This is a genomic window from Enterococcus aquimarinus (assembly GCF_001885765.1).
GTDB classification, from domain to species: domain Bacteria; phylum Bacillota; class Bacilli; order Lactobacillales; family Enterococcaceae; genus Enterococcus_I; species Enterococcus_I aquimarinus.
Map to the genome: position 1 here is coordinate 1 of NZ_JXKD01000013.1, position 57,671 is coordinate 57,671.

The window sequence follows — 57,671 nt, forward strand, 5'->3', positions numbered from 1 at the left end:
GTAAGCGGAAACATATTTTGCGAGAAAGGGGTTTATTAGATGGATAGTACAATAAGGATAGCGAATCAAGAGAAAAGTAAAATGAAATCGAAGAAAAAAAGTATATTCCAAAAAATTAAAGAAAATCGAGCCCTCCTGTTCATGTTACTTCCAGGAGCGTTATGGCTGTTAATTTTCTGCTATCTACCGATGTTCGGTGTAATAATTGCTTTTAAAGATTATCGTATTTCACCAGATGGTTTTTTTAGTAGTTTATTCAACAGTGAATGGGTAGGTTTTGATAATTTCAAATTTTTATTTGCTTCACAAGATGCTTGGATTATTACGCGCAATACGGTTTTATATAATGTAGTTGGGATTATTTTAAGTACGTTACTGACGGTCACTTTTGCTATTATCTTAAGTCAAATATCTAGCAAGAAATTTATTAAGCGATTACAAACGGTTGTTATTTTCCCGAATTTCTTATCTTGGGTTGTAATTAGTTATTTTGCTTACGCGTTTTTAAGTACCGATAAAGGTGTCTTTAATAATATTCTACAATTCTTCAATATGGACGTCATCAACTGGTACAGTGAGCCAAAGTATTGGCCGTTTATTATCGTTATTACCAGTCTATGGAAGGGCGTCGGTTATGGATCGATTATCTACTACGCGTCTATTATGGGAATCGACTCAACGTACTATGAAGCCGCCTTAGTCGATGGCGCGACAAAATGGCAACAAATTCGACACGTAACGATTCCACACTTACGTTCCATTATTGTAATTATGTTAATACTTGCAGTTGGTAACATCTTCCGAGCAGACTTCGGACTATTTTATCAACTTCCAAGGAACTCAGGTGCTCTGACGAATGTAACAAATGTTTTAGACACATATGTTTATCGTAGTATGATGAATAACGGTGATATCGGAATGTCGACAGCTGCTGGTTTATATCAGTCATTTGTGGGATTCATTTTGATTATTGTCACGAATAAAGTTGTTGATAAAATTGATCCTAGTTCGGCACTGTTTTAGAGAGGAGAGTAGGAATGATTTCAAATTTGAAACAACAAATGTATTTTTCTAAAAAACTTGAATTGATTTTTAAAATTTTATTAGTTTTATTTGCGATTAGTTGTATTTTTCCATTTTTATTTGTTGTCATCATCTCGTTAACAGATGAGAAATCATTAGCATTGAACGGCTATCAATTATGGCCAAAAGAATGGAGTATGGAAGCCTATCGCTTTATCTTTGGAGAAGGCAGTCAATTGATTACCTCTCTAGGCGTTACATTAATGATTACGGTTATTGGAACCATTATTGCTGTCTTTATGACTGGAACGTATGCGTATGTTTTATCAAGAAATAGTTTTCCTTTCAGAAAGTTTTTTACATTTTATTTATTTTTCACGATGCTTTTTGCAGGCGGATTAGTGCCTTCATACTTAGTGATGACGAAGTTTTTAGGATTGAAAAATACGATATGGGCACTTATTTTACCATTAGCATTTAGCCCATACAACGTCATTGTTTTAAGAACGTTCTTTAAAAAATCCATTCCTGAATCAATTATTGAATCTGCAAAAATGGATGGAGCAAGCGAGATGCGTGTATTTTTTCAAATTGTGCTACCGCTAGCATTACCAGGAGTTGCAACGATCGGCTTATTTGCTTCCTTAGGATATTGGAATGATTGGTTTAATGCATTGCTTTACATTGATAATAACCAATTACTACCACTCCAATATTTATTAATGAAGATACAAAATACAATTGACTATATGGCACGAAATACGGATATGACACTAGCTCAACAACAATCAATCCAAAATTCGCTACCACAAGAGTCTATTCGTATGGCTATGGTAGTGGTAGCAACAGTTCCAATAGCAATTGTTTATCCATTTTTCCAGAAATATTTTGTACAAGGGTTAACCATTGGCGGCGTAAAAGAATAGGAGGAATTATTTATGAAATTATTGAAGAAATCAATTTTAACAGGAGCATTAGTATTGACATCAGCAGCGATCTTAACAGCATGTGGTACGCAAGAAAAGCAAAGTAGTGCTGAAGGGTCAGAAAAAACAGAAAAAGTTATTTGGTATCAAGTGGGTGAAGAACCGAAAGACTTTGATCAAGTCATGGAAAAAGTGAATGAAAAAATGAAAGAAGATATTGGCTTAGAACTGGATATGCGATTGATTCCAGATGGTGATTATCAGCAAAAAATCGGTGTGATGATTAATTCAGGTGAAGAATATGATATCGCATTTATTAATGGTAGTGACTACGTCAATTACGGGAATAAAGATGCCTTTTTAGACTTAATGCCTTATCTTGACAAAGAGCTAAAAGAAGCAACTGATCGTTTGAATGATGGATTTATCAAAGGAGCAGCAATGGGAGATAAACTAAATGCATTTCCTGTTAATAATGCCCTAGCTACGACTGAATACTGGGTTTTCAATAAAGAACTCGTTGATAAATATGATTTAAACGTTGATAATGTTCAAACATTGCAAGATTTAGGTCCGATTTTAGCAGAGTTTTCTGAGAAAAATGATGATCCATCTATTACTCCTATTGGAATGACATCGACAAGTGTTTATGCTCCTTATGATTTTATTAATGGTCAAACATTAGGTGTTCCTTTTGAAGGAGAAACGGATACGATTGTGAATGTTTACGAAACGGAAGAAATGCAAAATAACATCAAAACAATGCATGAGTACTATGAAAAAGGTTATATCTTAAAAGATGCTGCAACGATTACTTCTAATCCATTCCCATTAGACGGGGGAAATTGGTTAGTAAAACGTGAGTCCGGCGGCGATGAAACATCAATCAAAAATGCATTAGTGAACTTAGCGAAAAAAGATTTAATCTTAAAACCATTAAACAGTGCTTATAAAACAACAGGGTTTGCGCGTGTCGGCATGCATGCGGTATCTGCTTCAAGTAAGAAACAAACGGAAGCTTTAGAACTCTTGAATTATGTTAATACAAATAAAGAAGTAGCTGATTTATTAGTTTATGGTATTGAGGGACAACATTATGATCGGAATGAAGATGGTTCGATTACAATGACGAACACGAAAGATTACTATCAAGGTGCTTGGGCTTTATTAGACTGTTACTTAATTTCTAGTACGACACCAGTAACAGAAGAAACTGAGAAGAACGCAGAAATTGCCAAAGAATTTCAAGAGAATGCTCCAGAATCACCAATTTTAGGTTTTTCTTTTGATTCATCAAAATTTAGAACAGAAATGGCAAGCATTAGTAGTATTATGGATCAATATTTACCATCGCTAAAAACAGGAACAATGGATCCAGAAAAAGTGTTACCTGAAATGTTAGAAAAAATTGAAAAAGCAGGTAACGATCGCATTCAAGAAGAAGCACAACGTCAATATGCAGAGTGGTTAGCAAATAAATAGTCAATCATAATTAAATGGAAGACAAAATCGTATGGAATAGAGCAGTCTAGCAGAGGATATCAGTAGAAACGCTTTTTCTACTTTCTGATAGCATAAATCCTATGCGCTTTTGTCTTTTTTATTCGATTTAGGAGGTGTTATCCTAGTGAAAGATAATAAGTGGACACGATTTTTTGATAGTTTATTTAAAATAGTCGTGCTTAATTTTTTAGTATTTTTAACGAGTGTATTAGGGCTCTTTATTTTAGGGTTATTTCCAGCATTAGCTGCAATGTTTGCAACGATAAGGATGAGTCGTGAATTAAATTGGAAAGAAATGATTTTACTCTACTGGCTGAAATATAAAAAGTTATTTGTAAAGGCAAATATTTTTGGATTTACAATTAGTTTATTGAGTTTTTACTTATTTTTAAATACAAAAGTTTGTTTTCAATTAACACCCATTATTTTTACGTTTTTTGGAACGTTATCTTTAATTACTTTAATTGTATGTGTAGCAATTGGAATGAATAGTTTTGTTTTTATGGAAGAAATACAAAGTAAGATCGATTTTAAACAAATATGTCAGTATACAATTTATTCATTACCTTATAACATTGTACAGATGGTCGTCATTTTACTGTTTTTATTAATCGTACCGTATTTCCCAGCCATTCTCTTATTTGGTGGCCTGGTAATGATGGGGAAATGTTGTCTTTATTTAATGAACAAAAGTTTAAATAATCTACAATCAAAGGGGACACTTCGATGAGATTTCAGATTAGTCAGCAACAAAAAGAAGTTATCGATTTATTTAAAAAATATAAGTTAGCCACAAATTTGTTTGAACAAGATGTTTTAGTAGTAGCAAATAAAATAGAGTCGACTGATAATTTATTAGAGGTACAACTAGATAAGCATCGATTGACAATTACCTATTCAAAAGAAGTCCTATTTTATAGAGGATTATTAACGCTGTTTCCTCGAATTTTACAAAAAGATACGGCTACTATCACCGAAAAGACAAGTATCGATGAAGTTTCGATTTCATTAGATTTTTCGCGTAACGCAGTCATGACAACAGAGGGGATAGAAGAGTATTTATTGTACTTAGCAGCAACCGGGATTAATACACTATATCTATATACCGAAGATACGTACGAGGTTAAAGGAGAACCATATTTTGGTTATTTAAGAGGAAGATATTCTGTCGAAGAAATTCAAAAGATTGTTTTTCTTGCCAATCGATTGGGTATCGAAGTCGTTCCAGCAATTCAAACATTAGCTCATCTAACACAATTTTTAAGATGGCCGGATTCCGATAAAATGAGGGAAGATCATCATACATTACTCATTGATGAAGAGCGAAGTTACGAAGCAATTGAACGTATGATTAATGCTTGTAGTAAGATGTATCAGTCCAAGCGTATTCATCTAGGAATGGATGAAGCGTATCAAGCCGGTTTGGGGCGTTATTTTGATTTACATGGTTATACTCCTAGAATTGAACTGATTTTGCGACACTTAGAAAAAGTGATAACACTAGCAGAAAATGCAGGACTGGAACCGATGATTTGGAGTGATTTTGTCTATAAAGTATTAGATAAAACGAATACGAGTCGACTGTATTATCCTGAAGCTGAGATCGACTTAAAGTATGCCGAAAAATATCCGAAGAATTTAGTGTATGTTCACTGGGATTACGGGTGTGAAGAAGTCGAGCAATACCAAAAAGTAATCAAGAATCACTTGAAATTTTGCGATAAGGATAAGTATATGTTTGCTACAGGGGCACATATTTTTGGAAAAATAGCGCCTAATCATGGAAAATCGATTAATACGATACAGGCAGGACTAACTGCTTGTAAGAATCTAGGAGTCAAGCGATCAATGCTGACAACGTGGGGGGATGACGGACAAGAAATTGAACATCTCCACGCGTTAATTAGTTTGTATCATTACTGTGAAGCGATATATAGTGAGGTTATCGCACCGGAAGAAATCATCGTTTCAATGGATCAACTCATGGGAGAAAATACCTACGCTTTCTTATATCAACTCACTTATTTTGATGAAGTTTATGGCATGTTAAAAGATAATCCTATGATGGGTAATATCAGTAAATCAATTTTATGGCAAGATCCGCTTTTAGGAATATATGATGCACATATTACGTTGTATCAAGAAACCTTTCAACATTCATTAGGTAGTTATTACGAACGCTTTGCGCAAAAAATCACGACAATTAAGATTGAAAATAAAGGGATTTTACAGATCATTAAAGAACGTTATGTCTGTTTAGCACAAATTCTCGCTTTAAAAGCAGAGCTAGGTATTGAATTACAAAATGCACGGAAATCAGAAAATAAAGAACTGTTAGTACTTGCTCAAAAAAATAAAATTAACCCATTAATCGATTGGTACACTAAAATGCAAGCGTTACATGAATCGATTTGGCATTACTATTATAAGGCGAATGGTTGGGAAGTCTTGGAGCGCAGATATGCGACAAGTATTTCACGTTTAAAGACAACAAACAAAAAAATTAATTATTATTTGAAAGAAGACAAGGGATTAGAGGAGTTGCTAGAAGAGAAGTTGTTATTTTGTCAGGTAGAACATCCTGTTGACTTTTCAGGATTCAACTATCGAGATACTGCAAGTAGTGGCTACAATTAAATAATAGGATCATACATCTCGCTTTCTTACGTATAAAAAAATACATAAGAAAGCGAGATTAAACCATTGGAAGCGTGTTCGGATTTTGAGATAATGACTAGTGAAGATAAGAAATGTGAGGTGCATCAATGTTCGAAAATAAATTTTATCAAGATTTAGCTGTTTTATCCGTAAATACTGCGAAATTACGCAATTATTATATCCCTTTTCCAACAATGGAGGCAGCTTTTTTAGCAAAAGATCGTCAAGAATCAGAAAATTTTTTATTATTAGATGGACAATGGGCGTTTGAGTTCTATGCGTCTATTCATGAAATCCCAGTAGCGTTTAGTGAAATTCCGAATACAAGTCTCTCAAAAACAATTCCTGTACCAAGTTGCATTCAAAATTACGGCTATGATGCGCATCAATATGTCAACGTTAGCTTTCCAATTCCCTATGATCCGCCCTACACACCGTATGATAATCCATGTGGCATTTATCGCCGTCATTTTGAACTCGGAGAAATAAGTGAACGAGATTATTACTTGAATTTTGAAGGGGTAGACTCTAATCTTTATCTATGGGTTAATAATCAGTTTGTAGGATATGATCAAGTAACACATAGTAATTCAGAATTTGATGTGACACCATATTTGCACGAAGGAACAAATGAAATAACGGTTTTAGTAATGAAGTGGTGTGCGGGAACGTATTTTGAAGATCAAGATAAGTTTCGAACGACAGGTATTACAAGATCGGTGTATTTAGTTCAAAGAGTAAAAGACTGTCTTTGGGAGTATAAAATAGAAACACCAATTAATCCGACTTCACAAACGGGAGTATTACATTTTCGTACACCCTACCAAGGAGAGATTCACTATTTATTATTTGATTTAAACGGTGTGAAAATTGACGAGGGAGCCGCCTCAAGAGAATTTATCATTAAGGTTTCTAACTGTGCATACTGGTCGGCTGAGATTCCTAATTTGTACACATTTGTCATGGAAGTAAATGGTGAATATATTTCTGAGAAAATTGGATTTCGCGAGTTTACGATCAAAGATAGGATTTTATATTTAAATGGTCAGCCCATTAAATTGTATGGAGTCAATCATCATGATTCACATCCAGAGCTAGGACCGTCGATGTTGAAAGAGGATTATCGTATTGATATGTTGAAAATGAAACAATTAAACATGAATGGTATTCGAACGGCTCATTATCCAAAGTCACCAGAATTTTATGAACTCGCAGATGAAATAGGATTTTATGTGATTAGCGAAGCAGATATTGAATCACATGGCGTAGTGAATTTATTTGGAGAGAGTGCCGATTACAATTTGATGGCTCGGGATGAAATGTTCGGAGAAATCATCGAAAACCGAATCATTCGATCTATTATTCCTTTTCAAAATCGAGCGTCTGTTTTTATGTGGTCAATGCAAAATGAGTCTGGCTACGGTGTGAATTATGAAAAAGCACAAAAAATGGTTCGTAAACTGGATACAACTCGCTTAATACATAATGAACGAGCAGCAGAACCTGACTTGTCTCGTATGAATGATTTTTCCAATTTAGATGTCATTAGCCGAATGTATGCTTCATTTTCTGATGTTGCTCGCTATTGTGAAGGGAATTTTGATAAACCTTTTATCCAATGTGAGTATTCGCATGCTATGGGGAATGGGCCAGGTGATTTAGCTGATTACTTTGAGTTAATGGAAAAGTATCCAAGTTATATTGGTGGTTTTGTCTGGGAATGGGCGGATCATGCAATGTATTTAACAGATGAATTTGGAAGGCGTGTTCTAGGATATGGTGGTGACTTTGGTGAGACGCTACATGATGGTAATTTTTGTGTTGATGGGTTGCTGTTCCCTGACCGAAGTATCACAAGTAACGCTTTAGAATATCGAAATATTCATTCACCGATTCAATTGAAAAAAGTTGAGGGGGAACGTGTGACATTACGTAATATTCAATCCTTTTTAACGGGAGCTGCATTTTTAGGAGAGTTAAGTATTCATATAAATGGTGAAAAAACGGGAGTAATTCCGATTGATTTGAGCCGAATTTCCCCTTTATCAGAGCAAGAAATTATTTTTGAACGTCCAGTAGTATCGGTATATGATGATGTAACGATTAATTTCGTCTTGAAAAATCAAGAAGGGGAAGTCATCGGCCATCAGCAAAAAATACTTCAGGAAAGTCAAATAAGAGTTCCTGATATCCTTATAAATGAAATTGAAGAGAGGAATCTCATTCAAGTCAAGCAAAAACAATCCTGTTATATCTTAGCTGGAGAAAGCTTCAGCTATACGTTTGATGCACGAACAGGATGTTTTACACAACTAAAGGTAGCGGGTGAAGAATTACTCGTAGCACCGAGTTATATTCATCTATGGCGAGCTCCGATTGACAATGATCGCTATAATATGAATAATTGGCGGCAAGCTGGGTATGAGACGAATCAGTGGAATCTTATTTCTTTTGCGATTACTGAAAAATCAGCGAAAGTGCAAATTAAAGGTCACTATCGTTTAGGAAAACCGGGAATCCAAAATATCCTAGATATGCACATCGTTATTACGATTAGTCTATCCGGTACTATTCAATATCATTTTGATGTTGAAAAAGGGATTAATCTACCTGATTTACCGAGATTTGGCATTGTTTTTCCGCTAAAAAAATTATTTGATAAGGTAAACTACCTAGGATATGGGCCATATGATAGTTATGTTGATAAGCACCATGCTAGTCATTTTGGTAAATATCAACAAGAGATTTCGGAAATGTTTGAAAATTATTTAAAACCTCAAGAAAATGGAAATCATTGGAAAACAATTGAAGCGTCTGTTTTAGGGCCAGTTGCTTGTCAAATACGTAGTTCGAAATCATTTAATTTTTCTTTTCTTCCTTATTCTGCAACAGAATTGACGCAGGCGCCTCATTCGTATGATTTGCCGATAAGTAGCGCACATCATTTATCAATTGATTATAAACAAAACGGTATAGGATCTGCTAGTTGTGGTCACTATCTCAAAGAAAAGTATCGTTTTTCCGAACAGAAATTCCAGTGGGATTTTAGTTTATCATTTTTAGAAAATCAAGTCATGATATAATAGCGGATTTTCCTTATGTAAGGAGAATTTAAGTCATAATATCAAGTGAAATATATGTTAGAAAGGAATGAAACCAAGTGGAACGCAAACAGCGCATCAACGATCAGTGGTTTTTTAGTGATACATACGAAAAGGGGCGAGAGCAAGAAACAGAGCTCTCGCGATTTGAAGCGGTTCAACTTCCGCATAATACTGTCCGTTTACCGTATCAGTATTTTGATGAAAAAAGGTATCAAAAAGAAACGTGCTATTTTAGAAAGCTACAATTGAATCCATCCGTTCGAAATGTGATTCGTTTTGAAGGTGTGATGGCAGTGGCGCATGTTTATTTAAATGGGGAATATCTGATGACTCATAAAGGAGGGTATACGCCCTTTGAAGTTGAATTAAGCACTCTTCAAGAAGAAAATATGGTCGCAGTCGTTGTGGATAGTTCAGAAAGAGCGGATGTACCACCATTTGGAGCTGCAATTGATTATTTGACTTATGGTGGGATTTATCGCGATGTCTTTTTAATTGAACGGCAAGGGATGTTTATTGAAGACCCCTTTTTTATAACGAGAAATCTTCACGCGAATACGTATCAACCGCAGCTTCAATTTCAGTTAGAAACGGCAGGAGATTTGCGTGTACGATTAACGGGAGAAGATGTCCAAATTGACGTTGATCACGTCGGTGTAATCGGAAGTAATACGGTAGCATTTCCTGAAATGACCGTTGCGGAGTGGTCGCCAGAATGCCCCCATTTATATGAGTTAACGATTTTTGAAGGAACAGAAGTCATTTTATATCAAACAAAAGTCGGATTTCGCCGCGCTGAGTTCACAAAAGATGGATTTTATTTAAATGGGGAGCCGTATCCAATTATTGGGTTGAATCGCCACCAAGACTATCCTTATGTGGGTTATGCGATGCCAGAAGAATGGCAAGTGGAAGATGTTCGTGTCTTAAAAGAAGAATTAGGCTTAAATATGGTTCGAACGTCACACTATCCGCAAAGTCCCGCTTTTATGGCGGCTTGTGACGAACAGGGTTTGCTTGTTTTTGAAGAAATTCCTGGATGGCAACATATCGGTGACGAGGAATGGCAAGCAGTGTTATTACAAAACATTGAGGAAATGGTGCTACGTGATCGAAATCACCCGAGTATTGTCTTATGGGGTGTTCGCGTGAATGAATCGGATGATCATCATGATTTGTATACGAAGACCAATGCCTTGTGTCGGAGACTCGATCCAACGCGTCAAACAGGTGGTGTTCGTTATTTAGAAAAAAGTGAATTTTTAGAAGACGTCTATACCATGAATGATTTTTCTTATGATGGTGGCGATACCGCGCGCTTGAAACAAGAAATTGAGGTGGCAACGTATGATAATGTCCAAGTCGAACGTCGTGGATTAAGAACAGTCGAACAAGTGGCAGGTGAAAATGTTCCGTATTTAGTAACGGAATATGCAGGCCATATGTATCCAACAAAACGTTTTGATCAAGAAGAGCGTTTAATTGAACATGCGATGCGTCATGCGGTTGTGCTCAATGCAGCATATGAAAATCCTCATATTAGTGGCGCTGTGGGTTGGTGTGCGTTTGATTACCATACGCATGAAAATTTCGGTAGTGGCGATCGCATTTGTTACCACGGTGTAATGGATAATTTTCGGGTGAGTAAGTTTGCAGCAAGTGTTTATGCGAGTCAACAAGATCCGAAACAGCGACCGGTGATGGTTCCGTTGACAAATTGGACACGTGGAGACCGAAATATGGCACAAAGCGTTCCAATCTATGTTTTCACCAACTGTGATAAAATCGAAGTGTGTTATAACGGTCAATCACGCGGCTTTTATACGCGAGAAGAGGGCGGGAAATTTGCGCATTTACCCTACCCACCGATTGTGTTAAAAGAATTCAACTTTTTATGGGGAGAACCTTTTGGCCCCTTAGAGATTATTGGGTATTTAGAAGAAGAAGTAGTCGCAACCAAATCGTATACGAATGAACCGGTGATTCACGATCTTGAAATGACATTGAGCCATCACACGTTGATTCAATCAGATCGCTGGGCTGCGGCGAAGCTAACCATGAAAGTTGTCGATCAAAAAGGCAATTTGTTGCCTTTCTTGATGGGCAGTGTTCGAATTGAAAATCATGGTGGTGAAGTATTAGGTGGCAACGAGGTACCGTTAATTGGTGGCTCAGCCGTTTGTTGGATCCGGACTTTGCCAGAGGAAATGGATGAGATTAACATTACGGCGCGCTACGGATCATTTGAAAAACATGGGATTATTCATGTGATTGAGCAAGCATCAAATATGACCGAGAAGTAACCTTAAAAAGTGCACGTGATTTAGAAATTCCCCTTAATGAAAATAATCAAGTTCTCCATTCGCTCGTTTGAGTTCGATCAATTATCGATCTTAAACGGGTGCTTTTTTTGTGTCGTTAATCCGCTAGAAATTCAAGAAAAGCGATACGATAATCATAAAATTCTTTTTTTGGCTTGCTTAAGCAAACTTTAAGTTAGCAAATTTATAGTAAGAGTCGAAAGGATGAGTGAGATGAAAAACAATGTATTTGAACGCAAAGAAACAAAATACATCTTATCAAAGGAACAACTACCGGAATTTTTAGCCGATCTAAGTTGCTATATGGAACAAGATGAACATGGATTGCATTTGATTCAATCGTTATATTATGACACCTCTTGTTATCAAATGATTCGCCATTCAATGGAAAAACCGAATTATAAAGAAAAATTTCGGGTCCGCTGTTATGGCGTCGCCAATCAAGATGCCATCGTCTTTTTAGAATTAAAAAAGAAAATTCAGCGAGTAGTCTATAAACGACGGATGGCGATTCCATATTCCGTATATCAAGAATGGATTCGTGGTGGCAAACTACCTGAAGATCCCAAAAATCCCCAAATTCAACGGGAAATCGCGTGGCTCTTTCGGCAATACCCTGATTTAGCGCCGAAAGTGTTAATTAGTTATGAACGATTGTCTTACTTCGGGAAAGAAGACTCCGCCTTTCGGATTACATTCGATCAACGGATTTCCTATGAAGACACGACTCTCAATCTAGCGGACACGTCTAGTCGTCAGTTGGTAGCACCAGAGTTAGGTGTTTTGATGGAGGTCAAAGCACTCGGAGCCTATCCGTTGTGGTTTGTGGCTTTACTGAATCAATATCAATTAAAAAAATCAAGTTTTTCAAAATATGCGCAAACCTATCAGCGCCATTTATGGAATAAAGGAGAGAAAGAAAATGTTTCAAAGTGTGTATCCTAGTGATTTAACGGCGTTTACCGTACAACAATTAATGTTATGTATCATGACGTCTATTATTTTAGGGGTGGTGGTCGCGTATGTTCATACGATTCGTAATACGTATACGAGAAGTTTCATCGTAACGGTGGCGATCTTACCGCTACTTGTGCAAGCAGTGATTATGTTAGTGAATGGAAACTTAGGAACAGGGATGGCGGTCTTAGGAGCCTTTAGTCTAGTACGCTTTCGTTCAGTTGCAGGAGGGTCAAGAGAAATTACAAGTATTTTTTGGTCAATGGCAATCGGGCTCGCAACCGGGATGGGCTATGTCGCCTATATTTTCTTTATCTCAGCCGTTGTAGGAATATGTTCCTTGTTATTTTATCGTTCGAATATACTCTTTCGACCAGCACCAGAAGAACGGGTACTCAAAATTTCCATTCCCGAAGATTTGGATTACCCAGGATTATTTGATGATTTGTTCCATTTATATACAAAAGAAACGACACTGACAACCGTTAAGACAACCACGATGGGGAGTATTTATGAATTGCGTTATCAACTGATTTTAAAAGAAAATCAAAATGAAAAACAGTTTATCGATGAGATTCGGGTGCGTAATGGCAATTTACCAGTGATGTTAGGCAATGTTGCGATGAATCGCGAAACGTTATAAAAGAAAGAAGAGGTGGATATCAATGAAGAAACCAACATTGGGTTTACTTTTGTTGGCAAGTTTATTAGCAGCTTGTCAAAACCAAACGACACCAACGACTACGAGTGAAGGCTTAGAAGAAAGTCTTGTAGAAAACGTCTCAAGTGATGCACAAGATGATACGACAGCGGTGGTCTCCGAATATTACGGCACGTATAAAGAAGAAGATTTTGAGACTGACTATGATGAAGCGTCGGCTACAACCATTACATTTGGCACGACTACAGAAATATCAGGAGAAGGTGCGACCATTGACGGCAATCTTGTGACAATTACACAAGCAGGGACGTACATGGTGACAGGAACTGCTACGAATAGTCAATTAAAAATCAAGGTTGCGGATAATGAGAAGGTTCATTTAATCCTAGCAGGCGTTACGATTGAAAATGATTTTGGTCCAGCTATCTTGATCGAAGAAGCAGACAAAGTCATCACGACATTGGTCGATGGTACCGTCAATCAATTGACCGACGGCGAAACGTATACCAATGTGTCGGAAGAAATGAAAGAAGATGCTGTTTTTTATAGCAAAGCTGATTTGACAATCAATGGGACCGGAACCCTACAAGTAACAGGACGTTATCAAAATGGGTTAGTCAGCAAGGACGATCTTATCCTCATTTCCGGAACCTATCATATTGATGCACCTGGTGATGGGATTAAAGGCAAAGATTCGGTTGCGATTCGTGATGGGAATTATACGATCGCAACAGTAGCTGGCGACGCCATTCAATCGAACAATGATACTGATAGTGAGAAAGGAACAATTGCGCTGGATGGCGGTACGTACAGTATTGAGGCAGGACGTGATGGGATTCAAGCCGAAACGACTTTGTGGATTCAAAATGCGACATTTGATATCACAACCGCACAAGGAATAGATAGTACGGATTTAATGGAAGAAGAAAGTTATAAAGGACTGAAAGCGGGTCAAGCAATTGTCGTAACTAGTGGGACATTTCATCTGAATACAGCAGATGATAGTCTGCATGCGAATGGTGATTTGACAGTTGAAGATGGAGCGTTTACGATTGCTAGTCTAGAAGATGGGCTACATGCCGATCAAACGCTGACGTTCTCAGGTGGAACAATTGACATTACTCAATCATATGAAGGTGTTGAAGCGACGAGTATTCAATTCTTAGGCAGTGACGTCGCGATTGTTGCGTCCGATGATGGGATAAATGCGACAAGTAGTGAAACGACAACCAGAACAGGTGGCTCTGGGGCAGTTGATGAAAAGCTCGTCATTAATGTTGAAGCAGGTTGGATTGCCATCGATGCACAAGGTGATGGCTTAGACAGTAACGGCAATATCACGATGAGTGGTGGAACGCTTCTTGTGAACGGTACGAATCAAGGTGGGAATGGTGCCTTGGATTACGACGGTACATTTGCTTTGATAGGTGGGACAATGGTTGCGGTAGGAAGTGCGGATATGGCGCAAAATGTTAGTGAAAGTTCGACACAAGGAACAGTCGCGTTAACCTTTGATCAAACTCAAAGTGCGAGTCAAACCATCAGTTTATGGAATGAGGAAACCCAAGAAATGCTCTTAGCGTTCACACCGATTCGTGACTATCAATCTGTCATCATGAGTAGTCCGGATTTAATCATTGAACAAAGCTACCAAGTCCATCTAGGTGGAACAGTCACAGAGGATGTTCGAAATGGTTTTGTCTCAGAAGGTTCAATTCGTGACAGCCAAGTGACGACGAGCTTTACCTTAAGTGAAACCGTCAGTCAATTGAATCAATCAGGTGAAACGATCTCCGGTCAAATGATGGGTGGTAACGGACCACGAGGCAATGCAGGCGAAGGTATGATGACACCGCCTGTGACTGCAACACCGTAAATAATGGAAAAAACCTTTCAAAAAAGTGGCGACATGGTAAACTGAAGGCGAGGTGAGAACATGATTAAAATTTTGGTTGTGGAAGATGAAAAAGTATTATCCGAAAATATCCGAGAAATTTTGAAAGATATCGGTGAGGTTACACAAGTATATGATGGCGAAGAGGCATTGTATGAAGCCAGCAGTGGGGTCTATGATTTATTATTATTAGATTTAATGTTACCTGGTAAGCATGGCTATCAAGTGTTAGCCGAACTACGTAGTCAAAACGTTCAGACCCCTGTTTTAATCTTAACCGCCAAAGATGGATTAGATGATAAAGTTACTGGATTTCAAAAAGGTGCAGATGATTATTTGACGAAGCCCTTTTACCGGGAAGAATTATTACTCCGGGCGAAAGCCTTGTTGCGACGGTCATTGGGATTATTTGATGAACAACAAGTCAGTACAGGCGATTTGGTCTGTCAATTGGCATCCAGACAAGTGTTTTATCAAGATCAACTATTGCCGATTCAAGGGAAAGAATTTGATTTATTGGTTTACTTCATGCAAAACAAAGGGATAATCTTGACGAAAGAACAAATCTTCGATCGAATTTGGGGATTTGATTCCGAAACGACCCTTCAAGTGGTGGAAGTTTATATGAGTCACCTTCGAAAGCATTTGAAAATGGTTCAAAAGGAATCGCTCATTCACACCTTGCGTAATGTTGGCTACTTGTTCCAGGAGGACGATGCCCTTGAATCATGAACTGTCTAATAAGCAAAGAATCCGTTTTTTCTTAACGAGCGCCAGTGCCTTTGCCGCGCTTTTTGTGTTATTGGGCATTATCGTTTTCCAACTCTTACAAGTGTCAGCCTATAATCAAACAGACATGTCGTTGAGTGAGATGTCCACGAATCGACCACTAATCGAAAGAGAAATCAGTCGTTTAAACCAATCAGATCCGTTTATCGATTTTCCTTTAGACAAGCCTTTACCAGAAGGAATTACGCCACAAGAAGAGTTATTTAATACGCAAATTATTTTGTGGACGGAGAATGGGGAAATTCTAAATAAAGAAGTCTTAGGTGGGCGCTACACCCAATTAAACGCGTTAACACTCGATACAACGAAATTGAATGAAATTATTCCGGTCGCATTAGCGGAGAGTAATTTATCGTTTCGCTCGATTACGATTGAAAATAGCCAAAGTCTCTCGTCAGAAGTCGCTTATATCCAATTTTTAACAAATACCAATCAGATCGATGATTCATTGACGACATTTCAGTGGATATTGTTTGTCTGCATGTTTATTTTTTGGTTGATATCGTTAGGCGTCAGTGTCTTTAGCTCTAAAATGAATATGAAGCCTCTTTTGATTGCGTGGCAAAAGCAGCAAGAGTTTGTTGAAAATGCTTCTCATGAATTACGTACGCCATTAACGATTATCCAAAATAATTTACAACACTTATTTACCAGACCGAATCAGACTATTCTCGAACAGTCACCGCGCATCGCCCAAGCATTAAGTGAGACCCGGCGTTTGACGAATTTAACGAATGACTTATTGTTAATCGCGCGTAGTGACGGGAATCAAGCAACGATTCAACCGGAAGAAACGGATGTCGATCGCTTTTTAGAACAACTGATTCAACCATTTGCTGAAATTGCTGAAATGCAAGACAAAGCGTTTCACTTCACCAATGAGATCAGCGAACCACTAAGTTTTGACGCTAGCAAAATCCATCAAGTATTGGTAATTTTATTAGATAATGCACTGAAGTATACGCAAGCCAAGGATGAGATTCAACTCGTAGCTAAACAAATCAATCCGAAATGGTGGCAAGTCGTCGTCCGAAATACAGGAAGTACGATTCCAGATACGCAAAAAAAATTAATTTTTGAACGCTTTTATCGAGAAGAACAATCCCGTAACCAAGAAACAGGCGGTTATGGCTTAGGTCTAGCAATTGCGAAACAAATTGTCAAAAATCATCACGGGAAATTGTTTGTCAGTGATTGGACAAATCAAGGCGTTCAGTTCACGCTCCAACTACCGATTATCCAAAAAAATCTCCACACCGAAAAAAACTAAAGACGTCCATCCAATCTTGGCTTAACACGCGAAGATTGGATGGACGCTTTCGTTTCTCCATGATGAGTTTGTTTATTCCACCGTCACCGATTTAGCTAAATTCCGTGGTTTATCCACGTCATAGCCACGCTCAAGTGTCGCATAATAAGCGAGTAATTGCGTCGGTACAACGGAGACGAGACTCATTAATAAAGGATGGGCTTTCGGTAAAATAATTTGATCTGATGCTTGAGCAAAAGTAGTTTCGGAAATCACGAGCGTTTTCGCACCGCGACTTTTCACTTCTTCTAAGTTTCCGCGCGTGTGCAGATGCGTCACTTCACTCGTAATCAGCCCGATAACAGGTGTACCATCTTCAATTAAGGCAATGGTTCCATGCTTTAATTCGCCGGCTGCAAATCCTTCTGCTTGAATATAAGAAATTTCTTTTAGCTTCAAGGCAGCTTCGAGTGATACGGCATAATCATTTCCGCGCCCGATGAAAAAGGCACTGTTTGTGTCACGAAAGAAGTCTTTGGCTAACTGATGAATGTGCTCTTTTTGCGTCAATACTTGTGTCATTGCTTCTTCCACCAAAGTTAGCTCCTGTAAAAGATTCAGTTGACTGTCCTCTTTTTCTAACTGGATGGCGTAAGCTAAAATGCTTAACAACGCAATTTGTGCGGTATAAGCTTTCGTTGAGGCTACTGCAATTTCTGGACCTGCTTCTAAAGAGAGTGCGTACTTCGCTTCGCGAGCGAGCGTGGATCCTGGAACATTCGTAATCGCTAAAGAAGAGGCGCCCAGTTGATTTGTTTTGACTAATACTTGACGACTATCCGCGGTCTCGCCACTTTGACTTAAATAAATGAAAAACGGTTTTTTCGCCAAGATTGGCGTATAATAACCAAATTCACTCGCCAGATGCACTTCTACCGGCACTTTTGTCAGTGTTTCGAAAAAGGCTTTAGAGGCTAACCCTGCATGATAACTCGTTCCGCATGCAACGATATAGATGCGTTCACTCGCACTGATTTCTTGTAAGAGTGTATCGTCTAGTAAAACATTCCCGTGAAAGTCAAAGTATTTTTGTTGTAAACGACGTAATACCAGGGGTTGTTCTTCAATTTCTTTTAGCATATAAAATGGATAGGTACCTTTATCAATCGCTGTGTTATCAATTTCAGCGGTATAAGGTGCACGGTCAATGACATTTCCTGCGGCATCTTCTAAGACCATGCTGTTAGTTGTCAGCGTCACAAAGTCGCCATCAAACAATTCAATAAATTGATTCGTTTGATGGATCATCGCTAAGGCATCGCTCCCGACAAGATGAAAGTCACTCCCGCAACCAATCAATAGCGGACTTTTATTCTTTGCAACGTATAATGTATCGACATCATTCGTATCGATTAACGCGAAAGCATACGACCCTTGGAGTAAGCGTAGCGTTTGCTTGAAGGCCTCTTTCACGCTCAGATTTTCAGCTTCCATGCGTTGTTCAATCACATTCGCAACCACTTCGGTATCCGTCTCGCCAACGAGCTGATAACCTGCTAAGTAGTCTTCTTTCAACGAACGGTAATTTTCAATCACACCATTATGAACAAGCACGACCTTACCGTGCTGTGATACGTGGGGATGCGCATTCTCCTCGCTTGGAATTCCGTGAGTGGCCCAACGTGTATGTCCAATCCCAAGGGTCCCCGTTGTTTCTGACGTCATTTTTTCAGCCAATTGTTTAATCGGACCTTGTGCTTTCACTAAATGCCTTTCGTTTTGATTAGCGACATAGACTCCTGCTGAATCATAGCCTCGGTATTCCAACCGTTCTAAGCCTTTCAAAAGTACTTCTGAGACATTTTCGTTCCCAATCATTCCGACAATTCCACACATAATTTGCCTTCCTACTTTCCTATTCAATTTTTGGAAGGTTTCTATCTGCTGGTAAATCTTTTGTAGCACTTTCGCAAGTGGATTTGTAATTTACCTATAGGGTGCAGTCCCTGAAGCCATCCGCCGAATATTTCGATAAGCTTCATCCTCGTCATCTGTTAAGACAGATCTGGCGCTATTCCGTTTTGATTATTCTCCTTCTTATTTTCGTAGAAACCTAGAAAAAGCATAACTTTTGTCATCGCATCTGTCAATTTATTTTTTTGAATCACGGATAAAAAAGCGTTTTTGCAGTTGATATTCTCAACTTATGACGTAAAAGAGCAAAGGTTTGTTGACAATTTTGGCCTTTTTAGCCATATTGAAAGGAGTCTAAGAGGGGTCCGTAAAGACGTTGTTATAAATATATTCAGGAAATTAGAAAGGAAGAACGCAATGCAAAAACGATTAATAAAACCAACCTTGGAGTGGGAAAAACCGATTCAAGTGTTTCGAGAAGAAATGGTGGATACACAAAGTATCTTAGCTGGAGTGGGCTCTTTGCGTGAAAATGCAGATGTAGAAGCGTGGCTTCAAAGAATTTCTCAGTTCGAAAATCCTGCCACCGTACCAGAAGGCTTAGTACGAAGTCTTCAATATATTTATGTCGATATTTCGCAACAAAAAGTCATCGGAATGATCCAATTACGTTGTGAATTAAATGACTATCTAAAACATTTTGGCGGACATATCGGTTACTCAATTGCACCAAGTGAGCGACGCAAGGGTAACGGAAAAGCGATGTTACAAGCGTGCTTAACAAAAGCCAAAGAAGAAGGATTATCAGAAGTATTGATTACTTGTGATCCTTCAAATGAAGGCAGCCGTGGGGTCATAATGGGTTGTGGTGGACGCTATCAAGAAACAGTCTATCATCCAGAGGAAGCGCGGTATTATGAGCAGTATTGGCTTGAATGATAAGCTTGAATCATCATCATAACGTCAAAAAATATTTCACCATGATAAAACCGACCACTAAAAGTTCGCGCTTAATCGAACTTTTGGAGGTCGGTTTACAATTGAGGTTGTATAAAATTTAGTGAGGATGGACTATTCATTTATCTCTACCGCATGAATAAATAGACGGCCGTTTTCGATCGTATAGTTACAGGTAATAAGGGTTAAAATTTGATCTTCGGCTGAAACGTTTGTCTCGGTTGAAAAAAGTGATTTTTCTTCTCGAGGGAGTGTATTTTTAATTTTCACTAGCGCATACTTTCCTATCATAATGTCTCTTTTCAAAGAACGGCTTAACGAAATTGATATAAAAAAATCTTTCCTCAGTCGAAGGTTCAATTGAGGAAAGATTTTTTATGTCGAAACAATAAATTCTTGTTTCCATTAATAGCTGCTATCAGTCCATCATGCGATGATGCTGACGACCCATGCCCCACATTTCTCGCTTACCAAAAGAATCACGACCATGGCAATCACGATTAGTATCGTCCATCCACTCATTCATTTCTTCTGCTTCATCAGGTGAAAGATTGCCACGTTCGACTTGTTCTTTTAAATGTTCACGACGCTCTTGTTCAGTTGTGCGAGTATTGTCATCAAGGGGCTCAAACCTTTCAGAAGCATTTGTTCCATTATCTGAGTTAGCAAAGACTGACATAGAAGTCATACCTGCAGCAAAAAGGATCGCTACCGCAATAATGATTTTTGTTAATTTTTTCATAAAAAATCTCTCCCATCTATTTTTGAAACGAATACTCGCTTCTTTGATAGAATGATCATAACAAAAAATGATGGCAAAAGTGTGTCACATCTGTTCCAAATGAGTGGCAGTTAGTTTGTTTACTTTTGAAAAATCAAACGTAAAGCGCGCACCGCCAGTTTCTGCGTTTGTTGCTTGTAAAGTCATTTGATGGCGCTGTGCAATTTGTTTGGCAATTGATAAGCCAAGTCCTGTCCCAATTTTATTTTTTTCGCCATAAGTTTTATGGAAGCGATCGAAAATGTAAGGAAGTTCTGAGGCTTCAATTCCTGGACCTTGATCGGAAATGATGAGACGATCGTCGGTTAATTGAATCCTAATTCGGCTATGCTTCGGCGAAAATTTAATCGCATTATCTAAAATGACTAAAAACATCTGACGTAAGCGCCCGTAATCACCGCAAATAACGAGAGGAACAGCTGTCATCGAATAATCCAAGGTTATTTCTTTTAGGCGAGATAAGTGTTCAGCACTTCGTAAAGCATCTTTTAGGACGTCTTGGAGACTGAGAGGGGTCTTTTCGATTGTAAAGTCTAAGTTTTGTAATCGGGCTAAATCAAGTAAATCACCGACTAAGCGTTCCAGAAATTTTGCTTCTGTTAGCATCTGTTGGTGATAAGCTTCGACTTTTTCAGGTTCAGTAATGACTTTGTCCGTTAGTGCTTCGAGAGAACCACGCATGACGGTAATCGGAGTCCGTAATTCATGAGAGATATTGGCGACGAATTCTTGGCGCATTTGTTCTAACTTCTCACTTGCTTGACTGGCTTCAGCTAATTGCAGTGCCAAAGTATCAATGGCTTGGGATAGTTCGCCAATCTCATCTTTTTGTGAAACGTTCGTTTTTGCCTGATAATCACCTTGTGCTAAGCGTAAAGCGGCAACTTTCATTTTTGATAACGGTTTTGTAAACGAATAGGCTAAGAAAGAAACGAGTACTAACGCTAACAGTAACGCAATTAGTAAGCTAATTCCTAACAATTTAAGCCCTTGATTAATAGCTGCTTTCGTACTGTCGATCGCCGAATGAATTAAAATAGCCCCCCAAATGTTGCCATCAGCATCACGAATCGGTGCTCCCACGGTTAATGTTTGCTGATTGAGCGACTCGCTAAATCCTTCGCTCACCATTGTTTCTCCTTGGAAAATAAGGGGAATCATCGCCTCAGCATTACTGGGTAAGTCACGAAGATTGTCTTTTTGAGTCGCCGCATGACGCGCTCCCATATGAGTGTTTTCACCAGTCGCTAAGAGATTGAACGCTTCGTCGACTAACCAAACGTGATCACCTGCTACTTCTTGAATAAAGCGCAGATAGGCACTTGTATCACTCATCATTCGTTGATGGCTGCTCGCGTTTGCGTCATCAGTCAGTTCCTGAGCAATCGCTTGGGCGTAGTGAGTGAGTTCCTCGCGATGAAGGGTCATCATCGAATGTTTAAACAGAAAAAAGAAAATCGTCCCAATCGTGATGGCGAATAGGAGGAGTGTTGTCGTCAAATAGAGCCCTAATTTCGTCGCGATTCTACTATTTTTCATGCGAAATAACCTCAAATTTATATCCGACTCCCCAAATAGTTTTAATTGCCCAATTAGGATGTATCTGTTTTCCTAATTTTCCGCGTAGCCGCTTAATATGACTATCCACGGTTCGAGTATCCCCAAAATAATCAAAACCCCAAAGTAAGTTTAAGAGTTCTTCACGCGTATAGGCTTTTTGAGGATGGTTCGCTAATGTCCACAATAAATCAATTTCTTTTTTTGTCAGTAAAATGTTTTCGCCATTGATTGAAACGGTGTAGTCGTCTAAATTAATCGTTAAATTATCATAGGTCAAACATTGTGGTTGGTTATCCTCTCGTATAATCCGGCGCATGACGGCCTTAATTCGAGCCATGACTTCACCTGGAGAAAAAGGTTTCACGATATAATCATCCGCCCCAATTTCTAGCCCCATAATCCGTTCAAAATCCTCCCCGCGTGCCGTAATCATTAAAATCGGAACATTGGAAGTCTCACGAATTTCTCGACAAACAGCAAAGCCATCTTTTTTCGGCATCATCACATCCAGTAAAACGACATCAGGTTTTTCGCTTTTGAATAAACGTAGCGCTTCGATACCATCATAAGCGATGATGACTTGGTAATGATTTTTCTGGGCATACTCCGCTAAAATCGCCGTAATTTGTTGGTTATCATCGACAATTAATAATTTTTGCATCGTAAACTCCTCCTCTTCGCGATTATATCAAAATAGTGTGGCACTTTTGTGTCAAACGGCTTTTTCTTTAAGTGAGATACCAGAAAAGCAGAGGACGATTGCTTTTTTTATTTTATCGAAATATCAAGATAGTCTATAAAAGACAATAAGAAAGTTCAAGTTTTTTTCTCGAAAGCTTGTTAAGATGAAATAGCAGATATGAAAACGCTTTATAAGACGTGCGACGTTCCGTACTTACTTTTTAGTTGTAAGAAGTTCTGTCATCACTGCTGCACTTTCAGCTTTTGAATAGATGTGTTGGCGATCGATTTGCTCGTGGCCACTATGCGTGGTCGTGATTGTCGCTCGTTGATTCATCTGATTGCGAAATTGTTTGGGTGTTTGGTGGTAAAGATCTTTAAAGGCACGATTTAAGTAGCGCAAGTCCGAAAAGCCACAAGCTTCGCTGATGTGGAGTAAACCGTGATCGGTATTACTTAATAGGAAATACGCTTTTTCACAGCGTATAACGTTTAAGTAGTGTTGAAAGGAGAGACCAAAATTCTTATGAAAAAAATGGGATAAGTAATTGACCGATAAGTTTTCTTGTTTGGCAATATCTGCTAAGAATAATGTTTCGTGGTAATGCTGCTGGATATAGTGACTAATCCGGCGAATGCGTTCTTGACGTGCGAAGTGAGCCCCTTGTTTGGCTTCAGGGATTAATTCGTAAGGCGCACATTGTAGTAAATAATACAGAACAAGTGAGGCGTGGCCGTGACACGCTAACGCAAAATAATCTTCTTCTTGAAAGAACGAATCACAAGTCGTAAATAAATGGTGTAATAACTCTTTAAAAAACGGTCGCTCGTTTAGGTTAAGTGCCTGATTATGAAACGAAATTTCATTAATCTGTGGAAAAAAAGTTGCAAATTCTTTTGTCCCTAATTGTAAAATCAGTAGTTTTGCTTGTTCTTTAGAGAGCAGTTCATGTAGCTGACAGGAATTAATGACCAGACATTCCTGTTCTTGTACGGTTATTTTTCGGCCTTCCGTTTGGACAATTAATTGTCCTTTTAAAACGTAAATAAGCTCCAGATCCGTATGCAAGTGGGGACGCCGATAATTCATATCAATTAAGAACGCATGGACGCCTTTTGATTGACGATGCTCAATCAGTTCAAATTCATTCGACATTATTTTGACTCCCTTCTATCTCATAATATAAAGGATGTCAGATTCATTATCAAATAAAAATTAGGAGGAAATAACAATGGCATATTTTGAAAACATCAACAAAGTTCAATACGAAGGGGTAAAGACGGACAATCCATTTGCTTTTCGTCATTACAATCCTGAAGAAATCGTCTTAGGTAAAACAATGAAGGAACATTTACGTTTTGGAATTGCTTATTGGCATACCATGACACAAGATGGATCAGACCCATTTGGTAGTCCAGTCAATATCCGTAATTGGTGCGGAGAAACACCAATGGAAACAGCTAAAAATCGCGTAGAAGCTTTCTTTGAAATTTTAGAAAAATTAGGCGTCGAGTATTTTTGTTTCCATGATGTCGACGTTGCACCAGAAGGCGATTCATTAGAAGAATTTTTCCAAAACATTGATGAAATTACGGATTTAATCAAAGAAAAAATGGATCAAACAGGCATTAAACTCTTATGGAATACAGCAAATATGTTCTCCAATCCACGCTTTGTGAATGGTGCAGCGTCTTCAAATAATGCAGATGTCTTTGCTCATTCGGCTGCGCAAGTGAAAAAAGGCCTTGATATTAGTAAAAAATTAGGCGGCGAGAACTATGTTTTCTGGGGTGGTCGTGAAGGCTATGAGTCGTTACTAAATACCGATATGAAATTAGAACAAGACAACATTGCCCGCTTATTCAAAATGGCGATTGCCTATGGGGAAAAAATCAATCATAAACCACAATTTTTAATTGAACCAAAACCAAAAGAGCCATCAAGTCACCAATACGATTACGATGCCGCAACTGCGATGGCATTCATTCAAAAATATGGATTAGAAGGCGACTTCAAATTAAACTTAGAAGGCAACCATGCGACGCTAGCAGGTCATACGTTTGAACATGAGCTAGCAGTAGCGCGTTGTTATGATGCATTAGGATCAATTGATGCCAATCAAGGTCACCCGTTACTCGGTTGGGATACAGATGAATTCCCGACGAATGTTCACGATACGACCCTTGTGATGGTAGAACTGTTAGAAAATGGAGGCATTGCACCAGGTGGGATTAATTTTGACTCTAAAGTTCGCCGTTCATCGTTTGCAATGGAAGACTTATTCTTAGCACATATTGCGGGAATGGATACGTATGCACGTGGCTTAAAAGCAGCAGCTGCCCTCAAAGAAGCTCGTTTCTTTGATGAACTAAAAGAAAAACGTTACGCAAGTTATACAACGGGTATTGGTGCGAAAATCGTGGCGGGTGAAGAAGATTTAGAAAGCTTAACCACGTATGCTTTAGCAAATGACGAAATAAAAATGGAATCAGATCACTTAGAATTTGTTAAATCTCGTTTAAATGATTTTTTATTCTAAGCATGAAGAGGTGAGAAAATGGCTTACGTTTTAGGACTTGATTTAGGGACGAGTTCCTTAAAAGGCTTATTGATGAATGAAAAAGGTGAATCTTGTGGAACTGCCACAGCGGATTATCCGTTACTCCATCCCGCCTCTGGCTATAGTGAGCAAGATCCAGCAGAGTGGATTCGCGCATGCGAAATCGTTTTTGAAACTTTGAAAGCGGCGGTTCCTGATTTTACCGAGGAACTACAAGGCATTAGTTTTTCTGGTCAAATGCATAGTCTAGTCGTCTTAAATGACGAACAAGAGGTGTTACGCCCAGCAATTTTATGGAATGATGTACGAACGAGTGCCCAATGTGCCAAGATTATGGCAACATTTGGCGATGACTTGTTAGCCATTACCCAAAATATTGCTTTAGAAGGCTTTACGCTACCTAAGATTCTTTGGCTTCAAGAAAATGAACCTGAAATTTGGCAAGAAGTCCGTCACTTGCTATTACCAAAAGATTATTTAGGTTTTTGGCTAACGGGTCAACAACATATGGATTATTCGGATGCAGCAGGAACCTTACTATTAGATGTTGCGAAAAAAGAGTGGTCGACTGAGATACTCAATCAGTTTGCCATTCCCGCAACGTATTTGCCGCCATTAATTGATTCCCAAGGAAAAACAGGCGTGATTCGCCCAGCATTAAGGCAGCGTTTTGGTTTTAAACACGAGATCCAAGTATTTGCTGGTGGTGCTGATAATGCTTGTGCGGCAATTGGTGCAGGTATTTTAGAGGTTGAAACCGGCATGGTCAGCATTGGAACATCGGGTGTCTTTTTATCCTATGAAGACACGAAAATCCCCCATTATGCAGGCCAGCTCCACCTGTTTAATCATGGAATAAAAGATCGTTACTATTCAATGGGGGTAACGTTGGCAGCCGGCCATAGTTTAAGTTGGTTTAAAGAAACATTTGCAAAAGACCTCAGTTTTGAAGAATTGTTAGCTGGTGTGGGAAACATTGGTCCAGGCGCTAACGGATTACTTTTCACACCTTATATTGTCGGTGAACGAACACCGCATGTGGATAGTCGAGTTCGGGGGAGCTTTATCGGAATTGATACGACGCATACCCTGTCCCATTTTAGCAGAGCCGTTTTGGAAGGCATTACGTTTTCATTAAAAGACAGCCAACAATTAATGGAAACCATCGCTGGAAAAACGTTTGACAAAATTATTTCTGTCGGTGGTGGTGCCAAAAATCCCGAATGGTTACAAATTCAAGCTGATATTTTCGGGACTGAGATTCTTTGCCTCGAAGTAGAAGAAGGACCTGGACTTGGTGCGGCGATGTTAGCCGCAACGGGACTCGGTTGGTTTGCAAGCCTCCAAGAGTGTTCGGATACTTTTGTTTCGTACAAAAAAGGGGCGAGTCCAATCCCAACTAATGTCGAAAAATACCAAAAAATCTATGAGACGTATCAAAAGGTCTATGCGGCAACGAAAGACATTTGTTATGAATTAGGAGAATAACAAAAAATTGGGCTGTATGATTTGTAGTGTTGATAGAGAATCTCTTTAAGATTTTCTTTCAACACTTTTTTGATTTTTTAAAGGAAAAGCAAGATAAACGATATATGAAAGGAATTTTAGATAAAATGAGAGATAAATGTTGGTTAAGTAAGCAAGTGGATCGTGCTTTTTTCAATTCATTTCAAATCGATTCTAAGGATTTAATTTCGAATACAATAATCAAAGAAATGCCTATTTTATTTAAAGAAATTGAAAAAGTTTCTCAAAATGCAGCTATTTTATTTCAATTAATTCAAGATGATTCTTTAGGCGAAGAAGGATTTAACATTAAAAGATGTGAATCGACGATTATTCAAGCAAATACGTCAAAAGGACTTCTTTACGGGATGTACCGTCTATATGAAGAAATATTATTAGGAAATCAATTCAAAGAAATTATATCAATTCCAGACCAATCCATTCGTATGATTAATCATTGGGATAATATGGATGGGACAATTGAGCGCGGCTATGCAGGAGAATCAATTTTTTATGCGAATAATCAGTTCCGACGGGATTGGACAATTGTCCATGAATATGCTCGATTGCTAGCATCGATCGGAATTAATGCGTTAAGCATCAATAATGTAAACGTACACAAAGTTGAAACGAGATTAATAACAATGGATTTTATCGAGGACTTAAAAACGATGAATGCTATTTTTTCATCTTATGGAATTAAGCTGTTTTTGAGTATAAACTTTGCTTCGCCCATTACAATTGGTCGTTTAGAAACGGCAGATCCCTTAGATGAGAGAGTTCAAAATTTTTGGCAGAAGATAGTCTCTAATTTATATAAAGAAATCCCGACATTTGGTGGGTTTGTCGTAAAAGCCGATTCTGAAGGGGAACCCGGTCCGTTTGCATATGGCAGAGGACACGATGATGGCGCTAATATGTTCGCTGAAATTCTGAAGCCATTTGGTGGAATTTGTATCTGGCGTTGTTTCGTATATAACTGTAAACAAGATTGGCGCGATCGGAGTATTGATCGGGCAAGAGCAGCATATGATCATTTTATGCCACTTGATGGTCGTTTTTCTGACAATGTCATTTTACAAATCAAATTAGGCTCGCTTGATTTTCAAGTGAAAGAACCAGTATCTCCCCTATTTGGCGGTTTGAGAAAAACAAATCAAATCATTGAATTCCAACTTACGCAAGAGTATACAGGTCAACAAAGAGCGGTCTACTATCAAGCCCCTGTTTGGAAAGAAGCACTTGATTTTGATACAAAACATGATTATTCTCCAAGTGTCGTCAAAGGTTTATTGAAGTCTAATTCAATCGATTCTAAGAATTCAGGGATATGTGCTGTAGGAGTAGTAGGGATGGATGAGAATTGGACACATCATAAATTAATGCAAAGTAATATTTATGCTTATGGGAAGTTATGTTGGGACAATCAACTGACCAGTGAAGAAATGGCAAATAATTGGAGTAAATTAAGTTTTATTCTAAGTGACCAAGGTCATAAAACGGTATCTGAAATATTAATCACTTCTAGAGAAACATACCGTTTATACAATGCTCCTAATGGTGTTGGCTTCATGTGCAAACCACATATCCATTATGGTCCTGATGTGGATGGCTATGAATACGATCGCTGGGGAACGTATCATTTCGCAGATCGCAATGGGATTGGTAATAATCGATCCAAAACAGGTACGAAATATGTCGAACAATATTCAAGCCAACGTTGTGAAGAATATCATAACGTAAAAACGTGTCCAGATGATTTGTTGCTATGGTTTCATTACGTGAAATACGACCATAAACTCCAAAATGGAAAGACGCTGATTCAAGATATCTATGATAACCATTTTGAAGGTGTGGAGCGAGTTCAAAAATATATTGCACAATGGCAGACTTTGGAAAATGAAATCGATGAGGAAAGTTATTCGAATGTCAGTGGATTACTAGACGAACAGTATGACATGGCTATTGAGTGGAGAGATCAAATTAACACGTATTTTTTCAGAAAGTCAGGTATTTCTGATAAATATAATAGGAATATTTATAACTAAACGAATGATTGTAGGTGAAAAAAATGGAGTGGAATAGTATATGGGGCTATTGTCAAATTGATTATCAATCCTGGCCTTCTAAGATACAGAGTGATATTCAGCGAATAACGATTGTCAATAACCATGATTTTTCTAGTATCAGAATGAAGTTTGCGAATCTTTATGGAATGGAACCAATTATTTTCTCAAAAGTCAGCATCCGAAATCTATCGGCATCCTTAGATCAGTCAAAAGAAGTAACCGTATTAGGGAGTGAAAGAGTCAATCTTCTTCCAGGAAGTAGGCTAATTAGTGATCCTATTTATATACATGCGAATCCAGGAGATGTCTTGCAAATTGAAACGATTCTAGCAGAACCTGTAGAAATAAATGGTGGAATCGTGACGTACTCAAGAAGGGTCACTGAAGTCACTAATTTTGATAACGATCGTTTAGTTTTACAAAAAAATCTATTTAAGATGGTACACGAGAATAATCGGATGCAATTTATTTATGGCATTGAAGAATTGCTCATTCCGCATGACCCTCAACAAACGAAGATTGTTTTTTTTGGTGACTCACTCGTTCACCAGGGATTCATAGTAGACCAATTAACATTAAGATTCCTAAAAACACAAAAAAGGAATACGTCTATTATTAATAAAGGGATTGGTGGGAGCCGAATCCTTTTTGGAACAGATAAAAATAGTGACGATTATAATCGTCACGGACAATCAGGTTTGTTACGATTCGAAAAAGATTTATATTCCTCAGGACCAAAAGAGATTATTATTGTTTTGCATGGGATTAATGATATCTTAACGACTCAGTATAATAATGCTACTGAGATAATCAATGGACTGAAAATGTATAAAGAAATCGCACATGTGCATCATTCAAAAGTAATGATTTGCACCTTGATGCCTTTTGGGAACTCTCAATTTTATTCACCAGCATTAGATGAAATCCGGCAAGAAGTAAATGATTGGATTCGTTCTAGCGTAGCGACTGATGACTATTTTGATTTAGACAAAATGGTCAGAGATCCGCTCAGACCGAATTGTTTAGATAGGAACTATGATACAGGTGACGGATTACATTTAAATGAATCAGGTGGTCGTCATATTGCAAAATCAATGGAGCTCAATCAGATTTTTGAAGAATCATAAAAAAGGAAAGAGGGTGAGAAAGCGTGAAACTATCCAAAAAAATAATAACTAAGTCCTCTGATCTAGCTGATCGGGGTTATTTATTACCCCGTTATGATGTAGATAAGGTTACACGAAAAACGTTAGAAGAGCCACGGTGGGTTCAATTAGGAGCAGGTAACATTTTCCGAGCATTTTTAGCGCCTCATCAACAGCAACTATTAAACGAAGGTGTAGTAGACACAGGAATCATTGTTGCCGAGGGCTATGATACTGAAATTATAGATGTTTTGCAACGTTATGATAATTTAACAATTAATGTGACTCTTAAAAGCGATGGTAATCTCACGAAAGAAATTATTGGAAGTATTAGTAAATATGTAAAGATGGAAAATGATTCCGATGATTTTATTCTTTTAAAGGAGATTTTTCGAAAGCCAAGTTTAGAAATGGTTAGTATGACTATTACAGAAAAAGGCTATAGTTTAGTTGATAACCATGGAGAGTTAATGCCCTTAGTCAAAGCAGATTTTGAAAATGGACCTTATAATACTCAAAGTTATTTAGGGAAGTTAACGACGTTACTTTTTGAACGGTATCAAGCAGGAGCTTTTCCGCTAGCGCTCGTGAGTATGGATAATATGAGCCATAATGGGGAGAAATTGCAAAATTCGGTATTCGCTTACGTCAATCGATGGGTAGAAAAGCAATTAGTACCGATCGATTTCAGCGAATATATCCTGAATAGTGGGAAAGTATCTTTTCCCTGGACGATGATTGACAAAATAACGCCACGTCCAGATGCTAAAATTGAAGCTTTGTTAGAAAAAGATGGTCTAGAAGACATGTCTCCAAGTCAAACATTAAAACATACCTTTGTGGCTCCGTATGTTAATGGAGAGGAAACGGAATATCTCATTATTGAAGATAATTTTCCTAATGGGAGGCCTTTACTAGATAAGACAGGTATTATTTATACTAAGCGAGAAACGGTAAATAAAGTAGAAACAATGAAAGTAACCACTTGCTTAAATCCGTTACATACAGCCTTGGCAATTTTTGGATGCTTATTCGACTATCATTTTATTCATGAAGAAATGCGGGATCCGGACTTGGTCTCCTTAATCAAAGTGTTAGGGTATCAAGAAGGGTTACCGGTTGTGATGAATCCTGAGATTATCAATCCAGAGAAATTTATTGATGAAGTGATAAATACACGCTTAGCTAACCCTTTTATCCCAGACACACCTCAGCGGATTGCGACGGATACTTCTCAAAAGTTATCAGTACGTTACGGGGAAACGATTAAGTCATACGTGGCATCTTCAACATTAAATGCCCATTCATTGAAGATTATTCCACTGGTTCTAGCAGGATGGCTACGTTATTTAAGTGGTATAAAAGATAGTGGGGAAATGTTTGAAGTCAGTCCCGATCCAATGTTACCGGTTTTACAGCCTTTATTCTCTGAATTTAAATTAGGAAAAACGAATGCGATACAAGAGATTGAAACATTGCTTCGTAATGAGAAGATTTTTGGACTTGATTTAGTGGAAGTAGGGTTATCTGATTCGATTATTTACTTATATGAAGAAATGTCAAAAGCTCCAGGAGCCGTTCGATTGACAATAAAAAACGTTCTATCAGAAATAAAATCAAATTAGAGGAGTGTCTTTATGAAAATGTCTTTTCGTTGGTATGGTCAAGGTAATGATCCAATTTCTTTAGATGATATCCGTCAAATTCCAGGAGTAGAAGAAATTGTCTGGGCCTTACATGATAAACAGGCTGGAGAATTGTGGACAGAACAAGAAGTACAAAAGGCAGTTCATTATATAGAAAATCATGGATTAAAAGCAACAATTGTTGAATCAATTAATATTCATGAGGATATTAAATTGGGGTTGCCGACCCGAGATGCGTATATTGAAACGTATAAAGAAAGTCTAAAAAATTTAGGTAAAAATGGTGTCAAAGTTATTTGTTATAATTTTATGCCGATTTTTGATTGGACTCGAACAGAGATGTTTCATCCGTTGTCAGATGGCTCAACTGCTTTATTTTTTGATAAAGAAAAAATTATGTCAATTGATCCACAAGAATTAGTTGAGATTGTAGAAAAAGAAAGTCGAGGGTTAACCTTACCTGGATGGGAACCCGAACGACTAATAAAGATTAAAGAGTTATTTGATGCCTATCAAGGCTTTACAGATGATAAATTAAGAGAGAATTTTAACTATTTTATAGATGCGATTATGCCAACCTGTGAAGAATATGATATAAAAATGGCTATTCATCCAGATGATCCACCATTTTCAATTTTTGGATTACCTCGTTTAGCCAACAGTCAAGAAAATATCAGAAAGTTATTATCTTTAAATACAAGTGTTTATAATGGCTTAACTTTTTGTACGGGATCACTGGGGGCAGACTTAAATAATAACTTAGTCGACATGTTAGACGAATTTAAAGACCGAGTACATTTTATGCATGTTCGAAATGTTAAAGTGTATGATAATGGTGATTTTAGCGAAGTCTCGCATCGTACCCAAGATGGAACGGTGGATATTACGGGGATAATGCGAACTTTAGCCAGAATGAATTTCGAAGGGTACGTTCGTCCTGATCATGGTCGACATGTATTTGGTGAGAATGAAACGAATGTTCGACCTGGATACGGTTTATATGATCGAGCGATGGGTGCGATGTATTTAACCGGTTGTTGGGATATGGCTAAAGGATTGTAATATAATAGGTATCAAGTTATCTACCTTATAGCGTGAAAAGAGTATCTATCTTAAATGATTTCACAATTCATTCCCGCTTTTTACCATAAAAAACCACCGCTCACGTTCTTCTGAAACGTGAGCGGTGGTTTTGATTGTTTTCCTATCCCATCAACGGGTTCAAAACCGCTTCTAATCGAGTTTTCATTTGAACGCCCATCAAGCGATCAACCAGTCGACCGTCTTTAAAAACGAGGAGTGTGGGGATACTTTGAATGCCAAACTGCACGGCAAGTTCACCTTCGTTATCGACGTTAACTTTACTGATTTGCAGTTGCTCAGAAGAATATTCTTTGGCTAACTCTTCTAAAATCGGTGTTTGCATCCGACAAGGACCACACCAAGGGGCCCAAAAATCAACGAGATGTAATCCGTGACCGATTGTTTGTTCAAATTCTTTTTTTGTTAAGTCTTTCATGTGTTTTCCCTCCTGATTCCGTTTGAATTAGGCCATTTCGCCTGGCCAAGATGAAGTGCCACCCATTACATTGGTGACGTCATAGCCTTGTTGGCTCAAAAATTCAGCAGCTCGGACAGAACGTCCGCCAGATTGACAAATAATAAAATATTCTTGCTCTTTTTCGAGCGTATCAAAGGTTTCTCCTAGCGTGCTTAAAGGGAGGTTTTTAGCATTTGGAACGTGGCCTGCTTCGTATTCGTCTATTTCACGGACATCGATAATGGGGAGTTGATGCCGTTTTGCTTCTTGGTAAAATTCGGGCATGCCGATTGATTTATACATGTTCAATTTCCTCCGGTAATACGGTGTTGTATAACGAAAACGCACCGTCTAGATTTTTTGCTTTAAAGCCTGCTTGTTTTAATAGTCTCTCTGCGACATAGCTACGTAATCCGCTATGACAACTAATAATATATTCTTGATTTTGGTCGAGTTCGTGGATCCGACAACGTAAATCATTTAATGGAATTTGGATACTATCTTTAAATTGACCTTGTTTTATTTCGCTAGGATTGCGGACGTCTAAAACAACCTTACCATTTGCGACTGCTTCTTTGACTTCGTGCCACTGGATTGACTCGCTGAGGCCCTCCATTAAGTTCAATGCGACGTAACCAAGCATATTGACTGGATCTTTAGCCGAACCAAACGGTGGGGCATAAGTAAATTCTAATTCTGGTAAATCTTCAACGGTTAAGTTCCCTTTAATGGCAGTCGCGAGAATGTCAATTCGTTTATCAACGCCTTTTTGGCCGACGCCTTGTGCGCCGTAAATGGTTCCAGTCTCAGGATTGAAAATCAGTTTTAACGTGATATCAGTCGCACCTGGATAATAGCCAGCATGGTCTTTTCCAGAAGTGTGAACGACTTGATAAGGAAGTCCTGCTAAGCGGACGGCTCTTTCACTTAAACCGGTAGAAGCGGCTGTCATGTTAAAGGTCCGAACAATCGCGGTTCCAATGCTCCCTTTATTTTTGCGTTTTAAACCAGAGATGACGTCGGCTACTTGTCGACCTTGGCGATTTGCGGGAGATGCGAGTGAAATCAACGCGTCTTCGCCGGTAATTTGATTTTTAACGACGATTGCGTCCCCAACGGCATAAATGTCTTTTTGGCTCGTTTCGTAGTTTTCATCGACTAAAATTCCGCCGCGAAGTCCAAGTTCAATCTTAGCGGATTGAGCTAAGTGATTTTCAGGTGTGACACCGACCGAAAGAATGGTTAATCCTGAAGAAAGTTCACTGCCGTCTTCGAGCACAATTGTTCTTCCTTCATCTTTAAAAGCGACCGCAGATTGAGAAGTAATCACGCGAACGTTGTTGGCTTCTAGTTCTTTTTTAACAAACGCCGCCATTTCTTCATCGAGTGGTGGTAAAACGTGTGGTGCTTTTTCAACGATTGTGACTTTTATGCCACGCATTTGTAGGTTTTCTGCCATTTCCAAACCGATAAAACCTGCGCCAATGACAACGGCTTCTTTAGGTTGTTCTCCATCTAAAACGGTCATAATATTATCTAAATCCGGAACATTTCGTAAACTAAAAGCATTTTTTGCTTCAGCGATGCCCTCAATTGGCGGGACAAAAGGTTTCGCACCTGGAGATAAAATTAAGTGATCATAAGTCTCGGTAAACGTTTGGTCTTCGTGTTTGATGGTAACCATTTTCGCATGACTATCAATGCTTAAGACTTCATGGTGGGGACGAACATCTAGGTTGAAGCGCGCTTGTAGAGACTCAGGTGTTTGGACAAGTAATTGACTACGCTCACCAATCTCACCGGAGACATAATACGGGAGTCCGCAGTTTGCAAACGAAACAAACGGTCCTTTTTCAAAAATAATAATTTCTGCTTCTTCGTTTAAACGACGTAAGCGGGTAGCTGCAGACATACCACCTGCAACACCACCAATGATAATAACTTTCATTTATTTTCCTCCTCTAATTTTCCCGGTCCATTGACTCATGCCGCCACGGACGTTAATTACATTATACCCCATCTTCTTTAATTGTTTCGCTGCACTTTTACTGCGCATCCCAGATTGGCAAATGAGATAAATCGGTGCTTCTTTGGCTCCTTTATATCCAGAAATTTTATTTAATGGGACATTGATTGCTTTTGCGATATGCCCTGACCGGTATTCGGATGGGTTTCGAACATCTAAAATTGTAATATTCTTTGTTAATTCAGCTTCGAGTGCGGTTGTCGTAATCGAAGGAATTGTTTGAAATAAACCAAACATCATGTCACTCCTTTATCAAATTAAAATACCTTACGGGGTATATTAAACCTTGTTTAGATTCGTTTGTCAAGGGAGAAGTTTGATAGTTTTATCAAAAAGAACTTGACAGTTATACCTGGTAAGGGTATATTTCCTTTGTATTGTGAAAGGGGCTTGAAAAAAATATGTCAAAAAAAATTGTGATTATTGGAGGCGTCGCGGGTGGTGCAACTGCTGCAACGCGTTTACGTCGTTTAAATGAAACCGATCAAATTATCTTATTAGAAAAAGGAGAGTATATCTCTTTTGCCAATTGCGGCTTGCCATATCATGTGGGTGGGGTCATTAAAGAGCGAGACAATTTATTGCTGCAAACAGTGGAAGGAATGCATGCGCAATATGACCTCGATATTCGGAATTTTTCTGAAGTTACTAAAATTAATCCGGAAACCAAAAGTGTCACGATTTATCATCATCAAACAAAAGAAACCTATGAAGAGAGTTACGATCAACTTATTTTGTCAACGGGAGCGAAAGCAATTGTGCCCCCGATTACAGGATTAGCAACAGCTACGAATGTCTTTTCACTACGGAATATTCCGGATATGGATCAGATTCAAGCATATATCAAAACACAAAATGTCCAAACAGCGACGGTTATCGGCGGTGGTTTTATTGGCCTAGAAATGATGGAAAACCTTGTTGAATTAGGTATCGATGTGCAATTAGTCGAAATGGCACCACAAGTCATGCCAAATGTTGATTTTGAATTGGCGCAACAAATTCATCAACAAATCAATTTACATGGTGTCAATCTGATTTTAAATGATGGATTAAAAGAAATTCAAGAAGCGGGTAAACGTCTAGTCCTAACAAGTGGTCAAGTCTTACAATCGGACTTAACGATTCTCTCCATTGGGGTGACGCCTGAAAATACATTAGCCAAAGAGGCGGGCTTAACGCTAGGATTTCGTGGCGGTGTAAAAGTTGATCATCATTTCCAAACGAGTCAAAAAGATATTTATGCGATTGGTGATATGATTGAAGTGACGGATTTTGTGACGCAAGAAGCAACCCATGTACCGCTTGCTTGGCCAGCGAATCGTCAAGGTCGCTTAGTGGCAGATGTCTTAAATGGCTTGCCGATTCATTATCCTGGGACAGCGGGTACTTCAGTAGCGAAAGTCTTTGAGTTAACGATTGCTGCAACGGGGAATAGTGAGCGACTCTTAAAACAAAAAGGAATCGACTATCAAGCGATTCATTTGCATCCGAATTCTCATGCCGGCTATTATCCGGGTGCTAGTCCGATTCACTTGAAATTATTGTTTGATGCTTCTGGTAAGATTTTAGGAGCACAAGCGATTGGGACCAAAGGGGTTGAAAAACGGATTGATGTAATTGCAACTGCCATGCGTTTTGGTGCCAAAGCCGATGAACTTGCTAGTATCGAGTTGTCTTATGCACCGCCCTATTCAAGTGCGAAAGACCCGGTAAACCTCCTAGGGTATACTGCCGATAATCTCCTAAATCAGCGTGTCCGAACGTTTCAATGGCATGAAGTCGATGCTCTTTTGGAAAAACAGGCCTTTTTCCTTGATATTCGAGAAGAATTTGAACTGGCTACTGGAAAATTAGCGAACCCTACATGGATTCCGTTGAATCAATTGCGTCAACGTTTAACAGAGTTACCCAAAGACAAGATGATTTATGTGTATTGTCAAGTGGGACAAAGAGGGTATAATGCCGCTCGTTTATTAATGGCACATGGTTTTGAAGTGAAGAACTTGGATGGTGGTTATAAAACGTATAAACAAGCGAAGTATCAGCTAAAATTGGTGACACCAAAAACGCCGGCTGTTTCGACTCAAACAACAAATGCTCCAATTACGAATCAACCAAAAGCGCCAATGATTGAACTCGATGCGTGTGGCTTACAATGTCCGGGGCCGATTTTAAAAGTGAAACAAGCCATCGATCAAATGGAAGATGGCCAACAATTAAAAATAGTAGCAAGTGATTTTGGGTTTAGTGCCGATATTGCTGCGTGGTGTGAAAATACAGGAAATACCTTACTTTCTAGCGACTTAACGAATAATCAAGTCAATGTGTTAATCGAAAAAGGACAAGTAGGATCTTCTGCTACGCCTGCGATGACAGAAGGTGTGTTAAGAGAAACGAAAGAAGGCGCCACAATGGTCGTCTTCAGTGGTGAGATGGATAAAGTCTTAGCGTCGATGATTATTGCGTCTGGAGCTGCAGCGATGGGCAAAGACGTCACCATCTTCTTTACCTTCTGGGGCTTAAGTGCATTGAAAAAACAACGCATTAAAAAAAGCGGATTAGCTAAAATGTTTGATATGATGTTGCCAAAAGGTGCAGCATCGTTGCCAATTTCGTCGATGAATATGGGCGGACTCGGGAACAAAATGATTAAACATGTGATGAAGAAGAAAAATGTTGAATCCTTACCAAAAATGATTGAACAAGCTAATCAACTTGGGGTGAAATTCGTTGCTTGCACGATGAGTATGGATATTATGGGCATTGAACCAGCTGAACTCTATGATTTCGTCGAATATGGTGGTGTTGCGACGTATTTAGGCGACAGTGAATCAGCAAACTTGAATTTGTTCATCTAATAACGGTAAAATAATGGGAATAAAAGAAAGACCAGGTGAAAGCGTATGGAAAAAGAAAATAAGAAAGTCATCAATCGCTTGCGTCGTGCGGAAGGCCAATTAAGAGGGATTCAAAAGATGATTGAAGATGAGCAAGAGTGTATCGATGTCATTACCCAATTAAGTGCAGTTCGCTCTGGGATTGATCGGGTGATGGGCATGATTATGGCTGAAAACTTGAAAAATTGTTTTATAGACCCAGAAAACGATCCGGAAGAACAAGCAAAAAAACTAGAACAAGCGATTAATATGATTATCAAAAAGTAACAGCAAAGGCACTTGCCATCGTGGATAGAAAAACGTGATGAAACTTGTCGATAACCGTAATTCGTAAAAAAAAAANCCCTCTTTTATATTCCAATCAATGCGATATTGGAATAAAGGAGAGATGCTTAGAGCCAGCTTGTGTGTTTTTTTATGAGAAAAATCACTAAACGACGTGAAGTAGGAATCGTCTTACAACGCTCATGCTTCTTCTAGAAAAGTAATCACTGCTTGGTAAACATTGAGTGTTTCGGGTGTCGCTTGACGATCAAAATCGTGCTCATTTCCTTCAATTGTAATCAATTGATTGGTTGGAACGAGCGTGCTCGCCATCCGCGAGAGTTCATAAGGAACGTCTGAATCTTGGGTACTATGCACAAAAATTGTTGGTGGAAAAGAGTTTAACGTATCCTCATTTAATGAGAAAGTCGCGACATCGCGTAAAGAGGGTAAGATTTTTGGCAACCAGTTACCAAATTGACGACCCGATAAATAAATCGGATAACGTTTAAACATCTCGCCGCTGACAATCGGTTTTTGTTCAATTAAAGCTTCGACTTCCATCGGTGCTACGCGCGGAAAAACGAGATATTGTGGATTAGGTTGTCGAAAGGCTGGGACGTCTAAGGTATAATACCCGTAAAAACTAATGAGATGTTTTGGCGTAAATCCTTCTTTGATTAAGAGGGCGGCTAAGTAACCCCCAGCTGATCTTCCCATTAAGGCATAATCAGAGGAAAATCCCCATGAAGGAAGTATTTCAATCGTTTTTTCAAGAGTCTGTTTGAGAGTTGCGAGAATGGTCGGTAACTTCACTTCCGGTGCCAACAAGTAATCTAAGGTAATCACGGGATGTCCTGCGTTTGTAAAAGCCTCGATATACGCGTGCGGTAAGTCATCGCGTTGTCCAAAAACGAGTCCGCCACCGTGAAGATAGATAATCGCCTCTTTTGTCGTGTTTTCAGGAGTATAGATACTCGCTTCGATTATGGGCGATGAGTCCGTTAAAATTTGTGAAATTTTTTTGGTAAACATTTGTGATCCTCCTATTTGAGTGTTATTTTTTTATTCTAACGTTTCTATTTGAATATATTATGTCACAAAGATACAAAATGAAAGGATTATTTGTATTAGATGCACAATGACGAATCGTCACGAAGCGCTTACAATGGGTGTAGAGATTAATTGAAGGAATAAAGCGATTGTTAAACGATACAGGCATTGCACAAACAATTAAAAATCCCTCAAGTAGCTAAACAAAGAAAGAGGAGAGAATTCAATATGGGTTACAAAAATAATCGAGTCGGCTATCAAAAAGAAATATTAACATCAAGAGCAGTTGTGCGGAAAAATAATTACGCGATCCTACCACATGATGGTCTAGTAAAAAATAGTATTCCAGGTTTTGTTAATGTCGAAATTTCGATCTTAGGTTCACCACGTTTAGGCGCGAATTTTGTTGATTACATTGCAACGTTTTTAGAAAATGGTGCACAAGAAACCGGTTTTGGTGGCGATGGTGTTGAAACAATGGTTTATGTGATTGAAGGGAAATTGACAGTTTCAGATGGCGAGGAAGAACATACATTAGAGACAGGTGGTTATGCGTATTATCCAGCTGGTGTGAAAATGTTTATGAAGAATGCTCAAACGGAAAATACAGAAGTCTTTTTATACAAAAAACGTTATGAAGTCTTAGAAGGTCATGAAACGTATAAAGTCATTGGCAACGTCAACGACTTAACACCAATTGAGTACGAAGGAATGTCAGATGTGTTGTATTATGAATTTTTACCAACAGAAACAGCCTTTGATATGAATTTACACATTTTAACGTTTAAACCAGGAGCAAGTCATGCGTACGTTGAAACACATTTCCAAGAACATGGTGCTTACTTACTCAGCGGTCAAGGAATGTATAATTTAGATAATGAGTGGTATCCTGTAGAAAAAGGCGACTATATCTTTATGAGTGCGTATGTACACCAAGCTGCTTATGCTGTTGGTCGCGATGAACCGCTATCTTACGTCTACTCAAAAGATTGTAATAGAGATCCCCAAATTTAAGGAGCCGATAATCATGACAGAAACAGAAATAACGGTGTTAAAACCGGAAATTTTACATCAATTAATTAAGAAAAAATTAATGAAGGCGAGTTTGCCAGAAGAGGCTGCCAATGAAGCAGCGAATCATTTAGTGTTTGCGGATGCTTGTGGGATTCATTCTCATGGAGCCGTTCGTGTTGATTATTATGCGGAACGAATTGCCAAAGGAGGAACGACGCTTCATCCGAATATTACGTTTGAAAAAACAGGGCCTTCGACAGGGATCGTCCATGGAGATAATGGCATGGGGCATTATGTATGTAATGAAGCATTAAAATATGCACTCGAAATGGTTGAGGAATCAGGTTTGGCTTTTGTAGGGATTTCTCAAACGGGGCATAGTGGTGCGTTATCTTACTACGTGAAAAAAGCGGCAGAAGAAGGCTATGTCGCGCTATCGATGTGCCAATCCGATCCAATGGTTGTCCCATTTGGTGGCAGTGAAAATTATTTCGGAACAAATCCCATTGCTTTTGCCACACCATGTGAAGGGCAACCACCCGTTGTCTTTGATATGGCTACAACAGTACAAGCTTGGGGCAAAATTTTAGATGCGCGTTCGAAACAACGCGAAATCCCGGATACTTGGGCGGTTGATAAAGAGGGGAATCCAACAACTGATCCAAATGCGGTGAATGGCTTATTGCCAATTGCAGGTGCAAAAGGGTATGGCTTAATGATGATGGTCGATATTTTAGCGGGCTCATTACTGGGCTTACCATTTGGAAAACATGTTTCGTCGATGTATGATGACTTAACAGCAAAACGGAACTTAGGTCAAATGTTTTTACTGATTGATCCAGCCAAATTCACCGATCCGATTGCTTTCCAACAACGCATTCTTCAAATGGTAACCGAGCTGCATGCAATTAAACCAGCAAATGGATTTGACCAAGTCTATTACCCAGGAGAATTGAGCAAAAAATGTTACGATAACTATATGGCAGAAGGTATTCCGGTTGCAACACCAATTGTCGATTACTTACAAAGTGAGACCGTTCACTTTGATCAATATGGTGGCAAAGGTGCCTTTGCTAAATAATCCAAGAAAGAGAGTGAAGAAGTGGATGTTACACACAATTATTGAAAAAAATAGTTACCAAGATTCAATCGTTTTAATGTTATTGACGAACCATTTAGAAGAAATGGAAGGGGTCAACAGTATTTCTGTCATGATGGGGACACCTGCTAATAAAGATATTTTTAAAACGGGTGGCTTGTATACAGAAGAATTAGAAACGGCTACACCCAATGATATGGTGATTGTCGCGGATTTAGATAATGCGGATATGATTGAGGCAATTGTAACGGCAGCACAAGATTACTTGGATGAACAAGGTAAGAAAAACAAAGGCGGCGCGACGGAAGAACGCGTGAAAACGTGGGATAAAGCGTTAGAATTAGGAGAAGATGCCTCTGTTGCGATTTTCTCTATTCCTGGAACGCATGCAGCCTTAGAAATTGAAAAAGCGATTGAAGAAGGCAAACATGTTTTTTGTTTCAGTGATAACGTTGCATTGGAAGATGAAGTTCGTTTGAAACAATTAGCACACGAAAAAGGCTTATTATTAATGGGTCCAGATTGTGGAACAGGGATTATTAACGGTGTCCCAATTGCGTTTACCAATGCTGTGCGTAGAGGCAAAATTGGTGTGATTGGCGCTTCTGGAACAGGGATTCAAGAAGTGACGACAATTATTCACAAATTAGGTGCCGGTGTAACCCATGCGATTGGAACAGGCGGACGTGACTTGAAAGAAGCCGTAAATGGTGTGACTTTCAAAGATAGTATTGCTTTATTAGAACAAGATCCAGATGTTGAAGTAATCGTGGCGATTTCAAAACCACCAGCTGCACGCGTTCGTGGTGAAATCTTAGACTTGCTACGTGCTTCTAAAAAACCAGTTGTAACGATTTTCTTAGGTGAAAAACCTGAAAATCATGAAAAAGGACTTTACCATGCACATACCTTAGAAGAAACAGCGAAAATTGCCGTTCAACTAAGCAAAGGGCAAGAGCCAACAGGTGAAGCGGATGCATTCGTTGTGCCAGAAATCGCCTTGAAACCAACTCAAAAAAATATTAAAGGTTATTATTCAGGCGGAACACTCGCGTATGAAGCCGGTATGTTAATCAAAGAAGCGATTGGTTCAGGAAGTTTAGATGGCATGGATGGCTACATTTTAAATGAAGCTGGTCATGAAGTGATGGACTTAGGGGATGATATGTATACCCAAGGGAAACCACATCCAATGATTGACCCATCAAAACGCAAAGAATTATTAGAAAAAGCCGGACAAGACGAAGAAACAGCCGTTGTGTTACTCGATATCGTTTTAGGTTACGGCTCACATGAAGATATGTCGAGCGCGCTTTCACCAACGATTAAAAAAGTCAAAGCGGATGCCCAAGCAGATGGCCGTGAATTAGCGATTATTGCGACGATTGTTGGAACGGATGAAGATCCACAAGATATGGATGGCCAACGTCGTATCTTGGAAGAAGCAGGTGTCATTATCTGTGAAAGCAACGCACAAGCAGTGAATACAGCGTTAGCGATCATCGGCAAACCACTTGTTGAAGAAGTGAAACCGATTGTTGATAAAGAAGCAACAACGGCGACAATTCCAGCTGTCTCTAAAACACTGAATACGTTACTTACGACTGATAAGTTTTTAAACATTGGGTTGAGTAGTTTTGCCGCTGCAATCACAAACCATGGTGGAAAAGTCGTTCAGTTTGATTGGCAACCTGTTGCTGGTGGCAACGTGCAATTACAAAAAGCGTTAAACTTCTTGAACAAAGTATCATTGAAAAGTGAGGGGAAATAAACATGGTTTACCAAACAATTGATGAAGCAAACCAAGCAGTCGTTTCAAAAATTATCGCAGGAGCACCCTATTTATTAGACGTCGTGCCTGCACATACAGTCATTGAAGAATTAAATGAAGGAAAAGTCTTACTTCATGCTGGACCGCCAATTCAATACGAGCAAATGGTTGATCCGATTCAAGGCGCATGTATTGGCGCAGTCTTATTTGAAGAATGGGCGCAAACGCCAGAAGATGCTCGTGCCTTACTTGAAGCAGGAGAAGTGACGTTAATTCCTTGTCACCACGTGGATGCTGTTGGACCAATGGGCGGTATTACCTCTGCACATATGCCGGTTTTAGTCGTTGAAAATAAAACAGACGGCAATCGCGCTTACTGTACAATGAATGAAGGAATTGGCGCGGTCTTACGTTTTGGTGCGAATTCAGAAGAAGTGATTAATCGCTTGCGTTGGATGCGTGATACCTTAGCACCTACGTTAAGTAAAGCAATCAAAGTTCGTGGCGAAATGAATATTAATGTTCTTGTCGCAAAATGTATTGCAATGGGAGATGAATTCCACCAACGTAATATCGCAGGTTCATTAGCCTTCTTAAAAGAAATGGCTCCAAGCATCGTCAAATTAACGGATGTTGAGCAAACAGCTAAAGAAGAAGTGATGCAATTCTTAGCAGATACGGATCAATTTTTCTTAAATATTATGATGGCTGCTGCAAAATCGGTGATGGATGGCGCGCGGATGATTCAAGAAGGAACGATTGTAACGGCAATGTGTCGTAATGGCTATGAGTTTGGAATTCGTATCGCTGGAATGGGTGACGAATGGTTTACTGGTCCAGTAAATACACCAAAAGGCTTATACTTCTCTGGATTTTCAGAAGAAGACGCTGCGCCTGATATGGGAGATAGTGCGATTACCGAAACGTATGGTGTCGGCGGAATGTCTATGATTGCGGCTCCTGCCGTAACACGTTTTGTAGGTTCAGGTGGTTTCTATGACGCACTGAATACAAGTAACGAAATGACCGAAATCACGATTGATCATAATCCAAACTTCCCAGTACCAACGTGGGATTTCCAAGGAATTCCAATCGGGATTGATGCACGTAAAGTTGTTGAGACAGGTATTTTACCAGTCATCAATACTGGTATTGCGAACAAACAAGCGGGTAAAGGTCAAATTGGGGCGGGAACCGTTACGCCACCAATTGATTGTTTCGAAAAAGCCGTTTTAGCGTATGCAAAAAAATTAGGATTTAAGGACTAGAAAAAAATGACACATTTACAGGGTAAAATGGATCGCTCTCTTTGGCAAAAACAAGCAACAACGTGGTTTTTGCATAGTACCTATCAGCGAACGTTTAATTTAACCAATCAGGATCATCAAGAACTGGCGTTAGTGGCTCCAATCGATTTCCCCTGTTTACCAGGGGGCATCTATTTGCCCTATCCCATATTTGACGAAGTATTTGGTGCGATTCAACAATTGCAGAAGGTTACGCTTCATGAAAATCAGCTTGTTTTTTATTTGGATCAAAAAAAAGTGACCGTGACAATGGGAGAAACGTTTGATTCGAGACTACAGATTCATCCGTCCATTTTACCCAGTGAGTGTCTTTTTTTGCAAAAAATTCAAGAAAACAATGAAATGACCGGCTTCGATTACCCATTAAGTGCGTTTTCGAGTGCCAAAACATTCCCGTTTCGTCAAGAAATTCAAGGGTTGTTTTCAAATGAATTAACGGACAAACAACAAAGTTTGACCTATTTAGTTGGACGCGGTCGCGGTTTGACTCCGTCAGGCGATGATTTTTTGTTAGGGTGGTTGCTTGTACAACAACTAAAACAAGACAATCTCGAAAATAATGAGTTAATCATGCAAAAAGCGCAAAGTCCTGACTACACGACGGATGTGAGTCGACATTATTTGCGGCGGGCTGCGATAGGATGTTACAGCCAAGCATTATTAAATTTAGCAAAAGCGTTAGTAGAACCAACAAATGAACAAGTAATGGCGCAACGAATCGCCGAAATCGTCGCTCATGGACATAGTTCTGGAGCAGATACGTTGGCTGGAATTGCCGCTACTTTAATCGAAATGAGGAGGAGGAAATAAATGGCTAAACGTGTGGTAATTGCTCTTGGGGGAAATGCGATTTTACGCCCGAATCAAGAAGCAACAGTAGAAGTACAAATGAAAAACGTGCAAATCAGTGCAGAACAAATCGCAAAAATTGAGGCATTAAATTACGAAGTGATCTTAACACATGGGAACGGTCCACAAGTAGGAAATATTTTACAACAAAATGAGCTGGCAAAAGATGTCGTGCCACCCTTCCCGTTGGATGTGTGTAACGCGGAATCACAAGGATTTATTGGTTATATGTTAGAACAAAGCATCAAAAACCGTCTTCGTTCAACAGACTCTACCGCAGATGTTGTAACGATGTTGACACAAATCGAAGTTGACAAAAATGATCCAGCATTTGATCATCCGACAAAACCAATTGGCGTTTTCTATACCGAAGAAGAAGCGAAAGTATTAGAAGCTGAAAAAGGTTGGTTTATGATGGAAGATGCCGGTCGTGGCTATCGTCGTGCCGTGGCATCACCATTACCAGAATTGATCCATGGAGTGAATGCGATTACACACTTAGTTGATAAAAATATGATTGTGATCGCAGGTGGCGGTGGCGGAATTCCAGTTTACCGCGATGAAAATGGTAAATTAGTCGGTTTAGAAGCGGTAATTGACAAAGACCGTACAGGTAAAAAATTAGCGGAGCAAGTGGATGCAGATGTCTTTATGATGCTGACAGATGTTCCAAACGTCTACATTAACTGGGGCAAACCAGATCAACAAAAATTAGAAGAAATTTCGGTTGAAGAGGCGCAACGTTACATGGATGAAGGTCACTTTGCTGATGGTAGTATGGGTCCTAAAATGGGCGCAGCGATTGACTTTGCACGCAGTGGCCGCACAGCGATTATTTGTGCGCTAGATGAAGCAGATTTAGCCTTACAAGGTAAAGCTGGCACAAGAATCGTCGGTTAATGGTGGTATGAAAAACAATCAATCCTTCTTCTTAGCGATTGATTGTTTTTTTGAAAAGAAAAGAGAAGAAACCGTGCGAAACGATCAAGAGAGAATATCATCGCGTAACACGTTATCAATCAAGTTTTGAGGAGGTTTGACATGGAAATTGCAGAAACATATGAACGACGCGATCAAGAATTATCAGCCATTGGAAGCGATCCAACAGGGGGGATGACTCGACTGTTGTACACCGATGTTTGGAAAGCAGGCCAAGAGTATGTAAAGGCTGAAATGGAAGCGTTTGGGATGAAGGCACAGTATGATGCAGTAGGAAATTTATTTGGACGAATTGAGGGAAAAGAACTTCCTGAAGAAACAATTATGTCTGGTTCTCATATTGATACCGTTGTAAATGGTGGTCATCTTGATGGCCAATATGGGGTTCTAGCTGCACTTACGGCGATGGAATATCTTGTGTCGACTTATGGGCAACCGAAACGATCAATGGAAGTGATTTCTTTAGCTGAAGAAGAAGGCAGTCGTTTTCCAACCGTTTTTTGGGGGAGCAAAAATTTTGTCGGTGAAGCGAACAATCAAGAAGTAGCAGAAATCACCGATGCGAACGGCTTACGTTTCGTTGATGAAATGCGTCGTCAAGGGTTTGATTTTAAAGCAGCACAAGCAAAACGCGAAGATATTAAAGCCTTTGTGGAAATCCATATCGAGCAAGGTAGTGTGTTAGAAAAAGAACAACTACAAGTAGCCGTAGTGAACAATATTGTCGGTCAACGCCGCTATACGGTTGTGTTAAAAGGGCAAGCCAATCATGCAGGAACAACACCAATGGGGTATCGTCACGATGCTGTCTATGGTTTTGCGAAAATTTGTAGTGAAGCGATTGATCGTGCAAAAGAAGTGGGCGATCCGTTAGTCTTAACTTTTGGAAAAGTAATTCCAAAACCAAATACGGTCAATGTGGTGCCAGGAGAAGTCGAGTTTTCGATTGATTGTCGCCATACTGATGCAGCAGCTTTAAAAGAATTTACGGAAGCTTTGGAAGTACGTATGAAAGAAATTGCTGCTGAACATGAATTAGGAATTGAAATCGAATTATGGATGGATGAATTACCGATTCCAATGGACCAAACGATTGTGGATGTGATTGAATCACAAGCGGAAAAAGGCAATTATAAATACCGTATGATGCATAGTGGCGCAGGACATGATTCTCAAATTATTGCACCGCACTATCCAACGGCGATGATTTTTGTACCAAGTATTGGTGGGATTAGTCATAATCCGGCAGAAAATACGAATATCGAAGATTTAATCGAAGGAATTAAAATTCTAACCGATACACTCTACGAATTAGCCTATTAAAAAAAACGGTTTAAGAAAGCTTTTGCTTTTCTTAAACCGTTTTTTGCTAAATTCAGATGAATTATCGACTCGCCGATAATTCTAACGCTACCCGTAATGTTAAACTATTTTCTGTATTTTGGACGGAGAGTCCTAAAATTTCTTCACATTGTTTAATTCGGTATTTAATCGTATTGCGATGTAAGTATAGTTCACTCGCTGTTTTTGTGATTTCACAGTTAAAACCTAAAAACGTTGCTAAGGTTTTTCGCAATTCAATCATTGTGTCATCACTTGGATAGGCGAGCTCTTTTAGTGTCTGTTCACAAAAATAATGAACATCTTTCAAGTCGAGTTTTTCAAATAAGCCGCTTAAGCCTTTTGGTTGATAGTGTTGAATGATTTCGGGATACAGTAATTGCGTTGTTGCCTCAAGAGAATCGAGCGCTTCAATATATGAATCGCCAATTTCTTCTACCGTTTCATGCACATTCCCAAAAGCAAAGCGTAACTGAATCGGAAGGATGTGATGAAGTTCTTCTACAAGTTCAATTAGCACTTCTTCTGTATTGCTTTGCGGCGTTTGAAACAAGAGAAACAGATTATTCGTATGCCGTAATTTAAAAATTGCGACATCTTTTAGTCGAAGCGGTAAGAATTCATTGAGCCAATTGCCGACAATTTGTCCTTCTTCCTTTTGATAACGAACGTGATGTTTGGTCTCTTCAGACGAAACACAATAGGCAATAGCGACTTGATACGTTTTACTTTTGATAAGACCATAACTCTTTCCTAAATCAAGCCAATTGCGTGTCTGTTGATTCACTTTGGCATCAATCAGTTGGCTGTAAAAATCTGTTTTTAAATGCTCAAAAGATTTATTGACTTCCTGATTTTTATAAAGCATTAGCGTCAAGACGAGAATCGCTTGATCAATCGCAAATTCTGAAATCGGAAAAGGAATGTTTTCTGGTGTCACAATCAATAAATAAAAGGGGAAATAATGATTCACTTTAATTGGATAACACGTCATTTGAACGGGTTTGTGATCCGTATCTTTTAGTATGAAAGCCGATTTTTCCCGATCGATTTTGCGAAAGTCTTCAGCTGAAAGTTGATTGACATAATGCGATGCGGGTTTCCCTTCGTCAGAAAAATGGCGCGAATGGGCAATGATCGATTGCCAAGGGCTCAACAAGATAATCGGCACATTAATGATTTTCCCGAATTCGGCAATAAAACGAGCATTGCTCACATCATGCATCAACAAATCAGAAAACCGATTTTGAATATCAAACGCATACGTCATTTGTTGCGTTTTATCATTCCAAAGATAGCTTAATATTTGGTGCAAAAGAGCGCCTAATGGTTGTGTGTCAGGGATTTTAATAATCGGCAAATCGATTTCAGAAGCATATTCTAAGATATGAGGATCAATTTCATTTAAGAAACGTCCTGTTTTGATAGCCAAAGCAGCGGATTGATGCTCTTTTAATTCACGAATCAACCGCTTAAGCCCTGTTTGGTCATGTTGATAATTCATCGCCGTTGTCAAAATAATCGTATGTTGAGGAATATAATTGGCAACGTCGGGTGTTTCAGTAATTTCAGCGCTTTCAATTGGTTGCTCCAACGATTTATGTGTGGATAAAACAATCAGGTCAGAAAAGCGGGGTGTATTGAGTAATTCTTGTAATGTTTTCATGAATGTCACCTCAGTGTGAATATGGATTGCTTTTATTGTACAAGAGAATACGAAAGAAAGACAGGTTTTTTATACTTTTCGGACAAATAAAGGTAAATCTTAGGTTAATGTGTACAATGAAACGAAAGCGCTTATCCATTAAGATAAAGATAGTAAAAATATAAAGAGATGAGGGATCGCAATGTATCAACAACCTATTTTTGAAGGTAGAACGATTATGACGCCTGGCCCCGTTGAGGCGCATCCTGCCGTATTACGTCAAATGGTCCAACCGATTTTAGGACAGTTTGATCCAGAATTTTTAAAAATCATGAATGAAGTCAAAGAAATGATTAAAGTCCCATTTGGTACAAAAAATAAGCAAGCTTTTGCGATTGATGGCACGTCTCGTTCAGGTTTAGAAGCGGCTTTATTGGCATTAATTGAACCCGGAGATAAAGTCTTAATTCCAGCTTATGGTCGTTTTGCGTATTTACTCGGTGAGATTTGTCAACGTGCACAAGCAGAAATCGTCTGGTTAGAAAAAGATTGGGAATCGCCGTTTGAACAGAGCGTGGTGATTGAAGCGATTAAAGAACATCAACCGAAAATTGTGGCGATGGTTCATGGTGAGACTGCTAATGCACAAATGCAACCACTCGATCAAATCGGTGCGTTTTGTCGAGAAAATGATGTATTCTTTGTGGTGGATATGGTTGCAACTTATGGTGGTATCGAGTTAAAAGTGGATGACTGGAAAGTGGATATTGCCATCGCCGGAACACAAAAATGTGTCAGCGTACCATCAGGAATGTCATTAATTACCTATAATGATCGCGTAGAAAAATACATTCAACCACGCTATCAAAAAGAACTAGGCTTAGGTTCTGATGAACAAAGTGAGCGTTACGTTCGGAGTAACTATTTAGATTTAACACAACTACAAAGATATTGGGGACCTGAACGCATCAATCATCATACGGAAGCGACTTCGATGGTTTATGCCTTACATGAAGGCTTACGGTTATTGTTATTAGAAGGTATGGAGAATGTCTATGCCCGTCACACGAAAAATGATCGCATCTTAACAGAGAGTTTAGAAAAGATGGGTCTAGAAATTTTCGGCGCACGGGAAACAAAAATGGGCACCGTTATTCCTGTCCGCATTCCAGAAGGCATCGATGGCGAAGAAGTTCGAGCGTTATTACTCGATCAATTCAAAATTGAAATCGCGTCTTCATTTGGTTCGTTAAAAGGAAAAATTTGGCGTGTAGGAAATATGGGTTACAGTAGTCGTCAAACGAATGTCTTACATTTTTTAAGTGCCTTTGAGACCGTCTTGAAAAAAGTAGGCTATGAATTTGATTATGGCGTCGGCAGTACGTATGCGTTAGAAGAATACTTGAAGTAAGCTAGAAATAAAAACATCTGATAAAGAAGCAACAGTTCATCCTTTGTCAGATGTTTTTTTAAGAAGTTGATATAAGAGCGCTTTCTTTCTGAAGACGTGGAAATAATCAAGGAGTGGGGAAACAATGGAGGAAGCTGGCATGATACAGCGGTTGTTTAAAATGAGTGAGATTGCTCAATTTGATCGCAAACAAGGTAAAAAGAATCTCTTTTATGAAACAGACCAAACGGCTGGCGCTGTCTGGTGTTTGGAACCAGGCCAAGAAATCCCTACCCATGCGCATGCTAAGGCAGATGATTTATGGATTTGCATTCAAGGAACGGGAACTTTTTATCCAGCGCAAGGGGAAGAAATTGAAATTACGGTAGGTGATTTGATTTTATCTCGTCCTGGAGAACAACATGGAATGAAAAATACGGGGCAGGAGCGTTTTATTTGCGTTGGTGTAGCGACACCTTTGCCATTGGATTTTATTCCGAAATAAATTCACAAACAGCCGGCTAAGATAACCTAAACGCAGCGTTTCGTCTAATGGTTGTCTTTTTAATCACATATAAAATATCGTTAGCCGAATTAAACAAACAATAATTACGCTTTGTAACTTATGGACAATGAAAGTCAGAATAAAAATGCTTACAATATAGATGATAAAAGGTTGAAGGACTTTAATATTCATTCCATTTTATAAGGATAAGGTCGTCTAGGATAAAAAACGCGCGTAAGGTACAAAAAGATCACTTTTATCAAAAAAATGTAAGGGTTTTAATTCGTGAAAAAGGAGAGTTCAACGTGGATATGAAAGATTATCAGGTAACCCAAGAAGAGGTTACACGCTTCAAAGAACGGAATTATAATGATGATTTATTACCAAAAACAGAAGACAAGCGAAATATGGGGGTAAAAAACTTCTTTACATTATGGATGGGTTCCGTTCATAACATTCCGAACTATACGGCTGTCGGAGGCTTCATCTTTTTAGGGCTCTCACCGATTAATGTCATGTTTGCATTAATCATTAGTGCGCTATTTGTTTCTGCCTTTTTAACGCTTAACGGAAAAGCAGGATCAAAATATGGGATTCCATTTGCCATGCATCTAAGAGCTACTTACGGTAACTTAGGAGCAAAATTACCCGGATTCTTACGCGGAGGCGTTGCGGCCATTGCTTGGTTTGGGTTACAAAACTACACAGGTTCATTGGCATTATTGATTATGATTGGGAAAATTTGGCCTGGATTTTTAGAAATTGGTGGTGGTACACAAATTTTAGGGATTAGTGTTCCAGGACTGATTTCATTTACGATTTTCTGGTTTATTAACGTTTTAATTGGGTTAGGTGGCGGCGGTATTTTAAATAAATTCACTGCGATTTTAAGCCCGATGATTTATATCGTCGTTGGAGGAATGGCGATTTGGGCATTACGTGTTGCAGGTGGCTTTGGGCCAATCTTAGCTTATAGCATTCCAGATGCGACCAGTTCAATCAATCCGATTTGGGCGTACTTTATTATCTTTAACTCCGTCATTGCTGTTTGGGCAGCGCCAGGAGCAAGTGTGTCTGACTTTACCCAAAATGCAACGTCGACAAAAGCGCAAATGATGGGTCAAACGTTAAGTTTAATGGTTGCATACCTGATGTTTGCTTTCTCAAGTGTTGTTATTTTAATTGGTGGATCCATTCACTATGGTATTCAAGAGTGGAATATCTTAAACTTAATTGAACGTTGGGATAGTTTCCCTGCGATTATTTTAGCCATGTCTGTTTTCTTGTTGACAACGATTTCAACCAATGCAACAGGGAATATTATTCCAGCAGGATACCAACTAACCGCGCTATTTCCGAAAAAATTAAACTATAAATCAGGTGTTATTGTAGCGAGTATCATTAGTTTCCTCATTATGCCATGGAAATTAATGGAAAATGCGGATAGTATCTTTATCTTCTTGAATTCAATCGGAGCCGTTTTAGGTCCTGTTGCCGGCGTAATGATTGCCAGTTACTTTTTTGTTCAAAAAGAAGAAATCAATTTAGATGAACTTTACATGAATGTCGAGGAACACGATGAAAAGAACCAATACTACGGGTTGAATAAACCAGCCTATATTGCGACAATCGTAGCGTTAATCTTATCGCTCATTGGCCAATTCGTACCAACATTCAAAGTGCTTTCAGATGTTTCGTGGTTCGTTGGATTTATTTCTGCTTTTGTTATTTATTTAGTATTAAAAAAAGCTACACTCACCAAAGAAGCTACACCCATTTATGAAAACCAATCTAAGGGAGGAAACAAAGAATGAGTCATGATTTAGTAATCAAAAATGGATTAGTAATTTTAGAAAGCGGAGAAGTACAAACAGACGTTGCTGTAAAAGACGGTCTGATTGTCGCAATCGGCGAAAATCTAGAGGGGGCAGAAGTGGTCGATGCAACAGGCTTAATCGTTAGCCCGGGAATGGTCGATGCGCACGTACATATTACCGATCCAGGCGGCAATTACCGTGATGAGTGGGAAGGATATGTGACCGGTACAGCTGCATGTGCTAAAGGTGGCGTAACATCTATTATGGAAATGCCATTAAACCAAATTCCAGCAACTGTTGACGGAAAAAGCATTGAAATTAAATATGCCGCAGGTAAAGATCGTCTGAAAGTCGATGTTGCATCTTATGGTGGCCTTGTACCATTTAACTTAAAAGGTGGCATTCAGGAACTAAATGATAATGGTGTCGCAGCTTACAAGTGCTTCTTAGGAACTTGTGGTGATCGTACAATTGATGGCGATTTTGAAAATGTCGATGACTATTCATTATATGAAGGAATGAAACAAATTGCGAAAACGGGTAAAGTATTAGCCGTGCACGCAGAAAATCCAGATATTACCGATCGTTTAGGGGAAATTGCTTATAAAAATGGCGAAACAACCCTAGCTGCTTATGTCAATACTCGTCCGGTGTTTACGGAAGTAGAATCGATTCGTCGTGTCATTTATTTAGCAAAAGTTACTGGCTGTCGTGTTCATATTTGTCATATTGCTTGTCAAGAAGGTGTCGATGAAGTTGTAAAAGCGCAAAAAGAAGGCGTTGACGTGACGTGTGAAACATGTACACACTATCTATACTTTACGACAGATGAATTAGACGCCATTGGACCAGTCGTGAAATGTTCACCTCCAATTCGTGACGCTGAGCAACAAGCAGGGTTATGGAAACATGTTGAAAATGGCGGTTTAGACTTCGTGACTTCTGACCATTCTCCATGTACACCAGATTTGAAAGATAAAGAAAATGCTTTCGAAGCTTGGGGTGGAATCTCTGGAATCCAAAATAATGTGGATATCCTCTTTGATGAAGGCGTTCAAAAACGTGGATTACCATTGAAAAAATTTGCAGAAATCATTGCAACGAATCCAGCAGATCGTTTTGGTTTAGAACAAAAAGGACGCATCAGTATTGGAAAAGATGCAGACTTCGTGTTAATTAAACCGGATGCACCATATACCTTGGAAGCAGAAGATTTAGAGTACCGTAACAAAATCAGTCCTTATATCGGTCGTGAAATCGGGGCGCAAGTGGTACACACAATCTTACGTGGACAAACAGTCTATAGTCAAGATGCGGGAGTAACAAGTGAATTCCCAGGTGTCTTTATTAAAAAATAAGTAAAAACAAAAAAAGATTGTTGGGGGTGTATTCACTACCCAACAATCTTTTCTATTTATTTGGTTATTATGAATAAAGAATTCAGAAGACAAATTCGTTATGATTAGGTTATAAAACAAGAGTTAGGATGATGAACGTGGTAGATAAGAAAACAGGAATGCCATACTGGCAAAAAATCGTTGCAGTATTAACGGTTGGTTGGATTGTAATTTGGATTTATCGGACGGTTTTAACGCCAATCTATCCGATTATTAGTGATTATTTTGGTGGCGCAACCGATTCACAATTGGGTAGTATTTCAAGCTTTTATTTTTTAGGTTATGTTATGATGCAAATTCCATCGGGGATGTTAGTGGATAAATTTGGTAAAAAAACCATTTTAATTCCAGGATTTATTTTGTTTGGTTTAGGAACAATTATTGTCGCGATGGCGAATGTTTTACCGGTCTTATTTTTAGGAAGCGTTTTTGCAGGTTTGGGTTGTGGAACGTTTTATGGTGTGGCTTATTCGCTAACAGCTGAATATGTTCCAAGTAATAAACGAAGTCTTGCAACGGCAATCGTTAATAGTGGAACCGCTGTCGGAAGTGGTCTAGGACTTGTTTCTTCTAGTTACTTTGTCGGAACGGGTATTTTACCTTGGCAAAGCTTAATTTGGATGACGGCGGGTTTGATTGCCATCATGACCGTTGTTTTTGCGAAAGTCATCAAAAAAGAGCAAATGAAGCCAGTCGAACAAAAAACGAAAGTGCAAGAAGCACAATTGGCTGAAAAAGGATCAACCATTAAACAACTCTTTCGTCCACATATGATTGCGGCATATGTTTTATATTTCTCAACATTATATGCGTATTATTTAATCGATACATGGTTACCGAACTTCCTTGAAACGGAACGTCAGTTTGAAGGAACTGCAATCGGTCTTGTGTCTTCTTTAGTCTTTTTCGCAGCGATTCCAGGAGCGTTAGTCTTTAGTCGTTTAGCGGACCAAATACCGCATAAAAAAGTACCGATTATTATCGCGTTAGAGTTAATGGCCGCAACGATGTTATTTATTATGGTCGGAACGGCCAATCAAACGGTTACCATTGTCGGAATCATTGCCTATGGTTTCTTTGGGAAATTAGCAGTTGAACCCATCATTATTTCTTGGTTAAGTCAATTTGCCCCACGTAAGAGTATTGCAACGACTTATGGGGTGTTTAATTTCTTCGGAATGACTGCTTCTGTCATCGTTCCTTCGTTAACGGGGACGATATCGGATATTACCGGTTCTAAAGTCTATGCTTTTTATTTAGCGATTGGGATTATTTTAGTGGGAACGCTGATATTCTCTTTAGTCAATAAATTCGCAAAAGCACCTACAGAGAGTTACTAAGAAAACACACAATCATGATGAAGTGCTAGAAGGACGGATCGTTTCGTCTTTCTAGCATTTTTATTTGATTGATTATTGCGACGATGACTGGAGAATTTGTTGTTGATATTGTTGAAAGAATTGTCCTTCATTTTGGAAAAAATGGAAGATAGAAGAGGACGTTAGAGACATTGTGGGAACGGCTAAGCCTAGTATTTGTTTGACTAAATATTCCCATCCTCTCTCGCTGATTTGATATGGAAGTTCTGGCAGATACATCAACTCTTTCGTCGCACAATGGTTTAATGTTTGACCTGCTTGAATTCTCATTTGTTGGACTTCTTTTAAACGTTGATAGAGTTCGTTGTTATCATACCAGTTAAATGGCGGATCAAATATTAATGACAACCCCCAAGCTAACCACCGAAGCTGGACTTCGCAGCCTTTAATGACAGGGTCGTGGTTATACGATAGTTGTAATTTATAGGATGCAAGGAAGGTGGACAAGGTTATGCTTTGTCGCTGAATAGTGGAAGTGCTGAAGTACAAAGACTCCTTTAATTCACAAAGACGACTATACGGATGTTGAATCAAATACCAACATAACTGAAGATGAGGATTTTTTTGCAGTAAAGTAGCATAGCAATCGAGCATTTGTACGGGCGAATGGGTGAGTGTCATTGTAATGGAAGTTCGCTGATTGTGCGATTCTACGAGCCACGGAAATAATTTTTCATCAATCGTCTGATCAAAGGGCGAAAGAGTTACTTTGGAGAAAAAATCAATAGGATACGAGCCATTTTTCAATGTTTGATAAATCATTTGTTCTTGCTTCGTTAATAGTTGACTAAACATGTTCATTTCACCTCGGAGATACCATACCAAATTAACACTTACGTCATATTTTCGATTTTTGCAAAAGTAGGTGGTTATTTGTCAAAAGATGAGGTTTTTGATACTTTAAATGAAGATATTTCTTAATTCTATGGTTTTTTCGAGCAAAATGACGCGAAAATAAATAAAAATACGAAGTAAATGCTAAAAACCGATAGGATTAGTCAAAATGATAAAAGTGAAAGCTTGATAACACACGGTTCTTAATAAAATAGCCTCTTAAAAAGAGCTCAGAAAAGCGGTTTTTCGCAATAAGACCTCGTTATTGGCAAAACCTTTAAAGTATTGGTAGAAATCAGTGGAATTTGTGAAAGCAAAATAAACGGAAATGTTATAACAAAAGCTTATTTCTAGTTGACGTTCACAAAGAATGAGGAATTTGAAGGTAGAAATAAAAAATGATATAATTGGATGTTTTTTATTTGTGCCGAATATGGGAGAACAATCTAGCAAAAGTCTTGTTTTAGTCGGAATAGCTGTTTTTCAGATTGTGTATCCGAAATGAAAGGAGTAGGATAAAAGAGAACGGGAAAATGGAAGAGGATGACGCTTACTTACTAAAAGAGTACTCTTCAAATAAAATAGAAGGGAGAATGCGATGAATATCGGAATTGTGTATTTTATAGTGATTGTCTTAGCCAATACGTTGGGAGCCATTTCAGGGATGGGTGGCGGTGTTATCATTAAGCCAGTTTTTGA

At 38.8% G+C, this 57,671-nt stretch carries 47 protein-coding genes (1 of these 47 running past the window's edge); 34 read left to right on the top strand and 13 right to left on the bottom strand.

Going from position 1 to position 57,671, the window contains the following annotated elements; all coding sequences use genetic code 11:
- Positions 1 to 81 precede the first annotated feature (81 nt).
- The 12 genes from RU93_RS08770 to RU93_RS08825 all read left to right on the top strand — a co-directional run bounded on the left by RU93_RS08770 (position 82) and on the right by RU93_RS08825 (position 17,106).
- On the top strand, positions 82 to 1,023 hold the full coding sequence (locus tag RU93_RS08770) for an ABC transporter permease (RefSeq protein ID WP_071875247.1): 942 nt from the start codon (positions 82 to 84) through the stop codon (positions 1,021 to 1,023).
- A 14-nt stretch (positions 1,024 to 1,037) separates the two neighbouring features.
- Positions 1,038 to 1,949: a carbohydrate ABC transporter permease gene (locus RU93_RS08775; RefSeq protein ID WP_071875248.1), complete on the top strand. Its 912-nt coding sequence runs from the start codon at positions 1,038 to 1,040 to the stop codon at positions 1,947 to 1,949.
- Between the two features lie 12 nt (positions 1,950 to 1,961).
- Complete coding sequence (locus tag RU93_RS08780; protein ID WP_071875249.1) at positions 1,962 to 3,431, top strand: ABC transporter substrate-binding protein; 1,470 nt, start codon at positions 1,962 to 1,964, stop codon at positions 3,429 to 3,431.
- Positions 3,432 to 3,576: 145 nt separating this feature from the next.
- Positions 3,577 to 4,182 (top strand): DUF624 domain-containing protein, encoded by a 606-nt coding sequence (locus RU93_RS08785; RefSeq protein WP_071875250.1) that lies wholly within the window; start codon positions 3,577 to 3,579, stop codon positions 4,180 to 4,182.
- On the top strand, positions 4,179 to 6,089 hold the full coding sequence (locus tag RU93_RS08790; RefSeq protein ID WP_071875251.1) for a beta-N-acetylhexosaminidase: 1,911 nt from the start codon (positions 4,179 to 4,181) through the stop codon (positions 6,087 to 6,089). The genes RU93_RS08785 and RU93_RS08790 overlap by 4 nt, the downstream gene beginning before the upstream one ends.
- Before the next feature lie 128 nt (positions 6,090 to 6,217).
- Positions 6,218 to 9,193 (top strand): glycoside hydrolase family 2, encoded by a 2,976-nt coding sequence (locus tag RU93_RS08795; protein WP_071875252.1) that lies wholly within the window; start codon positions 6,218 to 6,220, stop codon positions 9,191 to 9,193.
- A 77-nt stretch (positions 9,194 to 9,270) separates the two neighbouring features.
- Complete coding sequence (locus RU93_RS08800; RefSeq protein WP_071875253.1) at positions 9,271 to 11,517, top strand: glycoside hydrolase family 2 protein; 2,247 nt, start codon at positions 9,271 to 9,273, stop codon at positions 11,515 to 11,517.
- A 231-nt stretch (positions 11,518 to 11,748) separates the two neighbouring features.
- Positions 11,749 to 12,480 carry a polyphosphate polymerase domain-containing protein gene (locus RU93_RS08805; RefSeq protein ID WP_071875303.1) on the top strand — a complete coding sequence of 244 codons (732 nt, stop codon included), beginning with the start codon at positions 11,749 to 11,751 and terminating at the stop codon, positions 12,478 to 12,480.
- Positions 12,458 to 13,135 (top strand): DUF4956 domain-containing protein, encoded by a 678-nt coding sequence (locus RU93_RS08810; protein WP_071875254.1) that lies wholly within the window; start codon positions 12,458 to 12,460, stop codon positions 13,133 to 13,135. Before RU93_RS08805 ends, RU93_RS08810 begins: the two co-directional genes overlap by 23 nt.
- 22 nt (positions 13,136 to 13,157) lie before the next feature.
- Complete coding sequence (locus tag RU93_RS08815; protein WP_071875255.1) at positions 13,158 to 15,029, top strand: carbohydrate-binding domain-containing protein; 1,872 nt, start codon at positions 13,158 to 13,160, stop codon at positions 15,027 to 15,029.
- Between the two features lie 60 nt (positions 15,030 to 15,089).
- Complete coding sequence (locus RU93_RS08820; RefSeq protein ID WP_071875256.1) at positions 15,090 to 15,779, top strand: response regulator transcription factor; 690 nt, start codon at positions 15,090 to 15,092, stop codon at positions 15,777 to 15,779.
- Positions 15,769 to 17,106 (top strand): sensor histidine kinase, encoded by a 1,338-nt coding sequence (locus RU93_RS08825; protein ID WP_071875257.1) that lies wholly within the window; start codon positions 15,769 to 15,771, stop codon positions 17,104 to 17,106. The genes RU93_RS08820 and RU93_RS08825 overlap by 11 nt, the downstream gene beginning before the upstream one ends.
- Positions 17,107 to 17,178: 72 nt before the next feature.
- Here RU93_RS08825 and glmS read toward each other — a convergent pair whose 3' ends face one another.
- Entirely contained in the window at positions 17,179 to 18,981 is a 1,803-nt protein-coding gene (gene glmS, locus RU93_RS08830) for a glutamine--fructose-6-phosphate transaminase (isomerizing) (RefSeq protein WP_071875258.1), read from the bottom strand.
- Between the two features lie 435 nt (positions 18,982 to 19,416).
- Here glmS and RU93_RS08835 point away from each other — a divergent pair, with 435 nt between their 5' ends.
- Positions 19,417 to 19,938, top strand: a complete 522-nt coding sequence (locus tag RU93_RS08835; protein WP_071875259.1) for a GNAT family N-acetyltransferase — start codon at positions 19,417 to 19,419, stop codon at positions 19,936 to 19,938.
- Between the two features lie 132 nt (positions 19,939 to 20,070).
- On the opposite strand, the gene RU93_RS11980 is transcribed toward RU93_RS08835, so the two are convergent.
- The 5 genes from RU93_RS11980 to RU93_RS08855 form a co-directional block, all read right to left on the bottom strand.
- Positions 20,071 to 20,247, bottom strand: a complete 177-nt coding sequence (locus RU93_RS11980) for a sortase family protein (RefSeq protein ID WP_143139435.1) — start codon at positions 20,245 to 20,247, stop codon at positions 20,071 to 20,073.
- Positions 20,248 to 20,374: 127 nt separating this feature from the next.
- A complete protein-coding gene (locus tag RU93_RS08840) occupies positions 20,375 to 20,698 on the bottom strand; it encodes a hypothetical protein (protein ID WP_071875260.1) in 324 nt (107 codons plus the stop codon).
- Positions 20,699 to 20,782: 84 nt separating this feature from the next.
- Positions 20,783 to 22,276: a sensor histidine kinase gene (locus RU93_RS08845; RefSeq protein WP_071875261.1), complete on the bottom strand. Its 1,494-nt coding sequence runs from the start codon at positions 22,274 to 22,276 to the stop codon at positions 20,783 to 20,785.
- Positions 22,266 to 22,958 carry a response regulator transcription factor gene (locus tag RU93_RS08850; RefSeq protein ID WP_071875262.1) on the bottom strand — a complete coding sequence of 231 codons (693 nt, stop codon included), beginning with the start codon at positions 22,956 to 22,958 and terminating at the stop codon, positions 22,266 to 22,268. Before RU93_RS08850 ends, RU93_RS08845 begins: the two co-directional genes overlap by 11 nt.
- A 234-nt stretch (positions 22,959 to 23,192) precedes the next feature.
- Complete coding sequence (locus tag RU93_RS08855; RefSeq protein WP_071875263.1) at positions 23,193 to 24,134, bottom strand: AraC family transcriptional regulator; 942 nt, start codon at positions 24,132 to 24,134, stop codon at positions 23,193 to 23,195.
- A gap of 76 nt (positions 24,135 to 24,210) precedes the next feature.
- Here RU93_RS08855 and xylA point away from each other — a divergent pair, with 76 nt between their 5' ends.
- The 6 genes from xylA to uxuA all read left to right on the top strand — a co-directional run bounded on the left by xylA (position 24,211) and on the right by uxuA (position 32,967).
- Positions 24,211 to 25,518 carry a xylose isomerase gene (gene xylA, locus RU93_RS08860; protein WP_071875264.1) on the top strand — a complete coding sequence of 436 codons (1,308 nt, stop codon included), beginning with the start codon at positions 24,211 to 24,213 and terminating at the stop codon, positions 25,516 to 25,518.
- An 18-nt stretch (positions 25,519 to 25,536) separates the two neighbouring features.
- Complete coding sequence (gene xylB, locus RU93_RS08865) at positions 25,537 to 27,027, top strand: xylulokinase (RefSeq protein WP_071875265.1); 1,491 nt, start codon at positions 25,537 to 25,539, stop codon at positions 27,025 to 27,027.
- Positions 27,028 to 27,152: 125 nt separating this feature from the next.
- A complete protein-coding gene (locus RU93_RS08870) occupies positions 27,153 to 29,093 on the top strand; it encodes an alpha-glucuronidase (protein ID WP_143139436.1) in 1,941 nt (646 codons plus the stop codon).
- 23 nt (positions 29,094 to 29,116) lie between these two features.
- The gene (locus tag RU93_RS08875) at positions 29,117 to 30,241 is read left to right on the top strand and encodes a GDSL-type esterase/lipase family protein (protein ID WP_071875266.1); all 1,125 of its coding nucleotides are present in this window, start codon (positions 29,117 to 29,119) and stop codon (positions 30,239 to 30,241) included.
- Positions 30,242 to 30,264: 23 nt separating this feature from the next.
- On the top strand, positions 30,265 to 31,884 hold the full coding sequence (locus tag RU93_RS08880) for a mannitol dehydrogenase family protein (RefSeq protein ID WP_071875267.1): 1,620 nt from the start codon (positions 30,265 to 30,267) through the stop codon (positions 31,882 to 31,884).
- A 12-nt stretch (positions 31,885 to 31,896) separates the two neighbouring features.
- On the top strand, positions 31,897 to 32,967 hold the full coding sequence (uxuA, locus tag RU93_RS08885; protein ID WP_071875268.1) for a mannonate dehydratase: 1,071 nt from the start codon (positions 31,897 to 31,899) through the stop codon (positions 32,965 to 32,967).
- A gap of 142 nt (positions 32,968 to 33,109) precedes the next feature.
- Here the strand turns inward: uxuA and trxA are convergent, their stop codons facing one another.
- Genes trxA through RU93_RS08905 form a run of 4 tightly spaced genes read right to left on the bottom strand, consistent with a single transcriptional unit; the run spans position 33,110 to position 35,711 of the window.
- A complete protein-coding gene (trxA, locus tag RU93_RS08890) occupies positions 33,110 to 33,424 on the bottom strand; it encodes a thioredoxin (RefSeq protein ID WP_071875269.1) in 315 nt (104 codons plus the stop codon).
- Between the two features lie 27 nt (positions 33,425 to 33,451).
- A complete protein-coding gene (locus RU93_RS08895; RefSeq protein ID WP_071875270.1) occupies positions 33,452 to 33,748 on the bottom strand; it encodes a rhodanese-like domain-containing protein in 297 nt (98 codons plus the stop codon).
- Positions 33,741 to 35,393, bottom strand: coding sequence for an FAD-dependent oxidoreductase (locus tag RU93_RS08900; protein ID WP_071875271.1), 1,653 nt, complete (start codon positions 35,391 to 35,393; stop codon positions 33,741 to 33,743). The genes RU93_RS08895 and RU93_RS08900 overlap by 8 nt, the downstream gene beginning before the upstream one ends.
- Positions 35,394 to 35,711 (bottom strand): rhodanese-like domain-containing protein, encoded by a 318-nt coding sequence (locus tag RU93_RS08905; protein ID WP_211272581.1) that lies wholly within the window; start codon positions 35,709 to 35,711, stop codon positions 35,394 to 35,396. It abuts the gene before it with no gap.
- 161 nt (positions 35,712 to 35,872) lie between these two features.
- On the opposite strand from RU93_RS08905, the gene RU93_RS08910 reads away from it, so the two are divergent.
- Positions 35,873 to 38,329 carry an FAD-dependent oxidoreductase gene (locus RU93_RS08910; protein ID WP_071875273.1) on the top strand — a complete coding sequence of 819 codons (2,457 nt, stop codon included), beginning with the start codon at positions 35,873 to 35,875 and terminating at the stop codon, positions 38,327 to 38,329.
- A 45-nt stretch (positions 38,330 to 38,374) separates the two neighbouring features.
- Positions 38,375 to 38,635 (top strand): metal-sensitive transcriptional regulator, encoded by a 261-nt coding sequence (locus tag RU93_RS08915; RefSeq protein ID WP_071875274.1) that lies wholly within the window; start codon positions 38,375 to 38,377, stop codon positions 38,633 to 38,635.
- Positions 38,636 to 38,833: 198 nt separating this feature from the next.
- On the opposite strand, the gene RU93_RS08920 is transcribed toward RU93_RS08915, so the two are convergent.
- Positions 38,834 to 39,667, bottom strand: coding sequence for an alpha/beta hydrolase (locus RU93_RS08920; RefSeq protein ID WP_071875275.1), 834 nt, complete (start codon positions 39,665 to 39,667; stop codon positions 38,834 to 38,836).
- 246 nt (positions 39,668 to 39,913) lie between these two features.
- Here RU93_RS08920 and allE point away from each other — a divergent pair, with 246 nt between their 5' ends.
- The 7 genes from allE (at position 39,914) to allC (ending at position 47,987) form a co-directional block, all read left to right on the top strand.
- Entirely contained in the window at positions 39,914 to 40,699 is a 786-nt protein-coding gene (gene allE / locus RU93_RS08925) for a (S)-ureidoglycine aminohydrolase (RefSeq protein ID WP_071875276.1), read from the top strand.
- Between the two features lie 13 nt (positions 40,700 to 40,712).
- On the top strand, positions 40,713 to 41,780 hold the full coding sequence (gene allD, locus RU93_RS08930; protein WP_071875277.1) for an ureidoglycolate dehydrogenase: 1,068 nt from the start codon (positions 40,713 to 40,715) through the stop codon (positions 41,778 to 41,780).
- Between the two features lie 25 nt (positions 41,781 to 41,805).
- Positions 41,806 to 43,569, top strand: a complete 1,764-nt coding sequence (gene fdrA, locus RU93_RS08935; RefSeq protein ID WP_071875278.1) for an acyl-CoA synthetase FdrA — start codon at positions 41,806 to 41,808, stop codon at positions 43,567 to 43,569.
- Between the two features lie 2 nt (positions 43,570 to 43,571).
- Complete coding sequence (locus RU93_RS08940; RefSeq protein ID WP_071875279.1) at positions 43,572 to 44,837, top strand: YlbE family protein; 1,266 nt, start codon at positions 43,572 to 43,574, stop codon at positions 44,835 to 44,837.
- Positions 44,838 to 44,843: 6 nt separating this feature from the next.
- Complete coding sequence (locus tag RU93_RS08945) at positions 44,844 to 45,686, top strand: oxamate carbamoyltransferase subunit AllH family protein (RefSeq protein WP_071875280.1); 843 nt, start codon at positions 44,844 to 44,846, stop codon at positions 45,684 to 45,686.
- Positions 45,687 to 46,625, top strand: a complete 939-nt coding sequence (gene arcC / locus RU93_RS08950) for a carbamate kinase (protein ID WP_071875281.1) — start codon at positions 45,687 to 45,689, stop codon at positions 46,623 to 46,625. It abuts the gene before it with no gap.
- A gap of 141 nt (positions 46,626 to 46,766) precedes the next feature.
- Positions 46,767 to 47,987, top strand: a complete 1,221-nt coding sequence (allC, locus tag RU93_RS08955) for an allantoate deiminase (RefSeq protein ID WP_071875282.1) — start codon at positions 46,767 to 46,769, stop codon at positions 47,985 to 47,987.
- A gap of 61 nt (positions 47,988 to 48,048) precedes the next feature.
- Here the strand turns inward: allC and RU93_RS08960 are convergent, their stop codons facing one another.
- Positions 48,049 to 49,671, bottom strand: coding sequence for a PucR family transcriptional regulator (locus RU93_RS08960; protein ID WP_071875283.1), 1,623 nt, complete (start codon positions 49,669 to 49,671; stop codon positions 48,049 to 48,051).
- 181 nt (positions 49,672 to 49,852) lie between these two features.
- Here RU93_RS08960 and RU93_RS08965 point away from each other — a divergent pair, with 181 nt between their 5' ends.
- The 5 genes from RU93_RS08965 to RU93_RS08985 all read left to right on the top strand — a co-directional run bounded on the left by RU93_RS08965 (position 49,853) and on the right by RU93_RS08985 (position 56,099).
- A complete protein-coding gene (locus tag RU93_RS08965; RefSeq protein ID WP_071875284.1) occupies positions 49,853 to 51,061 on the top strand; it encodes a pyridoxal-phosphate-dependent aminotransferase family protein in 1,209 nt (402 codons plus the stop codon).
- A 124-nt stretch (positions 51,062 to 51,185) separates the two neighbouring features.
- The gene (locus tag RU93_RS08970) at positions 51,186 to 51,545 is read left to right on the top strand and encodes a cupin domain-containing protein (RefSeq protein WP_071875285.1); all 360 of its coding nucleotides are present in this window, start codon (positions 51,186 to 51,188) and stop codon (positions 51,543 to 51,545) included.
- A gap of 305 nt (positions 51,546 to 51,850) precedes the next feature.
- On the top strand, positions 51,851 to 53,359 hold the full coding sequence (allW, locus tag RU93_RS08975; protein ID WP_143139437.1) for an allantoin permease: 1,509 nt from the start codon (positions 51,851 to 51,853) through the stop codon (positions 53,357 to 53,359).
- Complete coding sequence (allB, locus tag RU93_RS08980; RefSeq protein ID WP_071875286.1) at positions 53,356 to 54,720, top strand: allantoinase AllB; 1,365 nt, start codon at positions 53,356 to 53,358, stop codon at positions 54,718 to 54,720. The genes allW and allB overlap by 4 nt, the downstream gene beginning before the upstream one ends.
- Before the next feature lie 131 nt (positions 54,721 to 54,851).
- Entirely contained in the window at positions 54,852 to 56,099 is a 1,248-nt protein-coding gene (locus RU93_RS08985; protein ID WP_071875287.1) for an MFS transporter, read from the top strand.
- A gap of 72 nt (positions 56,100 to 56,171) precedes the next feature.
- Here RU93_RS08985 and RU93_RS08990 read toward each other — a convergent pair whose 3' ends face one another.
- The gene (locus RU93_RS08990; RefSeq protein WP_071875288.1) at positions 56,172 to 56,933 is read right to left on the bottom strand and encodes a helix-turn-helix domain-containing protein; all 762 of its coding nucleotides are present in this window, start codon (positions 56,931 to 56,933) and stop codon (positions 56,172 to 56,174) included.
- Positions 56,934 to 57,570: 637 nt separating this feature from the next.
- On the opposite strand from RU93_RS08990, the gene RU93_RS08995 reads away from it, so the two are divergent.
- Positions 57,571 to 57,671, top strand: the start of a protein-coding gene (locus tag RU93_RS08995) for a sulfite exporter TauE/SafE family protein (protein WP_071875289.1). The gene runs 682 nt beyond the window's last position; 101 of the gene's 783 nt are visible here — the first part of the coding sequence; the start codon lies at positions 57,571 to 57,573; its stop codon lies beyond the right edge, outside the window.

Excerpts from the sequence above, each read along its gene's own strand:
- fdrA (WP_071875278.1), top strand. The coding sequence starts at position 41,806 with ATGTTACACACAATTATTGAAAAAAATAGTTACCAAGATTCAATCGTT.
- RU93_RS08895 (WP_071875270.1), bottom strand. The coding sequence starts at position 33,748 with ATGTATAAATCAATCGGCATGCCCGAATTTTACCAAGAAGCAAAACGG.
- RU93_RS08835 (WP_071875259.1), top strand. The coding sequence starts at position 19,417 with ATGCAAAAACGATTAATAAAACCAACCTTGGAGTGGGAAAAACCGATT.
- RU93_RS08875 (WP_071875266.1), top strand. The coding sequence starts at position 29,117 with ATGGAGTGGAATAGTATATGGGGCTATTGTCAAATTGATTATCAATCC.
- trxA (WP_071875269.1), bottom strand. The coding sequence starts at position 33,424 with ATGAAAGACTTAACAAAAAAAGAATTTGAACAAACAATCGGTCACGGA.
- RU93_RS08970 (WP_071875285.1), top strand. The coding sequence starts at position 51,186 with ATGGAGGAAGCTGGCATGATACAGCGGTTGTTTAAAATGAGTGAGATT.
- RU93_RS08810 (WP_071875254.1), top strand. The coding sequence starts at position 12,458 with ATGTTTCAAAGTGTGTATCCTAGTGATTTAACGGCGTTTACCGTACAA.
- RU93_RS08815 (WP_071875255.1), top strand. The coding sequence starts at position 13,158 with ATGAAGAAACCAACATTGGGTTTACTTTTGTTGGCAAGTTTATTAGCA.
- RU93_RS08775 (WP_071875248.1), top strand. The coding sequence starts at position 1,038 with ATGATTTCAAATTTGAAACAACAAATGTATTTTTCTAAAAAACTTGAA.
- RU93_RS08845 (WP_071875261.1), bottom strand. The coding sequence starts at position 22,276 with ATGAAAAATAGTAGAATCGCGACGAAATTAGGGCTCTATTTGACGACA.
- RU93_RS08795 (WP_071875252.1), top strand. The coding sequence starts at position 6,218 with ATGTTCGAAAATAAATTTTATCAAGATTTAGCTGTTTTATCCGTAAAT.
- RU93_RS08900 (WP_071875271.1), bottom strand. The coding sequence starts at position 35,393 with ATGAAAGTTATTATCATTGGTGGTGTTGCAGGTGGTATGTCTGCAGCT.
- RU93_RS08945 (WP_071875280.1), top strand. The coding sequence starts at position 44,844 with ATGACACATTTACAGGGTAAAATGGATCGCTCTCTTTGGCAAAAACAA.
- uxuA (WP_071875268.1), top strand. The coding sequence starts at position 31,897 with ATGAAAATGTCTTTTCGTTGGTATGGTCAAGGTAATGATCCAATTTCT.
- RU93_RS08820 (WP_071875256.1), top strand. The coding sequence starts at position 15,090 with ATGATTAAAATTTTGGTTGTGGAAGATGAAAAAGTATTATCCGAAAAT.
- allC (WP_071875282.1), top strand. The coding sequence starts at position 46,767 with ATGGAAATTGCAGAAACATATGAACGACGCGATCAAGAATTATCAGCC.
- RU93_RS08910 (WP_071875273.1), top strand. The coding sequence starts at position 35,873 with ATGTCAAAAAAAATTGTGATTATTGGAGGCGTCGCGGGTGGTGCAACT.
- allE (WP_071875276.1), top strand. The coding sequence starts at position 39,914 with ATGGGTTACAAAAATAATCGAGTCGGCTATCAAAAAGAAATATTAACA.
- RU93_RS08940 (WP_071875279.1), top strand. The coding sequence starts at position 43,572 with ATGGTTTACCAAACAATTGATGAAGCAAACCAAGCAGTCGTTTCAAAA.
- glmS (WP_071875258.1), bottom strand. The coding sequence starts at position 18,981 with ATGTGTGGAATTGTCGGAATGATTGGGAACGAAAATGTCTCAGAAGTA.
- arcC (WP_071875281.1), top strand. The coding sequence starts at position 45,687 with ATGGCTAAACGTGTGGTAATTGCTCTTGGGGGAAATGCGATTTTACGC.
- RU93_RS08870 (WP_143139436.1), top strand. The coding sequence starts at position 27,153 with ATGAGAGATAAATGTTGGTTAAGTAAGCAAGTGGATCGTGCTTTTTTC.
- xylB (WP_071875265.1), top strand. The coding sequence starts at position 25,537 with ATGGCTTACGTTTTAGGACTTGATTTAGGGACGAGTTCCTTAAAAGGC.
- RU93_RS08990 (WP_071875288.1), bottom strand. The coding sequence starts at position 56,933 with ATGTTTAGTCAACTATTAACGAAGCAAGAACAAATGATTTATCAAACA.
- xylA (WP_071875264.1), top strand. The coding sequence starts at position 24,211 with ATGGCATATTTTGAAAACATCAACAAAGTTCAATACGAAGGGGTAAAG.
- RU93_RS08790 (WP_071875251.1), top strand. The coding sequence starts at position 4,179 with ATGAGATTTCAGATTAGTCAGCAACAAAAAGAAGTTATCGATTTATTT.
- RU93_RS08840 (WP_071875260.1), bottom strand. The coding sequence starts at position 20,698 with ATGAAAAAATTAACAAAAATCATTATTGCGGTAGCGATCCTTTTTGCT.
- RU93_RS08905 (WP_211272581.1), bottom strand. The coding sequence starts at position 35,711 with ATGATGTTTGGTTTATTTCAAACAATTCCTTCGATTACGACAACCGCA.
- RU93_RS08920 (WP_071875275.1), bottom strand. The coding sequence starts at position 39,667 with ATGTTTACCAAAAAAATTTCACAAATTTTAACGGACTCATCGCCCATA.
- RU93_RS08805 (WP_071875303.1), top strand. The coding sequence starts at position 11,749 with ATGAAAAACAATGTATTTGAACGCAAAGAAACAAAATACATCTTATCA.
- RU93_RS08985 (WP_071875287.1), top strand. The coding sequence starts at position 54,852 with ATGAACGTGGTAGATAAGAAAACAGGAATGCCATACTGGCAAAAAATC.
- RU93_RS08850 (WP_071875262.1), bottom strand. The coding sequence starts at position 22,958 with ATGCAAAAATTATTAATTGTCGATGATAACCAACAAATTACGGCGATT.
- allD (WP_071875277.1), top strand. The coding sequence starts at position 40,713 with ATGACAGAAACAGAAATAACGGTGTTAAAACCGGAAATTTTACATCAA.
- RU93_RS08770 (WP_071875247.1), top strand. The coding sequence starts at position 82 with ATGAAATCGAAGAAAAAAAGTATATTCCAAAAAATTAAAGAAAATCGA.
- RU93_RS08915 (WP_071875274.1), top strand. The coding sequence starts at position 38,375 with ATGGAAAAAGAAAATAAGAAAGTCATCAATCGCTTGCGTCGTGCGGAA.
- RU93_RS11980 (WP_143139435.1), bottom strand. The coding sequence starts at position 20,247 with ATGATAGGAAAGTATGCGCTAGTGAAAATTAAAAATACACTCCCTCGA.
- allB (WP_071875286.1), top strand. The coding sequence starts at position 53,356 with ATGAGTCATGATTTAGTAATCAAAAATGGATTAGTAATTTTAGAAAGC.
- RU93_RS08965 (WP_071875284.1), top strand. The coding sequence starts at position 49,853 with ATGTATCAACAACCTATTTTTGAAGGTAGAACGATTATGACGCCTGGC.
- RU93_RS08780 (WP_071875249.1), top strand. The coding sequence starts at position 1,962 with ATGAAATTATTGAAGAAATCAATTTTAACAGGAGCATTAGTATTGACA.
- RU93_RS08855 (WP_071875263.1), bottom strand. The coding sequence starts at position 24,134 with ATGTCGAATGAATTTGAACTGATTGAGCATCGTCAATCAAAAGGCGTC.
- RU93_RS08960 (WP_071875283.1), bottom strand. The coding sequence starts at position 49,671 with ATGAAAACATTACAAGAATTACTCAATACACCCCGCTTTTCTGACCTG.